The organism is Polaromonas sp., assembly GCF_035638815.1.
In the GTDB taxonomy this organism is placed as follows: domain Bacteria; phylum Pseudomonadota; class Gammaproteobacteria; order Burkholderiales; family Burkholderiaceae_C; genus Polaromonas.
On the sequence record NZ_DASQZG010000014.1, the window covers coordinates 57672 to 113955 of the forward strand.

The 56284-nt window shown below is 59.4% G+C and carries 55 protein-coding genes (1 of these 55 running past the window's edge); 25 read left to right on the forward strand and 30 right to left on the reverse strand.

What is annotated here, in order from left to right; all coding sequences use genetic code 11:
* Positions 1-29 precede the first annotated feature (29 nt).
* From ubiA to recG, 5 genes are all read right to left on the reverse strand, one after another.
* Positions 30-893 carry a 4-hydroxybenzoate octaprenyltransferase gene (gene ubiA, locus VE934_RS08985; protein ID WP_324886549.1) on the reverse strand — a complete coding sequence of 288 codons (864 nt, stop codon included), beginning with the start codon at positions 891-893 and terminating at the stop codon, positions 30-32.
* Positions 894-974: 81 nt separating this feature from the next.
* Positions 975-1502, reverse strand: coding sequence for a Dps family protein (locus tag VE934_RS08990; RefSeq protein WP_324886551.1), 528 nt, complete (start codon positions 1500-1502; stop codon positions 975-977).
* 99 nt (positions 1503-1601) lie between these two features.
* A complete protein-coding gene (locus VE934_RS08995) occupies positions 1602-2579 on the reverse strand; it encodes a hydrogen peroxide-inducible genes activator (protein WP_324886553.1) in 978 nt (325 codons plus the stop codon).
* 29 nt (positions 2580-2608) lie between these two features.
* Positions 2609-3190 carry a hypothetical protein gene (locus tag VE934_RS09000; RefSeq protein ID WP_324886555.1) on the reverse strand — a complete coding sequence of 194 codons (582 nt, stop codon included), beginning with the start codon at positions 3188-3190 and terminating at the stop codon, positions 2609-2611.
* A 60-nt stretch (positions 3191-3250) separates the two neighbouring features.
* Positions 3251-5362, reverse strand: a complete 2112-nt coding sequence (gene recG / locus VE934_RS09005; protein WP_324886557.1) for an ATP-dependent DNA helicase RecG — start codon at positions 5360-5362, stop codon at positions 3251-3253.
* A gap of 17 nt (positions 5363-5379) precedes the next feature.
* Here recG and queA point away from each other — a divergent pair, with 17 nt between their 5' ends.
* From queA to VE934_RS09030, 5 genes are all read left to right on the forward strand, one after another.
* The gene (queA, locus tag VE934_RS09010) at positions 5380-6462 is read left to right on the forward strand and encodes a tRNA preQ1(34) S-adenosylmethionine ribosyltransferase-isomerase QueA (RefSeq protein WP_324886559.1); all 1083 of its coding nucleotides are present in this window, start codon (positions 5380-5382) and stop codon (positions 6460-6462) included.
* The gene (tgt, locus tag VE934_RS09015; RefSeq protein ID WP_324886561.1) at positions 6456-7607 is read left to right on the forward strand and encodes a tRNA guanosine(34) transglycosylase Tgt; all 1152 of its coding nucleotides are present in this window, start codon (positions 6456-6458) and stop codon (positions 7605-7607) included. The genes queA and tgt overlap by 7 nt, the downstream gene beginning before the upstream one ends.
* A 170-nt stretch (positions 7608-7777) precedes the next feature.
* Positions 7778-11299: a type ISP restriction/modification enzyme gene (locus VE934_RS09020; RefSeq protein ID WP_324886563.1), complete on the forward strand. Its 3522-nt coding sequence runs from the start codon at positions 7778-7780 to the stop codon at positions 11297-11299.
* On the forward strand, positions 11296-11802 hold the full coding sequence (locus VE934_RS09025) for a hypothetical protein (protein ID WP_324886565.1): 507 nt from the start codon (positions 11296-11298) through the stop codon (positions 11800-11802). The genes VE934_RS09020 and VE934_RS09025 overlap by 4 nt, the downstream gene beginning before the upstream one ends.
* 174 nt (positions 11803-11976) lie before the next feature.
* Entirely contained in the window at positions 11977-12981 is a 1005-nt protein-coding gene (locus VE934_RS09030; RefSeq protein ID WP_324886567.1) for an aldo/keto reductase, read from the forward strand.
* Positions 12982-12993: 12 nt separating this feature from the next.
* On the opposite strand, the gene VE934_RS09035 is transcribed toward VE934_RS09030, so the two are convergent.
* The 6 genes from VE934_RS09035 to VE934_RS09060 all read right to left on the reverse strand — a co-directional run bounded on the left by VE934_RS09035 (position 12994) and on the right by VE934_RS09060 (position 18808).
* The gene (locus tag VE934_RS09035; RefSeq protein WP_324886569.1) at positions 12994-14061 is read right to left on the reverse strand and encodes a serine endopeptidase; all 1068 of its coding nucleotides are present in this window, start codon (positions 14059-14061) and stop codon (positions 12994-12996) included.
* A 13-nt stretch (positions 14062-14074) separates the two neighbouring features.
* Positions 14075-14941, reverse strand: coding sequence for a DUF2145 domain-containing protein (locus VE934_RS09040; RefSeq protein ID WP_324886571.1), 867 nt, complete (start codon positions 14939-14941; stop codon positions 14075-14077).
* 10 nt (positions 14942-14951) lie between these two features.
* Positions 14952-15407, reverse strand: a complete 456-nt coding sequence (locus tag VE934_RS09045; protein ID WP_324886573.1) for a hypothetical protein — start codon at positions 15405-15407, stop codon at positions 14952-14954.
* A gap of 32 nt (positions 15408-15439) precedes the next feature.
* On the reverse strand, positions 15440-15907 hold the full coding sequence (locus VE934_RS09050; protein WP_324886575.1) for a YiaA/YiaB family inner membrane protein: 468 nt from the start codon (positions 15905-15907) through the stop codon (positions 15440-15442).
* Between the two features lie 115 nt (positions 15908-16022).
* Positions 16023-17972, reverse strand: a complete 1950-nt coding sequence (locus VE934_RS09055) for an MFS transporter (RefSeq protein WP_324886576.1) — start codon at positions 17970-17972, stop codon at positions 16023-16025.
* A complete protein-coding gene (locus VE934_RS09060; RefSeq protein WP_324886578.1) occupies positions 17969-18808 on the reverse strand; it encodes a hypothetical protein in 840 nt (279 codons plus the stop codon). Before VE934_RS09060 ends, VE934_RS09055 begins: the two co-directional genes overlap by 4 nt.
* Before the next feature lie 124 nt (positions 18809-18932).
* On the opposite strand from VE934_RS09060, the gene VE934_RS09065 reads away from it, so the two are divergent.
* Positions 18933-19664: a helix-turn-helix transcriptional regulator gene (locus VE934_RS09065; protein ID WP_324886580.1), complete on the forward strand. Its 732-nt coding sequence runs from the start codon at positions 18933-18935 to the stop codon at positions 19662-19664.
* Positions 19665-19773: 109 nt separating this feature from the next.
* Here VE934_RS09065 and VE934_RS09070 read toward each other — a convergent pair whose 3' ends face one another.
* From VE934_RS09070 to VE934_RS09080, 3 genes are all read right to left on the reverse strand, one after another.
* Positions 19774-21054: an FIST signal transduction protein gene (locus VE934_RS09070; protein ID WP_324886582.1), complete on the reverse strand. Its 1281-nt coding sequence runs from the start codon at positions 21052-21054 to the stop codon at positions 19774-19776.
* Between the two features lie 156 nt (positions 21055-21210).
* The gene (locus VE934_RS09075) at positions 21211-22071 is read right to left on the reverse strand and encodes a PhaM family polyhydroxyalkanoate granule multifunctional regulatory protein (protein ID WP_324886584.1); all 861 of its coding nucleotides are present in this window, start codon (positions 22069-22071) and stop codon (positions 21211-21213) included.
* Between the two features lie 68 nt (positions 22072-22139).
* Positions 22140-22325, reverse strand: coding sequence for a hypothetical protein (locus VE934_RS09080; RefSeq protein ID WP_324886586.1), 186 nt, complete (start codon positions 22323-22325; stop codon positions 22140-22142).
* 99 nt (positions 22326-22424) lie between these two features.
* Between VE934_RS09080 and VE934_RS09085 the strand changes: the two genes are divergently transcribed.
* From VE934_RS09085 to VE934_RS09095, 3 genes are all read left to right on the forward strand, one after another.
* Positions 22425-22799: a hypothetical protein gene (locus tag VE934_RS09085; RefSeq protein WP_324886588.1), complete on the forward strand. Its 375-nt coding sequence runs from the start codon at positions 22425-22427 to the stop codon at positions 22797-22799.
* Between the two features lie 63 nt (positions 22800-22862).
* The gene (locus tag VE934_RS09090; protein WP_324886590.1) at positions 22863-23276 is read left to right on the forward strand and encodes a VOC family protein; all 414 of its coding nucleotides are present in this window, start codon (positions 22863-22865) and stop codon (positions 23274-23276) included.
* Positions 23273-23878 (forward strand): MarC family protein, encoded by a 606-nt coding sequence (locus VE934_RS09095; protein WP_324886592.1) that lies wholly within the window; start codon positions 23273-23275, stop codon positions 23876-23878. Before VE934_RS09090 ends, VE934_RS09095 begins: the two co-directional genes overlap by 4 nt.
* A gap of 19 nt (positions 23879-23897) precedes the next feature.
* On the opposite strand, the gene VE934_RS09100 is transcribed toward VE934_RS09095, so the two are convergent.
* On the reverse strand, positions 23898-24908 hold the full coding sequence (locus VE934_RS09100; protein WP_324886594.1) for a fumarylacetoacetate hydrolase family protein: 1011 nt from the start codon (positions 24906-24908) through the stop codon (positions 23898-23900).
* A 160-nt stretch (positions 24909-25068) separates the two neighbouring features.
* Between VE934_RS09100 and VE934_RS09105 the strand changes: the two genes are divergently transcribed.
* The 4 genes from VE934_RS09105 (at position 25069) to VE934_RS09120 (ending at position 28161) form a co-directional block, all read left to right on the forward strand.
* Positions 25069-25899, forward strand: a complete 831-nt coding sequence (locus VE934_RS09105) for an IclR family transcriptional regulator (protein WP_324886863.1) — start codon at positions 25069-25071, stop codon at positions 25897-25899.
* Complete coding sequence (locus VE934_RS09110; RefSeq protein ID WP_324886596.1) at positions 25896-26924, forward strand: DUF3108 domain-containing protein; 1029 nt, start codon at positions 25896-25898, stop codon at positions 26922-26924. The genes VE934_RS09105 and VE934_RS09110 overlap by 4 nt, the downstream gene beginning before the upstream one ends.
* Before the next feature lie 114 nt (positions 26925-27038).
* Positions 27039-27320, forward strand: coding sequence for a BTH_I0359 family protein (locus VE934_RS09115; RefSeq protein WP_324886598.1), 282 nt, complete (start codon positions 27039-27041; stop codon positions 27318-27320).
* Positions 27321-27369: 49 nt separating this feature from the next.
* Entirely contained in the window at positions 27370-28161 is a 792-nt protein-coding gene (locus VE934_RS09120) for a ChaN family lipoprotein (protein WP_324886600.1), read from the forward strand.
* A gap of 18 nt (positions 28162-28179) precedes the next feature.
* Here the strand turns inward: VE934_RS09120 and VE934_RS09125 are convergent, their stop codons facing one another.
* Positions 28180-29520: an aminotransferase class III-fold pyridoxal phosphate-dependent enzyme gene (locus tag VE934_RS09125; protein ID WP_324886602.1), complete on the reverse strand. Its 1341-nt coding sequence runs from the start codon at positions 29518-29520 to the stop codon at positions 28180-28182.
* Between the two features lie 131 nt (positions 29521-29651).
* On the opposite strand from VE934_RS09125, the gene purU reads away from it, so the two are divergent.
* Together purU and VE934_RS09135 are read left to right on the forward strand one after the other, a co-directional pair.
* On the forward strand, positions 29652-30524 hold the full coding sequence (gene purU / locus VE934_RS09130) for a formyltetrahydrofolate deformylase (RefSeq protein WP_324886604.1): 873 nt from the start codon (positions 29652-29654) through the stop codon (positions 30522-30524).
* A gap of 76 nt (positions 30525-30600) precedes the next feature.
* Complete coding sequence (locus tag VE934_RS09135) at positions 30601-31473, forward strand: LysR substrate-binding domain-containing protein (protein WP_324886606.1); 873 nt, start codon at positions 30601-30603, stop codon at positions 31471-31473.
* 90 nt (positions 31474-31563) lie between these two features.
* Here the strand turns inward: VE934_RS09135 and VE934_RS09140 are convergent, their stop codons facing one another.
* Both VE934_RS09140 and VE934_RS09145 read right to left on the reverse strand, forming a co-directional pair.
* Entirely contained in the window at positions 31564-32427 is an 864-nt protein-coding gene (locus VE934_RS09140; RefSeq protein WP_324886608.1) for an RNA polymerase sigma factor, read from the reverse strand.
* Complete coding sequence (locus tag VE934_RS09145) at positions 32424-33167, reverse strand: hypothetical protein (RefSeq protein WP_324886610.1); 744 nt, start codon at positions 33165-33167, stop codon at positions 32424-32426. The genes VE934_RS09140 and VE934_RS09145 overlap by 4 nt, the downstream gene beginning before the upstream one ends.
* 282 nt (positions 33168-33449) lie before the next feature.
* Between VE934_RS09145 and VE934_RS09150 the strand changes: the two genes are divergently transcribed.
* Positions 33450-34943, forward strand: coding sequence for an FAD-linked oxidase C-terminal domain-containing protein (locus tag VE934_RS09150; RefSeq protein WP_324886612.1), 1494 nt, complete (start codon positions 33450-33452; stop codon positions 34941-34943).
* A 35-nt stretch (positions 34944-34978) separates the two neighbouring features.
* Positions 34979-35986 carry an asparaginase gene (locus tag VE934_RS09155; RefSeq protein ID WP_324886614.1) on the forward strand — a complete coding sequence of 336 codons (1008 nt, stop codon included), beginning with the start codon at positions 34979-34981 and terminating at the stop codon, positions 35984-35986.
* A 25-nt stretch (positions 35987-36011) separates the two neighbouring features.
* Here the strand turns inward: VE934_RS09155 and VE934_RS09160 are convergent, their stop codons facing one another.
* On the reverse strand, positions 36012-36557 hold the full coding sequence (locus VE934_RS09160) for a polymer-forming cytoskeletal protein (RefSeq protein WP_324886616.1): 546 nt from the start codon (positions 36555-36557) through the stop codon (positions 36012-36014).
* A 159-nt stretch (positions 36558-36716) separates the two neighbouring features.
* Between VE934_RS09160 and VE934_RS09165 the strand changes: the two genes are divergently transcribed.
* Together VE934_RS09165 and VE934_RS09170 are read left to right on the forward strand one after the other, a co-directional pair.
* Positions 36717-37028 (forward strand): hypothetical protein, encoded by a 312-nt coding sequence (locus VE934_RS09165; protein WP_324886618.1) that lies wholly within the window; start codon positions 36717-36719, stop codon positions 37026-37028.
* A 50-nt stretch (positions 37029-37078) separates the two neighbouring features.
* Positions 37079-37516, forward strand: a complete 438-nt coding sequence (locus VE934_RS09170; RefSeq protein WP_324886620.1) for a hypothetical protein — start codon at positions 37079-37081, stop codon at positions 37514-37516.
* A 37-nt stretch (positions 37517-37553) separates the two neighbouring features.
* Here the strand turns inward: VE934_RS09170 and VE934_RS09175 are convergent, their stop codons facing one another.
* The 7 genes from VE934_RS09175 to VE934_RS09205 all read right to left on the reverse strand — a co-directional run bounded on the left by VE934_RS09175 (position 37554) and on the right by VE934_RS09205 (position 44262).
* Positions 37554-38393 (reverse strand): hypothetical protein, encoded by an 840-nt coding sequence (locus tag VE934_RS09175; RefSeq protein ID WP_324886622.1) that lies wholly within the window; start codon positions 38391-38393, stop codon positions 37554-37556.
* 17 nt (positions 38394-38410) lie between these two features.
* Positions 38411-39241 carry a YaiO family outer membrane beta-barrel protein gene (locus tag VE934_RS09180; RefSeq protein ID WP_324886624.1) on the reverse strand — a complete coding sequence of 277 codons (831 nt, stop codon included), beginning with the start codon at positions 39239-39241 and terminating at the stop codon, positions 38411-38413.
* A gap of 83 nt (positions 39242-39324) precedes the next feature.
* Positions 39325-40308, reverse strand: a complete 984-nt coding sequence (locus VE934_RS09185; RefSeq protein ID WP_324886626.1) for a hypothetical protein — start codon at positions 40306-40308, stop codon at positions 39325-39327.
* Positions 40305-41345: a polymer-forming cytoskeletal protein gene (locus VE934_RS09190; protein ID WP_324886628.1), complete on the reverse strand. Its 1041-nt coding sequence runs from the start codon at positions 41343-41345 to the stop codon at positions 40305-40307. The genes VE934_RS09185 and VE934_RS09190 overlap by 4 nt, the downstream gene beginning before the upstream one ends.
* Positions 41342-42775, reverse strand: coding sequence for a glycosyltransferase family 2 protein (locus tag VE934_RS09195; RefSeq protein ID WP_324886630.1), 1434 nt, complete (start codon positions 42773-42775; stop codon positions 41342-41344). Before VE934_RS09195 ends, VE934_RS09190 begins: the two co-directional genes overlap by 4 nt.
* 23 nt (positions 42776-42798) lie before the next feature.
* A complete protein-coding gene (gene wecB / locus VE934_RS09200; protein ID WP_324886632.1) occupies positions 42799-43917 on the reverse strand; it encodes a non-hydrolyzing UDP-N-acetylglucosamine 2-epimerase in 1119 nt (372 codons plus the stop codon).
* Positions 43918-43935: 18 nt separating this feature from the next.
* Positions 43936-44262: a hypothetical protein gene (locus VE934_RS09205; protein WP_324886634.1), complete on the reverse strand. Its 327-nt coding sequence runs from the start codon at positions 44260-44262 to the stop codon at positions 43936-43938.
* Positions 44263-44554: 292 nt separating this feature from the next.
* On the opposite strand from VE934_RS09205, the gene VE934_RS09210 reads away from it, so the two are divergent.
* On the forward strand, positions 44555-46999 hold the full coding sequence (locus tag VE934_RS09210; protein WP_324886636.1) for a sensor domain-containing protein: 2445 nt from the start codon (positions 44555-44557) through the stop codon (positions 46997-46999).
* A gap of 21 nt (positions 47000-47020) precedes the next feature.
* On the opposite strand, the gene VE934_RS09215 is transcribed toward VE934_RS09210, so the two are convergent.
* Entirely contained in the window at positions 47021-50044 is a 3024-nt protein-coding gene (locus tag VE934_RS09215) for an L-glutamate gamma-semialdehyde dehydrogenase (protein ID WP_324886638.1), read from the reverse strand.
* 94 nt (positions 50045-50138) lie between these two features.
* On the opposite strand from VE934_RS09215, the gene VE934_RS09220 reads away from it, so the two are divergent.
* Together VE934_RS09220 and VE934_RS09225 are read left to right on the forward strand one after the other, a co-directional pair.
* Positions 50139-50609: an Lrp/AsnC ligand binding domain-containing protein gene (locus tag VE934_RS09220; protein WP_414693830.1), complete on the forward strand. Its 471-nt coding sequence runs from the start codon at positions 50139-50141 to the stop codon at positions 50607-50609.
* A gap of 53 nt (positions 50610-50662) precedes the next feature.
* Positions 50663-51241 carry a DUF3617 domain-containing protein gene (locus VE934_RS09225; protein ID WP_324886642.1) on the forward strand — a complete coding sequence of 193 codons (579 nt, stop codon included), beginning with the start codon at positions 50663-50665 and terminating at the stop codon, positions 51239-51241.
* 74 nt (positions 51242-51315) lie between these two features.
* Here VE934_RS09225 and VE934_RS09230 read toward each other — a convergent pair whose 3' ends face one another.
* Positions 51316-52056 carry a YggS family pyridoxal phosphate-dependent enzyme gene (locus tag VE934_RS09230; protein WP_324886644.1) on the reverse strand — a complete coding sequence of 247 codons (741 nt, stop codon included), beginning with the start codon at positions 52054-52056 and terminating at the stop codon, positions 51316-51318.
* 37 nt (positions 52057-52093) lie between these two features.
* Here VE934_RS09230 and VE934_RS09235 point away from each other — a divergent pair, with 37 nt between their 5' ends.
* The 3 genes from VE934_RS09235 to VE934_RS09245 all read left to right on the forward strand — a co-directional run bounded on the left by VE934_RS09235 (position 52094) and on the right by VE934_RS09245 (position 55463).
* On the forward strand, positions 52094-53137 hold the full coding sequence (locus VE934_RS09235) for a type IV pilus twitching motility protein PilT (protein WP_077592542.1): 1044 nt from the start codon (positions 52094-52096) through the stop codon (positions 53135-53137).
* A gap of 262 nt (positions 53138-53399) precedes the next feature.
* Positions 53400-54536 carry a PilT/PilU family type 4a pilus ATPase gene (locus VE934_RS09240; RefSeq protein ID WP_324886647.1) on the forward strand — a complete coding sequence of 379 codons (1137 nt, stop codon included), beginning with the start codon at positions 53400-53402 and terminating at the stop codon, positions 54534-54536.
* 12 nt (positions 54537-54548) lie between these two features.
* Positions 54549-55463 carry an NAD(P)-dependent oxidoreductase gene (locus VE934_RS09245; protein WP_324886649.1) on the forward strand — a complete coding sequence of 305 codons (915 nt, stop codon included), beginning with the start codon at positions 54549-54551 and terminating at the stop codon, positions 55461-55463.
* Positions 55464-55506: 43 nt separating this feature from the next.
* Here the strand turns inward: VE934_RS09245 and VE934_RS09250 are convergent, their stop codons facing one another.
* Both VE934_RS09250 and VE934_RS09255 read right to left on the reverse strand, forming a co-directional pair.
* Positions 55507-56172, reverse strand: a complete 666-nt coding sequence (locus VE934_RS09250; RefSeq protein WP_324886651.1) for a BON domain-containing protein — start codon at positions 56170-56172, stop codon at positions 55507-55509.
* Positions 56172-56284 carry the 3' portion of a phosphoheptose isomerase gene (locus VE934_RS09255; RefSeq protein ID WP_324886653.1) on the reverse strand. It continues 484 nt past the right edge of the window, so the window shows 113 of its 597 coding nt (coding positions 485-597); the start codon falls outside the window, past its right edge; its stop codon occupies positions 56172-56174. The genes VE934_RS09250 and VE934_RS09255 overlap by 1 nt, the downstream gene beginning before the upstream one ends.

Here is a 56284-nt window from a genome sequence, read left to right on the forward strand (position 1 = left end):
CGATTATCGCGATACCGGTGCCCGTGTGGTCACAGGTCGACCAACGCATATGACAGGGCAATACCCGCAAACACCGCAAAACCCAGCCAGTGGTTGACGCGGAACGCCTTGAAGCAGGGGTCACGCTCACGCCCGCGTATCAGCCAGCCGTGCCAGAGCGCCTGAGCCAAGGCCACGGCAAGGCCGGCGAAGTAGATGGCCGGTTGCGGCAAATCCCGAAGCAGCCAGGCCCACAGCCCCAGATAGACAAAGTAACTCGCCATGACTGCGGCCACGTCAAACCGCCCCAGCGTGATAGCCGATGTTTTCATGCCGATCTTGAGGTCATCGTCCCGGTCCACCATGGCGTATTCGGTGTCGTAGGCAATCACCCAGAAAAGGTTGCCAATCAGCAGCAACCAGGCCAGCGCCGTCACCCTTGACTGCACTGCCGCAAAAGCCATGGGAATGCCGAAGCTGAATGCCACGCCCAGCACGGCCTGTGGCATGGACACCAGACGCTTTGCAAATGGGTAGATCAGCGCAACAGCCAGCGCCGCAAACGACCACATGATGGTGGCCCTGTTGGTCGTCAGCACCAGACCAAAGGCCAGCAGCGCCAGCACCGCGCCCAGCATCAGCGCCTCTTTGACGGAAACAGCGCCGCTGGTGACCGGCCGCTGTGCCGTGCGTTTGACATGGCGGTCAAAGTCGCGGTCCATCACGTCGTTAAAGCAACATCCGGCGCTGCGCATCAGGATGGTGCCCAGCGTGAACACCGTGAGCAGGTGCCAGCCGGGAAAACCATGCGCAGCCACCCACAGCGCTGACAGCGTGGGCCAGAGCAACAGCAGCCAACCCGCGGGACGGTCCCAGCGGATCAGTTGAAGGTAAAGTGCCCCCACGCTTTTCACTTCGTGTAATACGCTGTCCCCCGGGGGGGCTGACCTTGCTTGGGGCGGCCCTGCGCTGCGTCCGTCGTCGCTCACTTCTTGTCACTCTTCTAGCAACGAGCGCAGCATCCACGCGGTTTGCTCATGAACAGTGAGGCGCTGCGTCAACAGATCCGCGGTCGGCTCGTCGCCCGCCTTGTTTGCCACTGGGAACAGGCTACGCGCGGTACGTGCTACAGCTTCATGCCCCTGCACAAGAATACGAACCATTTCCAGCGCCTTGGGTGGTATGGCGGGCGCATCAGGCACTGAAGCGAGTTTGCTGAATTGGGCGTAAGAACCGGGCGCCGGATGGCCCAGCGAGCGAACACGCTCGGCGATCGGGTCCACCGCGGTCCAAAGTTCGGTGTATTGGGTCATGAACATCACATGCAGCGTGTTGAACATGGGTCCGGTCACGTTCCAGTGGAAATTGTGCGTGGTGAGGTACAGCGTATAGGTGTCAGCCAGCAGGCGGCTCAAGCCTTGCGCAATGGCCGCGCGGTCTTTTTCACCGATGCCGATGTTGATGGGCGGCGCGCCAACGCGTGCGGAAGATGCAGCAGCTTTGGGGGCGGCTTTTTTGACCATGAGGTGTCCTTTAAAAATCTTGAAGCTTCACTTTAAGCAATCGCTGAGTACGGAGCAACAGCCTGACTGTATCGCGCTGATAGTCAGATCTGTGCGACCTCAGGACAGCCGCGTCACGCCCGGTAGCTCACAGGCGTAAATCGCATTACGCAATGCTGCAATCGCTTCATACCGGGTGAAACTGCGGCGCCAGGCAAGCACCACACGGCGCGTCGGCACATGCCCTTCAAACGGGAGGTACTTGATATGTGAGGACAACTCCGCAACCGCTTTGGACTTTGCGGCAGATTTGGCAACCGTCGGGGTCGCAACTGCGTCCTTGGGCACGCTCAGGCGCGGCACAAGCGTCACACCCATGCCGGCCGCCACCATATGCTTGATGGTCTCCAGCGACGAGCCTTCAAAGCTGCGGCGTATGCCTTCAGTGGCGCTGGAGAACCGCGCAAACTCCGGACACACTTCCAGCACATGGTCGCGAAAACAATGGCCGTTGCCGAGCAGCAACATGGTCTCCTGCTTCAGCTCTTCTGCCGTGATGCTGCTTCGTGAGGCGAGTGCATGGGTGCTCGGCACCGCCGCCACAAAAGGCTCGTCATACAGCGGCGCAATCGCCAGGTTCGCGTCGGGAAAAGGCTCAGCCAGAATCGCACAGTCAATCTCGCCGGTGCGAAGCTCTTCTAGCAGCTTGACCGTAAAGTTTTCCTGCAGCATCAACGGCATCTGCGGTGTGTGCGCAATCGTCTGGCGTACCAGGTCGGGCAGCAGGTAGGGGCCAATCGTGTAGATGATGCCCAGGCGCAGTGCGCCGGCCACAGGGTCTTTGCCGCGCCGCGCAATTTCGCGGATGCTCTCGGCCTGCTCCAGCACGCTCTGTGCCTGCCGAATGATTTCCTCACCCAGCGGCGTGACGGTGATCTCGTTGGCGTTGCGCTCAAACAGCTTGACCTGAAGCTCTTCTTCCAGCTTCTTGATCGCGACACTTAAGGTTGGTTGCGATACGTGGCAGGCTTCCGCGCCTTTGCCGAAATGCTTTTCGCGGGCGACGGCTACGATGTATTTAAGTTCGGTCAAGGTCATCGGTGCGCTCCCGCTCCAGCAAAGGGTACCTACTTCCAGGTGCCCTGGTTCAGGTAGTCGACGTCGACCACCGTGCCTTGAGGATCCAGCACCACCGTCAGCCGCTTCTGGCTTAGCGAGAAGCCGCGCATCTCCTGATAGCTGTACAGCAGTGCACGGCCGGGAGTCTGCTTGATGACTGGGAAAATCGCTTCCCCCGGGGCAGGGCCAAACATCGAGATGACCTGCGCCGCAGTGGTTTTCCCGGACTGGATCTGTTCGGCCTTACTTCCGTCAAAATCCGTCGCATCTTCCTTCAGGTTGGACATATACGATTTGGACACCAACTTTCCCTCGTGAAAGACCAGTGTCAACGCATGCACCGGCGTGACGCCTTGTGTTTTGACCGTTGAACCGAATGACGCGTATGCATAGCTGAGCGTGCGGATCGCCTTGCCATTGGCCAACCCGTTGGCCTCCTGAAAAGGCTTGCCCAGCCGGGCCAGTACTTGCTGCTCGGACGTTTTACCAAGCTCCAGTTCAGCCTCTGCTGGTCGTACAAATTTAGTGCCCGCACATCCAGTCAGAACGACCATTGCCAGTACTGCCACCCATTTCACTGTCCAATTCATTTGATTACTCCTCTATTTTTTGATTTTGACCATGGGATCGTACCTCGTATGCCGAGCATTTCATGCCTTCAAAAACTCAGCCTTCCCCCCCAACCATCGCAAAATATGCCGATGAGCCTGCTCGGCGTGCCGGTCCAGCATCACCGGCGCCACCCCCCGTGCCCAGGCCAGCAACGCCGTGTCCGTCTGCAAATCCGCAAACCTCAACAAAGGCGCACCCGACTGCCGGGCGCCCAAAAACTCACCGGGGCCGCGAATGTCCAGATCTCGCCGTGCAATCTCAAAACCGTCCTGTGTATCCACCATGGCCTTGAGCCGCGCACGTGCTGTTTCGCCAAGTCGCGGCGCTTCGCCGGTTGAATACAGCAGCACACAGGCAGATGCCGCCGCGCCGCGACCAACGCGTCCACGCAACTGGTGCAACTGGCTCAACCCAAATCGCTCGGCGTGTTCAATCACCATCAACGATGCGTTTGGCACATCCACGCCCACCTCGATCACCGTGGTGCTGACCAGCACGCCTAGCTGACCGCTGGTGAACAGCGCCATCACAGCCTTCTTTTCAATCGGCGGCATGCGTGAATGCAGCAGACCGACCTGTGTACCCGGCAAGGCAGCACTTAAAATTTCGTGCGTTTGGGTGGCATTGATCAGGTCCACCGACTCGCTCTCTTCAATCAACGGGCACACCCAGTAAACCTGCCTGCCCTCAGCGAGTTGTCCCCGGATGCGCTCCACCACTTCATCGCGCCGTGCCTCTGAAACCACTTTGGTCACGATGGGTGTGCGCCCGGGCGGCAACTCGTCGATGGTGGACACATCAAGGTCGGCGTAGTAGCTCATCGCGAGCGTGCGCGGAATCGGCGTAGCGGTCATCATCAACAAGTGAGGCTCTTCTCCACCCTCCGTCATCTTGCTGCGCAGTGCCAGCCTCTGCGCAACGCCAAAGCGGTGCTGTTCGTCAATGATGGCAAGCGCCAGGTTTTTGAAAACCACCTTGTCCTGAATCACCGCGTGTGTGCCCACCACCAGGCCGGCTGCACCGCTTTCAATCATCGCCAGTGCCTCGCGCCGCTCCTTGGCCTTTTGGCTACCGGTGAGCCAGGCCGTCTGAATGCCCATTGGCTCAAGCCAGCTGATGAGCTTGCGAAAGTGCTGCTCGGCCAGAATTTCGGTCGGCGCCATCAGCGCACACTGCCAGCCCGCGTCCATGCAGCGCGCCGCCGCCAGCGCGGCCACCACGGTTTTCCCTGAGCCCACGTCGCCCTGCAACAGACGGTGCATGGGAATGTTCTTTTGCAGGTCGGCATCGATCTCGGCGCCCACCCTCTGCTGAGCAGCCGTCAGGCGAAACGGCAGACGCTCCCGAAGTTGCTCGTGCAGCGTGCATTGGGTGCCGCCCATCGCCTGCCGGGTCAAGGCCGGTGCCCGCATGGCCGCCCGCACACGGCGCGCTTGCAACTGCGACAGTTGCTGGGCCAGCAGTTCTTCAGCTTTGAGGCGCTGCCAGGCCGGATGGCTACGGTCCTCAAGCGTGTCCAGCATCACGTCGGGTGTGGGATTATGCAAAAACTGTAGCGCCTCGCGCAGGCTGGATAAGGGCTGGGGCAGGTTTTTATTCAGATATTCCGGTGGAATAGTCTCATTCAGATCCGCGCGGGCAAGGCCACTCAAAACCGCCTTGCGCAAATAAGCCTGCGGCAGTCCGGCAACCGTCGGGTACACCGGCGTGAACGCGGCCGGGAGATCACCGCCCGCCGATTTAAAGGCCGGATGCACCATCTCCCGGCCCGCAAAGCCACCCCGGATCTCGCCGCGCACGCGCACGGTGGAGCCTACGCTCAGGGTCTTCTGATGTGACGGGTAAAAGTTGATAAAACGCAGCACACAGGTGTCGCTGCCATCGTCCACGGTCACGCGCAGTTGGCGGCGCGGGCGAAACACGATTTCGCTATTTGTCACCTGCGCCTCAATCTGCACCATATCGCCGTCGCGGGCATCCACGAGACGGGTGATGCGGGTTTCATCCTCGTATCGCAGCGGCAAGTGCAGGGCCAGATCGATGTCGCGGCGCAAGCCCAGTTTTTCCAGCGCTTTCTGCGCAGCCGACTTTTGCGGAGCACCTGATGCCACAGGCGGCGCCTTGGGTGGAGAAGCGGCTGGGGGCGACATGGGACAATTGTGCCCTCATGACGTCGCATCTCAAGCTCAGTGATTTTGATTTCACACTCCCTTCCGAATTGATTGCCCAGTACCCTGCGGCCGAGCGCAGCGCTTCGCGCCTGCTGGACGGCAGGGCAAGCCTGGCGATCGACCGGCGCTTTACCGAACTGCCAGCCCTGTTGCAGCCGGGCGACCTGCTGGTGCTCAACGACACCAAAGTCGTTAAGGCGCGCCTGTTTGGACAGAAAAGCAGTGGTGGGCGCCTGGAGCTTCTGATTGAACGGGTACTTTCGCCCTCGGCAGACGCGGGGCATGAAGTGGCGGCCCATATGAAGGTCAGCAAAAAACCATTGCCCGGAGCCGTCATGCAGATGGACGGCGGCTTCACAGCCACACTGCTGGGCCGCTGGCCCAACAACGATGGTCCCCTGTATCACTTTGCCCTCAGCAGTGACCCGTATGCGCTGATGGAAAGCCATGGCCATGTGCCGCTGCCGCCCTACATCACGCACACCGACTCGGCAGACGACGAAAGCCGCTACCAGACCGTTTTTGCCAAACATCCCGGCGCTGTTGCGGCGCCAACAGCAGCGCTGCATTTCGACGAAGCCGTGCTGTCGCGGCTGGAAGCAAATGGCGTGCAGCGAGCCACCGTGACGCTGCATGTGGGCGCGGGCACGTTCCAGCCCGTCAAGGCAGAAAACATTGCCGACCATGTGATGCACTTCGAACGCTTTGAAGTTCCCCCGTCCACGCTGCAGGCAATTGCCGATTGCAAGGCCCGCGGCGGGCGTGTGGTGGCAGTAGGTACCACCTGCGTTCGTGCCCTTGAGTCCGCAGCGAAATTTGGCCCCGAGTGCCGCGACACCAATATCTTCATTACCCCGGGTTTCGACTTTCAGGTGGTGGACCTGCTGCTGACCAACTTTCATCTCCCCAAAAGCACGCTGATGATGCTGGTCAGCGCTTTTGCCGGATACGAACACATCATGGGGCTCTACCGCCATGCCATCGAGCAGCGCTACCGCTTTTTCAGCTATGGCGACGCCATGCTGCTGCAACGCGCCGCGCCGCGCCGCACAAGCCCTGAGACAATTGATCCATGCTGAATTTTGAAGTTTTAAAAACCGATGCGCCTGATGGCGCTTACCTCGGCTCGTTTGCCCGCCGCGGCACGCTCACGCTAAACCACGGTGTGGTGCAGACACCCATCTTCATGCCGGTTGGCACCTACGGGACGGTCAAGGGCGTGATGCCTCAGTCGCTGCATGAGATGGGCGCGCAAATCATTCTGGGCAACACCTTCCACCTCTGGATGCGCCCCGGCCTGGACGTGATGCAGCAGTTTGGCGGCCTGCATAAATTTGAGAGCTGGCACAAACCCATACTCACCGACAGCGGCGGCTTTCAGGTCTGGTCACTGGGCGAGATGCGCAAGATTTCCGAAGAAGGCGTGAAATTCGCCTCCCCCGTCAATGGCGACAAGCTGTTTTTGACGCCTGAAATCTCGATGCAGATCCAGACCGTGCTCAACAGCGACATCGTGATGCAGTTTGACGAATGCACGCCGTACGATACCAAGGGCCACATCACGACCGAGGCCGAGGCGCGCGTCTCGATGGAGCTGAGCCTGCGCTGGGCAAAACGCTGTGTCGAAGAGTTCAACAAACTGCAAAACCCCAACGCGCTGTTTGGCATCGTTCAGGGCGGCATGTTTGAAAACCTGCGCCAGGAGTCACTGGACGCGTTGGTGGAGCTGGACCTTCCTGGTTACGCCGTAGGCGGGGTCAGCGTCGGCGAACCCAAGGAAGAAATGCAGCGCATCATGGCGCATACACCGCACCGCCTGCCGGCCAACAAACCGCGCTACCTGATGGGTGTGGGCACGCCGGAAGACCTGGTCGAAGGCGTGGCGAGCGGCGTCGACATGTTTGACTGCGTGATGCCGACCCGCAATGCGCGCAACGGCCACATGTTTACCCGCTTTGGTGATCTGAAAATCCGCAACGCGCGCTACAAGAGTGAAGAGCAGCCGGTGGACGCCACCTGCAGCTGCTACACCTGTAAAAATTTCAGCCGTGCCTACATGCACCACCTGGACCGCTGCGGCGAAATGCTGGGCCCCATGCTGAGCAGCATTCACAACCTGCACTACTACCTGAACCTGATGCAGGAAGTGCGCGATGCGCTGGACGCCGGCAAGTTTGGCGCGTTTGTGTCGCAGTTACACGCTGATCGGGCGCGGGGAGTGTAAACATCTACCTTGCATTTACGCTTAAAAATCAAAAAATTCACTCCGTGATTTGCAAAGGCTGCTGAATTCGGAGCGAAGCTCCTTAGCTATATTTTTGATAGCAAAATTGACATGCCGCACAAGGGCTGGGTGGGTTTTCGTCTATAGAATGCCAGCAGGGGGACCCATCCATGGCTAAAGCCAAGCTTCTCGAAGATTTTCTGAGCGCAGTGCGTGATGTACACAGCACTGGTGGCGGCACGAAAGAAACCTCTTACTACACCGCACTCAACAACCTGCTGGACGGAGTCGGCTATGCGCTGAAGCCCAAAGTGCACTGCATCATGCAGCTCAAAAAATTGGGCGCTGGCAACCCTGACGGGGGCCTGTTCACCCCTGACCAATTCGACCGCAAGACCGGCGAGACCAAAGACCTGGGCAGGCCTTCACGCGGTGTCATAGAAGTCAAAGCGCCGGCAGAACCGGTGGACGACACCGCCACCACCGGACAAATCACCAAATACTGGGGCCGCTACAAGCTGGTGCTAGTCACCAACCTGCGCGACTGGCTGCTCCTGGGTGAACGCCAGGGCCAACGCGTCACGCTGGAGCGCTTCAGCCTTGCCCCCACCGAGGCCGGCTTCTGGGTGCTGGCGGCGCATCCGTCCAAGGCGCAAACCGCGCAGGGCGAGGCGTTTGAAGACTTTCTGGCACGCGTGCTGCAGCACAACGCCCCGCTGGCCGACCCCAAAGACCTTGCCGCACTGTTGGCCAGCTACGCACGCGAGGCACGCCATCGCGTCGAACACGCCACCGATGCCGCAGCCAAACAACTCGAGGCATTGCAACAGAGCCTCGAATCATCGCTGGGCGTCACCTTCAGTGCCAATGAAGGCGGCCACTTCTTCCGCTCCACGCTAGTGCAAACCTTGTTCTATGGCGTCTTTTCCGCGTGGGTGCTTCGCCGCGAGCACGCCGAGCCCGGGCAAGACCTGGGGCCATTCGACTGGAAAAGCGCCGCCCACAGCCTGAACGTGCCCATGATCGCCGCCCTGTTCGGCCAGCTCTCACAGCCCGCCAAACTCAAGGCACTCAACCTGACAGAGGTGCTGGACTGGGCCGCAGACGCACTCAACCGCGTGGACCAAGCGGCGTTTTTCAAAACCTTTGAATCCACCCGTTCCATCCAGTACTTCTACGAGCCCTTCCTGGCCGCATTTGACCCTGAACTGCGCAAAAGCCTTGGCGTCTGGTACACACCCGAAGAAATCGTGCGCTATCAGGTGGCCCGAGTAGACCAGGTGCTGCAGAGCGAACTGGGCTTGCCCGACGGCTTGGCTGACCCTAATGTGGTGGTGCTGGACCCGTGTTGCGGCACGGGCGCCTATTTGGTGGAAGTGCTGCGCGTTATCGGGCAAAAGCTCAAAAGCCAGGGCACGGGCGCACTGGCCGCGCACCAGCTCAAGCTGGCCGCCACCACCCGTTTATTTGGTTTTGAACTGCTGCCCGCGCCCTATGTCGTGGCGCACTTGCAAATAGGCCTGCTGCTTCGGCAGTTGGGCGCGCCGCTGGGCCACAAACCCGATGGCGCCGACGAACGCGCCGGCGTCTACCTCACCAACGCACTGACTGGCTGGGAGCCAGCCAAAGACCCCAAGACCCAAATCCCGCTGTATCCTGAATTTGAGGACGAGCGCGACGCGGCGGACCACGTCAAACAGACCCAAAAAATCATCGTCATTATCGGCAACCCACCCTATGACGCCTTTGGCGGCGTGGCACTGGGCGAAGAGCAAGACTTGGTGACGCCGTACAAAGATGGACTCGTCAAGAAATGGGGCATCAAGAAGTTCAACCTCGACGATTTGTATGTGCGCTTCTTTCGCTTGGCCGAGCGGCGCATTGCTGAAAAGGGCGGGCGTGGAGTGGTGTGCTATATCAGCAATTCGTCGTATGTACGCGAGCCATCGTTCGTGGTGATGCGAGAGCATCTGACCAATAATTTCAACCGCATCTGGATTGACAACCTGAACGGCGACAGTCGAGAAACCGGAAAAACCACGCCGGACGGTTTGCCCGACCCCAGCGCGTTTTCGACGCCTTACAACAAGGAAGGCATCCGCAAAGGAACTGCGGTGGCGCTGCTCGTCAAGCACTCGCTAACGCTACAAGTTACACCTATAGCAACGCGCGAGAGTAAAGACGTACCACCGGCTGCGAGGGTCCTGTACCGCGAATGGTGGGGTGCAAAAAAACGCGAAGATTTACTAAACAGCCTGGATGAGCCCCAACGCGAAACGCATTACGCTATCGCAAGCCCTGCGATTAGCAATCGCCATAGTTTGAAGCCTACGGAGGTCAGCTCAGCCTACGCTAGTTGGCCCGCGATTGCTGACCTTTCCGCCGTCGTTGGCTACCAAGGTCTTAGCGAGGACCGTCGTAAAGCCTTGTTCGCGCCTAACAAGCAAGTTTTGATGGGTCGGATTCAACGATACCTTGATCCTGCCATTTCCTGGTCTGAATACAAGGTCAGTGCCGACGCAGTGTTGATTGACGATTACGTTGATTTCTCTGCGGCGACGGTTCGCGAAAAGGCGTTGCTCTCACTCAAGTTCTCAGAAGCTGCGGTCTATCCATATGCGGTTCGTCCCTTCGACAACCAGTACTGCTATTGGTCAGAGCTTCGTCCACTGTGGCGGCGCCATCGGCCCGACTTCGCGACTCAGGTCAAGGCTAAGCAGAACTTTCTCGTTACACGCGTCAAAGGCGGCAATCGAGACGAAGGATCGCCCTTGTCATTTATTTCTGGCTTTTGCGACTACCACTACCTGCCACCAAATGCATCCGCATTCCCACTTGGTTTGACGCAACAAAAGACCGGTGATGCTCAAGAAGACTGGTTCGCTGAAGTGACAGCCAACCTGTCTGATCCTGCCCGCGCATACCTTACCACCCTCGCCCTCCCCAACCCGGACACCGACCGCGACACCGCCGAACTCATCTGGATGCACGCGTTGGCCATCGGCTACAGCCCTGCGTATCTGAGCGACAACGCCGATGGCATTCGCGAAAACTGGCCCCGCATTCCCCTGCCCCTATCTCGCGAGGCTTTGCTGGCTTCCGCTGCGCTGGGTCGTGACGTTGCGGCGCTGCTGGACACTGAAGTACCCGTGCCCGGCGTCACCAGCGGCACGATCCGCGACGAACTCAAAGCCATCGCCGTGGTTAGCCGCGTCGGCGGCGGTGCGCTTACGCCCGCCGAATTCGCGCTCACCGCCGGCTGGGGCAGCGGCGGCCAAGGCGGCATCACCATGCCTGGCAAAGGTAAGACTGAGCCCCGCGCCGCCGAAGCGAACGAGCAGGCCCTCGGCTTTGGCACTGCGCCGACGCTGGACATGTATCTGAACGCCACCGCCTACTGGAAAAACATCCCGCAACCGGTGTACGGCTTCACCATTGGCGGCTACCAGGTGATCAAGAAGTGGTTGAGCTATCGCGAGCAGCGTGTGCTGGGCCGCGCCCTGACGATGGCCGAGATCATGGAAGTCACCGCAATGGCGCGACGGCTGGCAGCCTTGGTACTGCTACAACCCCGGCTTGACGAAAATTACCGGGCTGTCGCGGTTGACACGTATGCTTGGCAGCCGTCAGGCATCGAGCCGCCTGAGCCTTGGCCCGTACCTGAAAAGAAAGGTAAAGGGGCGAAAAAGTGACACTCCCCACTCAAACTCCTTTACAGCTGTTCCTGACACAAGAACTCAACGTTGAATATCACAAACGTCATCGTGAGTTCTGGGAAAAAGTGGACGCGGTCGAGAAATGGACCGCGTTTATCACTCTGTCCGCCGCATTTGCCTCGCTCACTAAGTTGATACCCGCAACCGTCGTCAATGGGCCTTACATCGGAGTTGTCGCCCTGATAGCTGCGATGTTGACCGCCTTCACCTTGATCAGGAATGCTTCGGAACGAGCCTACAAAGCCGCTCGGCTCCAATCGGCTTGGGAGAATCTGCGAGAAGCTTTCCCGACCGAAACTCATATTGCGAAAAACCAGTCTGCCTACCTGACTGAAAAAGCCAAAATCAAAGACGAACCCCATCTACCCGCATTGAGGAATGAAATTTTCGTCGAGCTTTGCCACGGTAAGGGGTTCCGACCACCGCCAAATACAAAAATGCCCAATTTAATACGTAGGGTGTTCAAACATGTATTCTGAAGCCGAGCATCGGATGAATGAGACCTGCACCGCGTACACGTGCAAGGGCCATGCGTGGTAGACGGCGTCAGCCGCCCCTACATTGCCTCCTAGGCCGTTGGCGCTTTCGCAACGCAGCTCAACCAAGACGGACAGCGCGGCGTTAGCCAATTCTTCACCCCCGTAGGAAAACCCATGCAATACCGCCGTCTCGGAGACAGCAACCTGAAGGTCTCTACGCTTTGTCTTGGCACCATGATGTTCGGCCAGCAAACGCCCGCGGAAGAGGCATCGCGCATCGTCGCCTCGGCCAAAGACCACGGCATCAACTTCATCGACACGGCAGACGTCTACAACGAAGGCAAGTCCGAAACCACCTTGGGCAAATTGCTGGCAGGCCAGCGTGCTGACTGGGTGCTCGCCAGCAAGCTCGGCAACAAGGCCGGGACAGGCGTGAACCAGAGCCACTACTCACGCAACTGGATCATCCAGCAGACGGATGCCATCCTGACGCGCCTCTCCACCGACTACCTGGACATTCTGTACTTGCACCGCGACTTTCACGACGCCAATCTGGAAGAGGCCGTGCGCGCGCTGGGCGACCTGATATGCGCCGGCAAAATCCGCGGCTTCGGCCTGTCCAACTTTCGCGCTTGGCGTATCGCAGAGATCGTGCGCATCTGCGAAAAAATCGGTGTGGCCCAACCGGTTGTTTGCCAGCCCTACTACAACCTGCTCAACCGCGGCCCCGAAGTTGAAATTTTGCCCGCCTGCGGCCACTACGGCCTTGGCGTGGTGCCCTACAGCCCTCTGGCGCGCGGCGTTCTGACCGGCAAGTACCCGCCGGGCCAGCCACCGGCCGAGGGCACACGCGCCGGCAGCGGCGACAAGCGCATTCTTGAAACCGAATTTCGTGAAGAGTCGTTGGTCATCGCCCAGAAAATCAAGGCACGCTGCGAGGCCAAAGAATGGGTGCCAGGCCAGTTTGCAGCGGCCTGGGTGCTGGCCAATCCGCTGGTCAGCTCGGTGATTGCCGGGCCGCGCCTGCTGTCACACCTGGAAGACGTCTACGGCGCAGTGGATCTTGTGCTGGACAAGGAGGACGAAGCCTTCGTCGATGAACTCGTCATCCCGGGCCATGCCTCCAGCCACGGATACACCGATCCGGCTTATCCGTTCTTTGGCCGGCCAGTGCGCTGAGCTCCCGGCCTGTCAAGTCATGACGGGTTCGGGGCCGGCCTTGCGCTGGTCACCCGCAGAACCACATGCATGACAAAACTTGGAAAAAGCGCTCTTGCGGGTTGTGCAAACACCGCAATGGTCATGCAGCCCGATACCGCAATGCGGGCAAAAATCGATAGTCGTGTTTTTCAGATCGACCGCCCGCTCGCAGCCAGGGCACACGCCCTTGGACAGCCTGGTCAGTGCGGTGTCGTAACTCAGCTCTTCCCGTCTCTGGGCATCCGGCAATTGCTCCGCCAGCTTTTGCCGCTCCAGATACCGGTTGAGTGAAATGATGGCCTGGCGTCCGACCAGCACGGTGACGATGATGCCGACGACATAACGCACATAGCCGCCGTAGCTGGGCAGGTAGGGCACCAGCTCGACAAAAAAGGCGAACAGGGCGAAGAAGATAAAGCCCCAGACAAAAGGCCAGTAGGTGGTGTGCCGCCTGGTCTTGAAAAGCCAGCCCGCTGCCACCAGTAGCGGCAGGGTGAGCGCGAGTCGGTACAGAAACACGCGCAATTCGACGCGTCGATATTCTGCGTTGAGCTTGTCCTGCGCCACGCGCTCCAGCTCCTGCAACTGCTCCTGTGCGTTGGCTTCAGTCTGCTCCGCATCCAGCGCTGCCTGCTCCTGCTGCTCCACCCGGGTCTTGGCGTCGCGCTCGGCCTGCCGCAGTCCATCCAGTGCGCGGGTACGTGTAATCAGTTCAGGATCCTGATCGGCCAGCTGCGTGGCGCGGCGTGTGGCCAGCCAGTTGTTAAAGGTCTCCCTGGCGCTCTGTGTATCGGACTGGGCTACGCGGTGCTTCAACCGGGCCTGCTCCAGCGCCGACTGCGCGCCCTGGGCTGCGCGTTGCGATTGCTTGATGCCCTCACGCAAGCGTTGGGCGGCGGGGCGGTCCATGAAGTCTTCAAGCAGGAGTTGCTTCTCTACTTTGGGCAGGTCGTTGACCACGGTTCCGCCAAGGCCAATCAGAAATCCGGCAAAGATGATGGCCACCAGCCACAGGCCACGGTGAAACCATTTTTCGGACAGACGCAATGCTTTACTCATGACAGGGTTCTCCTCAAGGTTGACGCAAGGTAACCGGGGCAGCGCTCAAGCCGGCCCGCTGCATCCACACAAACACGGAATCGACAGTAACAGTTTCAATGCGGTCTGAAAACCGCTTCTCATTTGGATGATCGTCGAAGGCAACATTGGCGGCAGTGGCCCTTGCACCCAAGCGTGTCAAGGCCCCCAGCTTGAGTGGCGTTGGCTCATAAGCCTTGAACTGCAGCCAGGCCTGCGCCTGCTCACGCGACCTGATGCCCGGCTCCATCGCCAACGCCAATGTTTCAATCGCCCACTGGTTGGACTGCTGATATTTGCGGCCCCAAGCGTAGCTGACCACACTGTAGGGCCGGTGGTGCAGGCTCAGCGCCCGGCCGTCGCGGCCGCTATCCAGCAACAAGGGCAGCAGTCGGTCCTGCACCTCGCGCGTGGGGGCCACCCATGCGGCCTCAAAGCGCCAGAGATCATCCAGAAAAAACTCTCCCAGGCCCTGACGGTAAACCGAGCCGTCAGGGGTGCCGCACTGGTTCAATTTGTGCATCACACGCCAGACGTGTCCCGGTTTGCCGTCTGGCGCCACCTGGGGTTGCCTATAAGCAAATCCAAGGTGGGAGTAGTGAAGTCCGTACTTGCTCAAGTCTTGCCCGGCGCGGGCCAGCACCACAACTTGCTGGCCACTCGCATCCAGAGCAGCCTGTGTGCGGGAAGCCAGGTTCAGGCTGCGCTGCACCGACTGCAGCTGGGGCGGGTGGGGCGCTTCGCAGGATCGCCCCGCATGCGCGGGAAGGCTGGATGCCAGGCTTGCTAGCAGTGCAAGCAGGCCGGTCCCTCTCAACACTGCACGGTGAAAGGCCCCGAGGTAATCGCTACAAGTGGTCATCAGCATCACCTCAATGCGTCAGGCGTTCGTTATGCAGCAAGGCGCGTCCCAGTTCATTGGGGATGAAGGCGATGACCTGGCCCGCTGCCGAGAGAATCACGCCTGCGCCAATCACGCTGACTGTGACGGCCGTGCCGACGACGAGTGAAGCTGCACCCACGCCTTTGCCAACGATCTCAACGCTCGCCGTCGCGCCATCTGAGGCACGCTCCAGCACGTAGACGGTGCCGCGGGCGGAAACTTCGACAGTCTTGACCACCAGAACAGCGCCCGCAGTGGACAGCACAAGAGGCAGCGCCACCACACTGCCGGCAACAGTGCTTGCAACCACGACGGATGCCAGGGGCAAGGCTGACAACGTGCTCACAGCCGAGGCTTCGCTTTGCGCTTGGGCATGCATTGGCACTACAACCCCGGAAAATACTGCGCAGATAGCTATTAAAAGTGTAGCAAATTGCTTTTTCATGAAATCCTCCTTGTATGGTTTGAAATCAGTGTTCAGACAGAGTCCGGTGCTGCACGTGACATACGTCCTTGCATGCGGGCTTCGTTCAGGTCGGCCTCATGTTTGTCCCTGAGGGTTTTGGCCAGCGTGAAGCTGCAGGTGATCAGGTACAGCCAGCTCACACCCAGAAACGCCTTGTAGGTTTCATTGATTTCCATGCGCCACAAGCCCCAGCCGGTGAGTGACATGGCCAGGAAGAAACTCCCCCACACCACGAGCTTGAACATGGGCGTGTCTGCCAGCTTGCCTTCGGCCAGACTTTTTTCCTGGTCGCGCACATACTTGGCAAGAACAAACGCGGCAGACAGGCAAAAGAAATAACCCATGATCATGAAAGCGCGGTCCAGGTCCCTGCCGGGCAGCCAGGACAAGCCAACAGCACACAGAAAAACGGCAATCAGGAAAGAAACCCAGACCTGCAGTTGCCAGGGTTTGGAATCGCGGTGAATCAGAACTTGCATAAAACCCTTTGAGGTAGTTGAGGAGCACCTAATGTGCGCCGTCACCTCCAAATTTCGCTGCAAATTTGGATACAGTCACCGCTAATTTGCTTGTGAGTATCAAATAGAGATACTTTTAGACCTTTGTCAGCGCCGCGACCCGGGCCTGCAAAGCCTCCGGCTGCACCTGCGCCGGCATAATGGCAGCACCTGCATTCAAGCCGACGCGGCTGAACAGCCCACGCCGGAAAGGCCGGACCATCGCATTGCCGCGCTCTACGCGGCTGAAGAAGGAGCCCCACAGATTGGTCAGCGCCATGGGCACCACGGGCACCGTAAGACCATCGCGCTCGGCGTTTTCGAGGATCTTCATGATCCCGCCCTTGAACGGCTGCAAGGTGCCGTCTTTGGTGATGCCGCCCTCCGGGAAGATCGCCAGCAAATCGCCGTCGCGCAGCACCTTGGCTGCCGCCTCAAAAGCTGCTTCATAGGCAACAGGGTCTTCGGCGCGCGGTGCGATCGGTATGGCCTTGGCCAGCCGGAAAAGCCAGCCCAGTACCGGCATTTTGAAAATGCGGTGGTCCATCACGAAATAGATGGGGCGCGGGCTTGCGGCCATGAGCAGCACAGGATCTACAAAACTCACGTGGTTGCAGGTGAGCACGGCCGCGCCCTGGGTGGGGATGTTGTCATCGCCCGAGACTTTGAAGCGGTAGATACAACGCGAGGCCACAAACGCGATAAAACGCAGCAGGTATTCCGGCACCAGCATGAAGATATAAAAAGCCACCACCGCATTGGCCAGCCCGACGAAGAGAAAAATCTGCGGAATGGTGAAGTCGGCTTTGAGCATGGCGCCGGCCAGAATCGCGCTGACGATCATGAACAGGGCGTTGAGAATGTTGTTGGCCGCAATGATGCGGGCGCGATGCGTGGCCTGGCTACGCAGCTGGATCAGGGCGTACATGGGCACGCTGTAGAGGCCCGCAAACAGGCTGAGCAGTGCCAGATCCAGCATCACGCGCCAGTGCGCCGGCTGCGCCATGAAAGCCGTCAGCCCCATCACCGGCATGGCGGGCAAACCGCGCGATGCAAAGTAAAGGTCAATCGCGAAGACGCTCATGCCAATCGCGCCCAGCGGCACCAGGCCAATCTCGACATGACGCTTGCTCAGCACCTCACACAGGAGAGACCCGGTAGCGATACCGATGGAAAAAACCACCAGCAGCAAAGACGCCACCTGCTCGTTGCCATGCATCACCTCCTTGGCAAAACTGGGAAACTGGCTCAGAAAAACAGCGCCGAAAAACCACATCCAGCTGATGCCCAGCATGGAGCGAAACACCACGATGTTGCCGTGGGCCAGCTTGAGGTTGCGCCAGGTCTCCGTCACCGGATTCCAGTTGATTTTCAGGTCAGGATCTGTTGCGGGGGCGAGTGGAATAAATTGCGCCACCGCCCGGCCCGCCACGGCCACCAGTACACACGAAATGGCCACATACAGCGGTCCATTACCGGGTATGGCCACAATCAGTCCACCCACAATGTTGCCCAGCAAGATGGCCACGAAGGTCCCCATCTCCACCATGCCATTGCCGCCGGTCAATTCACGCTCATTCAGTGCCTGCGGCAGATAGGCAAACTTGACCGGCCCAAACAGCGTGGAGTGAAGCCCCATCAGGAAGGTGCAAGCCAGCAGGATCGGCACCTGGACGTTGACATCGGTAGCCAGAAATCCCACTGCCGCAACGGCCATGATCACCACTTCGAGATTCTTGACAAAACGGATGACACTGGTTTTTTCAAACTTGTCGGTCAGCTGGCCGCTGGTAGCCGAGAACAGCAAAAAAGGCAGGATGAACAAAGCGCCAATAACCAGACCCGCCAGCGCGGGTGGCAACCAGCTCACGCTGAGCTGGTAGGTCACCATCACGGTAAAGGCAAACTTGAAAAGGTTGTCGTTTGCCGCGCCTGAAAACTGGGTCCAGAAAAACGGCGCGAAACGGCGCTGCTTCAGGAGTGCAAACTGATTCGGGTGCTCGTGCACTGCCGGCGCGCTCGCCGCCGGGGTTGAAACAACACTCATGCCTGACTCCTCTTTGCTGTGGTTATGTGGCCAGCTCTGGTGGCTGCTCGGTTGGCCAAACCGCCCCTGAACGGTGATGCGGATTCTGCCCTGTTTTTACCCACGTCCAGAATCGCAGCAATGACCGGCACGGCAGCAAAACTTGCGATCACATGTTTGATGCTGTGCCCCGACACCAGTTGCGCGCTCAACGCATACACGGCTTCGTCTGTCTGCTCGAAAAGTTTTGCAATGGCGTAAATCACAATGACCCAACCCCAACGAACGGCCAGTGCACCGGGTACCGGTTTCACGCAAGCCAGCCACAACACCAGCGCCATGCCGCCAAACTGAAGCGCCGCCCAGGCGAGCACGTTACCTGAGGCGAACCAGACCGCCACACTTAGCGGACCCAGCACCAGCACTGCAAGACCCAGCACCATGCCGGCCCGCGAGCTGATACGGTCTGCTGCAGCCAGGCCCAACAGCCCGGCAAAAGCCAGAACCATCCCCAGCCGGTCTATCGCCAGCCCTGCATCATCAGCTTGCCAGTGGTACCAGGAGGATGCCCCCGCAGTGACCAGCAGACCTACAAAGAACAATGCGGCCATGGCCTTTTGTGCGACAGAAACGTCACGCTTTTTCCAGACCAGACATGCCAGTCCGAGCACGCCCCACAACGCAAAAGGCAGGTTGCTCAACACATCCATGGTGCAGGCAATCCCCCACCAGGAACGCTGATCAGCAAATCCATGCAAATGCCCCGGCTGTGCCACGAACGGTCCAAAGATCGCAGCGGCCAGCAAAGCCAGCACAACACCCAACAGCACACCCTCGTTTTTTTCCAGTTCGAACATCACGACAAGCCCTTTCAATGAATGGACGTGAGTCTGGCGTTGCGGCGGCAGATTCCAGGCATCAATCGATACAAGTCAAGAAAAGGGGACCAAAAGTATCGATAATCAATACCAAGGAGTCGTTATGAGTACAAGCGCTGATCTGGTCGTCGCCCTGAAAAAAGAACTCAAATCTGCGCAGATGACCTACGCAGACCTTGCCCTGGCACTCGGCATGGCTGAGTCCAGCGTCAAGCGCATGCTGGCCAAGGGCGACATGCCACTGTCGCGCGTCGATGCAATTTGCCGCGCATTGAAGCTGGACTTTGCAGACCTGGCAAGACACGTGGCTGATACCCAGCCCCTGCTGGCCGAGCTGACCGAAGCCCAGGAAAAAGCCGTGGTCGCCGATAAAAAGTTGTTGCTCACCGCGATTTGTGTGTTGTCGCAATGGACGCTGGAGCAAATCACCGGCAGTTACCGCCTGACGGAAGCCGAGTGCATCAAATACCTGGTTCAGTTGGACCGCATCGGCATCATTGAGCTCAAAGCCCTGAACCGGTACCGGCTCAAACTGGCCAAAACATTCCGCTGGCGACCGCACGGCGCAGTCATGGACTATTTTCGTGACAACGCCTTGCTCGATTATTTTTCGGGCGGCTTTAACGGTGGCGGCGAAGGGCTGCTGCTGGTCCATGGCTCCATCAGCCGCACCCTGGCGCCTTCGTTTCTTGAGCGCATGCAGCGCGTGGCACAAGACTTTGCACAACAGCATCAGGCGGACCAGAAACTGGGCGAGAAAGACCGCGAGGGCTACACCTTGCTGTTGGCCATGCGCAGTTGGGAATTCGAGGCCTTCGCCGCGCTGCGCCGCTAACCCCATCCAGCAGGGGGCCGCAGATCTGGCTCCGCCAGTCTGCAGGCGCCGACCCCTGCAAGGGGGGAGGCCGCTACACGTAGTGAGCGGCAACAGGGGTGTTCAACATTTACTCCGCCACGGTAAACACGGTGAGTACGCCGGTATAGCCATAGAGGTGATGCCGTGCAATCTCACCGCCTGCAAAAAAACCAACCAGTGGCACATCACCCAAAGCGCGCCGCACAATCTGCAGCTCCGCGCTCGGTGCACCGAAGTGTGGCCCGCCGCGACCGGAACAACTCACATAAATCGCACCTGCAATACGCCGAGCTGGATGCGGCGCTGAATCAACGTCCGAGCCGCTCAAGGCATTCGCCACTTCAGGCGTGACTTCTTCGGGCTCCAGCTCTTCACGGATTTCAGCGCACACACGAATGAGGTCTGCACGCGCAGCCTGTGCGTTACGCTCACAAAAAGCCAGCTTCAAGCCGACATGCGGCATATCGGCAATGGCCACACCCTTGCGGGCCGGGTCCAGCCCGATGATGTGGCGCACCACCACGTCGGAGCCAAACTGTCCGGGATGCTGTACGCGTCCGTCCTGCAGCCCGCCATCGGCGCTGCGCAAGCCAACCAGTGTGGTGCGTACTTTCTCCAGCGCATCGCGCGGTTGGTCCAATGACACGTCCAGGTCAGCCAGCATGACATCGAGCGCGCTCTGTCCGTCCAGCCCCGTGACCACGTTGCCGTCACAGGCGGTGATCTCGTGCTCAACTGATATCGGCTGACAGCCCTGCGTCACGCGCGACATCAGCCCCGCCCCCTGCGCAAACGCCACACCGCTTAAACCGCCGCTAAAGACACCGCTGGCGGCGCCCTGCCCTTTGACATTGCCGTTGCCGCTGAGCGCAAACTGGACCGAGGTGCTGCGACTCGACGCCAGCCCACCGAACACATAACCACTGCCAGTGCGCTGCGCCATTTCGTCGATCAACTCGGCCACGTCGGGCGTGGCGGCATCGGCATGCACCAGCGCTGTGTGTGCCTTGAAATGGGTGGCACTGGCAGGCGGCAAGGGTGAGACACCAGAAAACACGCGGAACTGGTCACTGGGCAACTCGCAGAGCATCACGGCCAGCGCGGGCTCGTCGAAATATTCAACGTTATTGGACGCAATGCCCACGCCGACTGTGCCTGCCCAGTCGGTGATTTCAGGCAGTTCGGCGCCGACATAGTCGAGGATGTCCTGCGCCTGACCGGCGTAGTGGTCAGTGATGTACAACAGACCCAGGGTGGGCGCGCTGGCGTAAGCGGGCAGGGCCATGTGGGCACGTAACTGCGCCAGCACCAGACCGGCAGCCATCTGCCACTGCGGGTGGGTGGCGTGGCCGTAGGGGAAAAGTTTCATGGTGAGTTTGTGTGGTCAGTTGAAAGGCGTGTCTTCGCTGCTCGCGCTGTCTGGACAATCCTATCCTGCGTGCGGCCCTTCTGCGGGATGGTGCCAGACTGGGTGAGCAGCCGCGCGCCTTTGGCCCGCGCGCTGCAGCAAAACCTGCAGCTTGAATCAGCGCGCGGTTTTTCGGGCTGTTTTCCGGGCTGCGGGTTTTGACTTCGCGGGTGCCCGGGGTGCGGCTGCGGGTGCAGCCGATGTAGCTGGTGTAGGCCAAGCCTGGGAGCTTCGCAAAGCGGTGTTCATTGCAGAACGGGCGCCTTGCGCAACAGTACGGCCGGCCGAGCCCGCCATGCCGCGCGCCATGTCTTTGGCCATGCCGGTGGCGCTTTTCACAGCGTCTTTGGCCAGACCTGCCGCCATGTTTTTCGTGGTGCTGATCGCTGCCTTTTTAGCCGCATCCTGCATGGCTGTGGTGGCAATGTTTTGAAACTGTTGTGTCAACGCGCCCCACCACTGCATGGGGTCCACAACCCCCGGCGCAGGTTCTGCGGCTTTGGTCGACTTGCTTGTCTTGGGTGGCGATTTTTTTCTGGCCCCTGGCTTGCCAGCTTCATAGCTGGTGGGCGGAATTTCCAGCCCCTGGAAAGACTGGGCCTTCTCGGCGGCCTTCTGAATGCCACCAGCGACGGTGTCGGCAACCTTGAGCTTGAACGCGTTGGCGACATCACCCATATTGAAATTCATGCCCTTGAGCGTGGCCAAAGTCATCTTCTGGACCTCAAGTGCCTGAATGGTAGCCTTCAGCGCCATGGCATTCTGATCCAGCCAGAACTGCACCGTTTTGAGCTCTTCGATGCGCTTGTCCAGCTCTTCCACATTAAGCGTGGGCGCAACCCAGTTTCCGAGGTTTGGCAATTGCGGGATTTTTTGCGTGGCGCTACCGGCGGCCTGCTTGGCCAGATTCTGCAAAAAGTCAAAACCGGGAACCAGTTTGCCAAACCCGGCAAATGAAGGGTTGTCTGCGTCGCTCATGGTGTCTCCCGATGATGTGAATAAAGGTTGGGGGCTATAGCCTCATTGTGCAGGGTCGCGCCGGGACGTCAACCCGGTTTTGCCAATGAGCCTTTATGCGGCCCAAAAGGAACCAGTTGTTGTCCAGGCCCCGATTTTTGACGGCTTACTGGCGAAATGGCCAACTCCTCCCTTAAAAGCGGCAACAAATTGCTACTGTTTTTATAGCTGTTGGCTTGAGCTTGATCAACCGGGACCACGGCGTCATCGCTCATGATGAAGTTGACGCGAGGCTCTTCATTTGCAGGCCAGAAGGGCCGAGCAGGCACATTCCGCCTGAGCCCCTTTCTTCATCTTTTTCTACAGAGGATTTCATGAGCACTTTTCACGCCGTTGTCTGGATCGACCAGTCTGAAGCCCACGTGCTGATGTTTGACCGCGAACACATCGAGGCCCAACGCATCAAGTCGCGCACGCACCACAAACACCAGGGCAAAGCCGAAGACAGCGCCGCTTTTTTTGCCGACGTGGCCCGGGCACTGACCGGCAGCCACGAAGTGTTGCTGACCGGCCCAGGCCTTGCGCGCAACCACTTCCGCGACTGGTGCGCCAGCCACCTGCCGGTGGTGGCCGATAGCGTGGTGGACTCGGTGGCCAGCGACCACCCGAGCGATGGCCAACTGGTCGCCATGGCGCGCCAGTATTTCAAAAAGTTTGACAACATGGCGGCCAATCCTTCGACGGTCTGAAGCCGCGGATTCTTCGGGCCGGGCGCAAAGCCTGGCACTTGACAGGCTGCTATCCTTGCCCGGATGCGCAGCCTGTTTCATTTGGCCTTTAATGTCACCGATCTGGATGAGGCACGCCGCTTTTACGGCAACGTGCTTGGTTGCACCGAGGGGCGTAGTACCGACACCTGGGTGGACTTTGACTTTATGGGGCACCAGCTCTCCCTGCATCTGGGCGAACCTTTCAAGACCGAGCGGACCGGCCGTGTGGGCGACACCCTGGTGCCCATGCCGCATTTCGGCCTGATATTGGCCCTGCCGGACTGGCAGGCCATGGCACAGCGGCTGCAAGCTGCCAACACAGATTTTCTGCTCGCTCCGCAACTGCGGTTTGCAGGCCAGCCCGGCGAGCAATGGACCATGTTTTTTTGCGACCCGTTTGGCAACCCGCTGGAGATCAAGGGCTTCCGCGATCTGCAAGCGATTTACGCAGCATGACCTACACCTTTGTCACCGCAACCATTTTGTTGCTGCTGATTACAGACCCGATCGGCAACATTCCTGTGTTTGTCAATGCGCTGCGCGGTGTGGCGCCAGAGCGGCGCATGAAGGTCATCCTGCGTGAGGTGCTGATTGCCTTTCTGATCTTGCTGACCTTCATGTTTATAGGCGATGCGTTTTTGCGACTGATGAACCTGAGCGATCTGTCGCTGCAGATTGCTGGCGCAGTTATCCTGTTTTTGATTGCGCTGCGCATGATCTTTCCAGGTGGCCACGCTGCGGCCGAGCCCTTGGTGGGCGAACCGCTGATCGTGCCACTGGCCATACCAGCGCTGGCCGGCCCATCGGCCATTGCCACCGTCATGTTGCTGGTGTCCCAGGCGCCCACGCGGCGGCTCGAGTGGGTTGCGGCCCTCAGCGTGACCATGGTGGTCTGCGCTGTGGTGCTGGTGTTGTCAGAGCGGCTTCAGCGCGTGGCGGGCGACCGTGTGATGATGGCCTTTGAGCGCCTGATGGGTCTGATTCTGGTCGCCATCTCCATTGAAATGCTGCTGCGCGGCATCAAGCTGTTTATTGCGCAGGTGGACGCGGGAACGTAGCCCTTTGCGTTTTGGCGTTCTAGCGTTTAAGTGGCGCAATCTTCTGATCAATCGCGCCGAACACCAACTCGCCATCCTTGCCCTTCATTTCAATACGAATGGTATCGCCGTATTTCATGAACGCGGTTGACGGCTTGCCATCCTGAATGGTTTCAATTGCACGTTTTTCAGCGATGCAGCTGTAGCCTTTGGGCCAGTCGGTCTTGCCATTGGCATCGACCCCTTTGTTGCTGACCGTGCCAGAACCGATGACCGAACCGGCGCGCACATTGCGGGTCTTGCAGACGTGGGCAATCAACTGGCCGAAATGAAAGGTCATTTCGGGCCCGGCATCACACATGCCCACCTTGCGGCCATTCCACGTGCTTTGCAAGGTCAGGTTGACCCGGCCCTTGTCCCACGCGTCGCCCAGCTCGTCCAGCGTGACGGCGACAGGGCTAAAAGCCGTGGCGGGTTTGCTCTGGAAAAAGCCGAAGCCTTTGGCCAACTCATCGGGAATCAGATTGCGCAGACTGACATCGTTGACCAGCATCACCAGTCGAATGCCTTCGAGTGCCTGCTCAGGCGTGCTGGACATGGGCACATCACCCGTAATCACGGCCACTTCGGCTTCAAAATCGATACCGTACTCTTCGCTGGGGCAGATCACGTCATCGCAGGGGCCGATGAAGTCGTCGCTGCCACCCTGGTACATCAGCGGGTCTTTGTAAAAGCTCTCGGGCACTTCCGATTGACGCGCCTTGCGCACCAGCTCCACATGGTTGATGTAAGCCGAGCCGTCTGCCCACTGGTAGGCGCGCGGCAGCGGTGCCATGCACTGCACCGGGTCAAAAGGGAAAGCGTGGCGGGCTTTGCCGTTGTTCAGGGTTTCGTACAGATCCTGCAATTGAGGCGACAGGAAGTTCCAGTCGTCCAGCACCTGCTGCAATTTGCTGGCAATGCCGGTCGCATAATGAGCCGTCGTCAGGTCGCGTGAGACCACAACCAACTGGCCATCGCGCGAGCCGTCTTTATAAGTGGCGAGCTTCATCCGTTTCCTCTTTTATTTTGCGTCTGGTTCCGCCCATCGTGCGTCAATCGCGCGGGACAGAGTTACGATAAGTGAAATTAGTTTACCTAAAAGTAATTTTTAATTTTAAGCCGAATCCATGAAAGAGCGCAAAACTTCTGCTCCCAAAACCTTGAAGGCCCTGCCCGCCCAGCGGGCAGGTATCCAGTCTGTGGAAGTCGGCTTCAGTTTGCTGGAGGTGCTGGCCGCGTCGCCGGGCCCGCTCATGCTACGCGATCTGGCTGCCACAGCGGGGATGAGCGCCGCCAAGGCACATCGTTACCTGGTCAGCTTTCAGCGTCTTCAACTGGTGACCCAGGACGCTGGCAGCACCCGTTATGACCTGGGCCCCGCCGCCCTGAAGCTCGGCCTGGCTTCGCTCTCGCGGCTGGACAGCGTCAAGCTGGCCCGCCAGCGCATGGGCCCTCTGATGGAGCAGATTGGCCAGACACTGGCGCTGGCCGTTTGGGGCAACCAGGGGCCAACCATCGTGCACTGGGAGGAATCTTCACAGGCAATCACCGTCAACCTGCGCCTGGGCGATGTCATGCCCTTGCTGACCTCGGCCACGGGCTTATGTTTTTCGGCATTCATGGCGCAAAAGTCTGGCCGCACCGACAAGAGTTCAAACAACAGCAACCCGTCGAACAACCCCTTACCGCCGCTCCTCAAAGATGAGCTGGCCCGCATGCAAAAACTCGCGCGCAAGGATGTGCCCAAAACCATGGCAGAGGTATCAGCCGTGCTGGAGGACGTTCGGCGCCGCGGCATGGCCCGTGTGGTGGACACCTTGCTGCCCGGCGTGGCCGGTTTTTGCGCGCCGGTTTTTGACAGCGATGGTCACCTGGTGCTGGGCATGGTTTCGCTGGGCTCACTTGCCACGTTTGACCCCGCATGGGACGGCGCCGTGGCCAGGCCGCTGGCAAATGCCGCCCGCCAGCTCAGCAGCGACCTGGGCTACGCATCCGCATGAACTCGGCGCCGCCCATGCGCCCGCTGCTGTTGCTGACGGCAGCGGTGCTGCTGGCCCATGTGTTGCTGTTGCAGGCGGCGCCCATGCAATGGAGCCAGCACATCAAACCCGATGCCATCCAGACGCGCCCTTTCATTACCCGAACCATCGAGATCAAACCACCCGCAGTGGTGGCGGCAGCGCCCGCGCCTCCAACGGTGGCGCCAGCCCGCACTTCACGACCAAACAAGCCACCCGCCCTTGCTCCACGGTCGCCAACAGCTCCTGAATTGATAGCAAATTCGACACCTGTTGCAGATCAGGCTGAGACTACCGTTGCGGCCACTCCGCCCCCGGTGCTTGCCCCCGCCGAAGTGACGCCACCGCCGCCTGCAGCGGCCGTGGCACTTTCCATTCCCGGCTCTGCACGCCTGGTTTACGCCATGACCGGTCGCTCGAAGAATCTGAATTACACCGCGCGCGCCGAACTGGAGTGGCTGCATGACGGGGCAAACTACAACGCAAAGATCGTTGTCAGCGCCCTGTTTTTGGGCTCGCGCACCATGACCAGCAGTGGCCGAATCAACGAAGACGGTCTGGCCCCCACACGTTTTTCTGACAAATCCCGCGGAGAGCGTGCTGCGCACTTTGAGGCAGACAAAGGAAAAATATCTTTTAGCGCCAACACGCCGGACGCGCCCTGGCTGCGCGGTGCGCAGGACCGCGTCAGCGTCTTCCTGCAACTGGGCAGCATGCTCGCCGGCGACCCCGGCAAATACCCGGTTGGCAGTACCGTGTCCCTGTACACGGCAGGGCCGCGCGAGGCGGCCACCTGGACGTTTAATGTGGAAGCGGAAGAAACCCTCAATTTGCCCGTCGGTGAAGTGAGTACCCTGAAGCTCACCCGCAAACCGCAAGGTGACTACGATCAGACTCTGGAGATATGGTTTGCACCGTCTGTGTCATGGTTACCGGTGCGCAACCGAATTACCCAGCACAACGGCGACTACGTTGACCAGCAGCTGCGCGCAGCAGAAAAACCATGAATTTTTCCGTGTTGAGCCGCAATTCGGTGATTTTTTTGGCATTCCTCGGATTTACCCTGTGGGCCTTGAACTTGGCCCACTCGTTGTTATCTGATGAGTAAGGACCAAACATCTATGCAAATGCTCTACGACTCCGAATCTTTTGTGGTGGTGCAGATCCATGCCAATGCGCTTGAGGACTCTGCACCTGTGCCAACCCAGCCCCAGCTGGCTCGCCACGGCTTTGAAATTGTCGACAAACGCTCAGGCAAAGAGGTGTATCTGGACGGCTCGTGGGCCGAGATGTTTCAGGAGCGTGTGACCGCCTGGCAAAAAAACATCCCCACACAGGAAGAAATTGAAGATACCCTTGAAGGATATGCCGAACTGGCGCACACCCCTGTCTCGCTTCACTGAGCTGCCCATCAGGCTACTGGCTCGCGGGAGCTGTGCAACCCTTCTTGTCATGCTGGCTGCCTGCGCCAGCGTGCCGGAGCCCCGGCTCTTTCCGCATGCGCCTACCGATGTAACCGCACGCACCGACGCCTTGCTGCCCACCGACGTTTTGATGCTCGGCGAGCAGCATGACGCGGACGAACACCAACACATTCATCGACAGGTGATCGAGCACCTGGCCGTCAAGGGACAGCTGGGAGCGGTAGCCATCGAGATGGCCGATGCCGGACGCAGCACCGCCTCGCTTAAATCCAACAGCACGCAGCTTCAGGTACAGGATGCGCTGGGCTGGAACAACAAAGCCTGGCCCTGGCTCGCTTATGGGCCCGCCATCATGGCTGCCGTCAAAGCAGGCGTGCCGGTGATGGGCGCCAACCTGCCGACAGCGCAGATGCGAGACACGATGGCAGACATCCGGCTGGATCAGCGCCTGGCTGGACCAGCACTGAAAGCACAACAACAGCTGATACGCACGGGCCACTGCGGCCTGCTGCCCGAGAGTCAGATTTCACCGATGACACGCATCCAGATTGCCCGCGACATCAGCATGGCGCGCACCATTGAACAAGCCATGCTGCCGGGCAAAGTGGTTGTGCTGCTGGCCGGTAGCGGCCATGTGGACCGGCTGTTGGGCGTACCGCAGCATCTGCCCCAGGGAACAAAAATCAAAACCGTGCAACTGCGGGCAGGGCCTGCGCGCAACGCTGGCGATACAAGCTCCTTTGATACGGAGTGGGAAACACCCGCCCTGGCCGAGCGGGACTACTGCAAGGACGTGCTACCCAAGCCCGCGCCGAAGTAGCGCAGGCTTGCCGCGGCGTCAGGCATTTTTTCGGATCGAATCTGCAACCACATTGACGATGCGGTCAATATGCTCTCGCTCCACGATGTAGGGTGGGCAGATCACGATGTTGTCTGCAGCGGGCCGCACCAGCACGCCGTGTTTGAAGCAATCCATGAAGATGTCGTAAGCGCGTTTGCCCGGCGCACCTGCCAGTGGCGCAAGCTCCACCGCACCGGCCAGACCCAGACTGCGAATGCCAATCACATTGGGCAGGCCCTTGAAGCTGCCGTGCATCGCATCGCCCAGAACCTTGCCCATCTGGCCGGCACGTTCAAACAGGTTTTCCTCTTTGAACAAATTCAGGGTGGCGATGGCCGCCGCACACGCGACCGGGTGGCCTGAATAGGTGTAGCCGTGAAAAAACTCGACTGCATGATCGGGACTGTTGGCGTTGGCCTCCATCATGGTGTTGTAGATGCGATCGGTACACACCACCCCGCCCAGCGGAATCACGCCGTTGGTGACGCACTTGGCGAAGTTCAGCATGTCTGGAACCACGCCGTAGTAGTCCGCCCCGAAGTTAACGCCCAAACGGCCAAAGCCGGTGATCACTTCGTCAAAGATCAGCAGGATGCCGTGTTTGTCGCAAATCTCGCGCAGCCGCTTGAGATAACCCTTGGGGGGCAGATACCAGCCCGCACTACCGGAGACCGGCTCCACAATCACCGCGGCAATATTGCTCGGGTCGTGCAGCGGCAAAATGCGCTGCTCCAGCTCCAGCAGGATGTCTTCTTTCCACTCAGGCTCGGCCCCGTTGATGTAGGCGTGGTTGACCGGGTCGTGGATAAAACGCATGTGGTCCACACGCGGCAACAAGGCCGATCCGTAAACCTTGCGGTTGGCCGGAATGCCGCCCACACTCATGCCGCCAAACCCCACGCCGTGGTAGCCCTTCTCGCGGCCAATAAAGACGTTGCGATGCCCCTCGCCGCGTGCGCGGTGGTAAGCCAGCGCTACTTTCAAGGAAGTGTCTGCCGCCTCGGAGCCAGAGTTGCAAAACAGCACCTGGTTCAAATCGCCCGGCGCCATGGCGGCAATCATGTCCGCAGCTTTGAAGGCCTGGTCATTGCTGGCCTGAAAGGCGGTCGCATAGTCAAGCGTGTCCAGCTGCTTTTTAATGGCCTCATTAATCGGCTTGCGGTTGTGCCCGGCACCTACGCACCACAGACTGGAGATGCCGTCCAGCACCTGCTTGCCGTCGTGGGTGGTGAAAAACATGCCGTCGGCCGCTACAAACACTCGGGGGTCTTTCTTGAAGCTGCGGTTGGGCGTGAAGGGCAACCACTGGTGGTCCATGTTGAAGTCTTGATAAGCCATTGAATAGTCTCCTGCTTTTGAAGTGAGCGGCAGCCAAGTTTGGCAGCGTCTGATGCATTCTGGCACTCCGGGCAAACAATCTGCAGGGCGCGCGCACCGCAACGCGCGGCACCTGCGACAATTCATCCCCCATGAGCCCTACTTATATCCTCACCCTGTCCTGCCCAGACCGGCCCGGAATTGTTCACGCAGTCTCTGGCTTTCTATTCGAGCGCGGCGGCAACATCCTGGAAGCCGCCCAGTTCAGCGACGACAAACGGGACGATACCGACGCCGATGCGACTGGCCTGTTTTTCATGCGGGTGAGTTTTTCATGTGCGCAATTTGGCTTTGAGGCCCTGAAAGAAGAAGTCAGCGTGCTGGGCATGCTGTTTGACATGCGCTGGAGTCTGCACCAGGCGACGCAGCCCATGCGCACCGTCATCATGGTGAGCAAGGAAGGCCATTGCCTGAATGACCTGCTGTTCCGCTGGAAGTCCGGCCTGCTGCCTTTGGACATCCGCGCTGTGGTCTCCAACCACAAGGACTTTGCGCAACTGGCCGCCAGCTACAAGGTGCCTTTTCACCACATTCGCGTCACCGCTGAGACCAAAGCGGCTGCCGAAAAACAGCAGTACGACATCATTCAGTCCGAAGGCGCCGAGCTGGTGGTTTTGGCGCGCTACATGCAAATTCTGAGCGATGAGCTGTGCCACAAGCTGGCTGGCCGCGCCATCAACATCCACCACTCTTTTCTGCCCAGCTTCAAGGGCGCTCGCCCCTACGATCAGGCGCACGCGCGCGGTGTCAAGCTGATAGGCGCGACGGCCCACTATGTCACCGCGGAGCTGGATGAGGGTCCGATCATCGAGCAGGATGTTGCCCGGGCCGATCACAGCAAAACCGTGCAGGCCCTGACTGCCATGGGCCGCGACACCGAAAGCCAGGTTCTCGCCAGGGCTGTGCTGTGGCACAGCGAGCATCGTGTGCTGCTCAACGGGCACAAAACGGTGATCTTCAAATGATCTGCCATCCGTCCGGGCTGAGCCTGTCGAAGCCGGGACATGCCCTTCGACAAGCTCAGGGCGAACGGAAATAAGAATGACCGCGTCCCGCATCCCGCCCATTCAATGCCTGTTGACTTTCGAAGCCTTGGCACGACTGCGCAGCGTGACGCAGACGGCGGATGAACTCAATGTGACCCCCAGCGCAGTCAGCCACCGCGTCAAGCAGCTGGAGCAAATCATTGGCACCAAACTGTTTGGTCGGTCTGATTTTTCTTTGACCACCGAGGGCAGCGAGTACTTGGCCCATGTGCGCGAAGGGCTGGCCATCCTTGAGCGCTTTCCCGGAACCGACAACCCACAGGGCAAACGCAAACTGCGAGTGGCGGTGACCCCCACTTTTTCGCGCTCGGTCCTGATGCCTCGGCTGCGCGGATTTCTGGATGCCTATCCGGAGATTGACCTCACCTTGCAGGTCTCCATCCCTCTGCTCGACGTGGTGGCTGAAGACGCCGATCTGATGATCCGTTTTGGCACCGGTCGTTATGCGGACGTTGAGCACAGCTGCCTGATGACGGACGAAGTCACGCCGCTGGCCTCGCCCGCTTTTATCCGCGCCAACGGGCCTTTTGACAGCATTGAGGAGCTGCTGGCAGCCAAGCTGATCAAAAGCCCCCTGGAGCCCTGGCGCACCTGGTTCCTGGCTCACGGCGTTGACGCGGGCGAGCCCGGAGAAGGCTCCTCTTTTAATGACATTGGCCTGATGTGCGACGCCGCAGCTCAAGGCCTGGGAATTGCGCTGGTGCGACTCAAACTGGGCGCACCCTGGCTGGACAACGGCACGCTGGAGCGCATTTCTGATCGCAACGTGCCCAGCCCGCATGCGCACTACTTGTGCTGGCGCACCGGCATGATGGACCGCTGGGAATGCGCGGCCTTTGCGGAGTGGCTGAAAAAGTCACTTTCGTAACGCCCCGCAGTTTTTTGAGCACGTTTTGGGCACTTCGCCCTTTAGCCATGCGCGCAATTAGCTATGATTTTCATAGCTAATTGCTACATGTCAATTGAGACGATCCTGGTTGACCTGCCCGTAGGACACCAGCACCGCGCGAATACCAGCCGCCAGGGCCGAAGGCGCCTGGTAATCCGGGTGGCTGCGCATCACTTCTGCGATGTCGCCCAACGCCATGACCTCGTCCAGCGCCTGGCTTGCAGCCTCACGTTCCGCACGCTCCAGGCTCATGGTCAGACCCGGGCGCACGCCACCCGCTGCGCTGTGCAAAGTTACGGCATGCACCTGCTTTTCGCAGCGGCAGGATGCTTGCGCGTTGACCATGCCGCACACGCTGCTTGAGACGCCCTGCAGCGCCTGGCGCGCGCGTGACAGTCGCTTGCGGTACGCGGCCGCGCCAATGCCCAGTACCTCGGCCGCCTGAGCCGAAGGCAAGCCAAACGCGACGTCGAGCACATAGGCAAGCCGGTGCTCGCGGTCCAGGCGCATCAGCATGCCCTGGGTGCAGGCAACGGCCATCTCGCGTGAGGAGGCTTTCTCTTCTGGCGTGAGCACACGATCCTGCCAGGTGGAATGCCCCAGCTCCAGTCCCGCGCGCAGGTGCTCGCCCAGGTTTTCAAGCGATACCTCGGGCGGCTCCCGGCTGCGCGTGGAAGCCGACAGCAAATGGTTGCGCGCTACTTGGTAGACCCAGGTGTTGAACGCCGCTTCGCCACGGAAAGTTGCAAGGTGGGTGGTGACCTTGAGCAGGATTTCCTGCGTAGCGTCGCGGGCATCCTCGCGGTTGCCCAGCATGCGGACCGCCAGATTAAACACGCCCGGCTGAATGCCGTGCAGCAAAGCGTCAAGCGCTTCGATGTCGCCGTTTTTGGCGCGTTGAATCAGCGTCGTGGGAAGGACAGGAATTTTCATGGGTGGGCAGTAGCGGGCTTCGCTGCAGCAAGCCGATTCTCCACCAGCACGCTGGGGGTGAGGATAGGCGTGTCGAACCACGCCATGGCAGGCTCGGCGCCGTAGGTCTGACGGGCGCGCTGTCGCCAGGCGGCGCTGAACCACTGCTCGGCACTGGCCTTGTCCTTCCAAAGATAGATGCCACCAAAACGACCGTCAGCGTCGATGACGAAATGTTTGACCAGCAAGCCCGGCACCTTTTGATAGGTCGGCACGGCGGCGCGGAATTCTTCCGCCAGACGCTGCCGCGTGACGCCCGCCTGCGCGGGCAGCAGGACAAGAGTCGCGACAGTGGAACTGTCAGAACTGCCCAGCGCGGCGGGCGCCTGGTTGGAGACAGTGACTGGTGCCTCAAAATAGGTCACCTGGCCAGCAACGCCACGCTCTTTTTGAACGCGCTCGAACCACGCCGCGCTAAACCAGGCCTCTGCTGTGGCGCGGCCCTGCCAGTGGTAAATGCCGCCAAACTGGCGGCCCTCCTGCGTGAGCGAATACATTTTGAAAGCCAGGCCGGGTAGCTTTTCGTACTGCTGCACGGTTGCCCGCATCTTGCTGACGATCAGGGCAGGCGGCGCATACCAGGGCATGGGCACGTTAACGAGGGTGACCACAGGCGTTGGCGCCGGCTCTGGAGCGGTCTGCGCGGATACGGCTTGCGCAGTGGCAAGCAGGGCAAATGTCACGGGGGCAATGATTTTCATTTTGGAGCCTTGGGTTAGGCAGACAGCACGGGCCTGCCTTCCTTTAGACAGCCAGGCGAACACATTTGTGACCGAAACCCTTTTCTGATGATGAAAATGGGCTGCAGCCCATGTTGCACGGGCGCTAACAGCTATCAAAATAATAGCGTAATAAATTTCAGTTTCCCTGGAAAAAAAGATCCATCCGGGCGCGGCCGTACCGCCTACAGTGGAGCCAGTGCACCACCCGGGCGGGCAAAGCCGGGCGTAGGGTGCAACAACACGCAATTGAAGGATTCGCATATGAACGCACCCGTTGCCGCCGATGTCCTGGACCGGGCGGAGCGCCAGGCCCAAGTCACACGCGCCCTGTCGGCCGTGCTGCCGGCCCATGCCTTGCTCTGGACCAGCGAAGACACCACCCCCTACGAATGTGACGGCCTGACGGCCTACCGCCAGCGTCCGCTGGTGGTGGCGCTGCCAGAAACCTATGACCAGGTGCAGGCTGTGCTGCGCACCTGCCACGCGCTGGACGTGCCCGTCGTGGCGCGCGGTGCGGGCACCGGCCTGTCCGGCGGCGCTATGCCGCACAAGTTGGGCGTCACGCTCTCGCTGGCCAAGTTCAACAAGATTTTGAAGGTGGATGCCGCCAGCCGTACGGCCGTGGTTCAGGGTGGCGTGCGTAATCTGGCCATCAGCGAAGCCGCGGCGCCGCTCGGCTTGTACTACGCACCCGACCCATCCAGCCAGATCGCCTGCACCATAGGCGGCAACGTCGCCGAAAACTCCGGCGGCGTGCATTGCCTTAAATACGGGCTGACCCTGCACAATGTGCTCAAGGTCAAAGGTTTCACCGTTGAAGGCGAAGAGGTCGAGTTTGGCAGCGAAGCTCTGGATTGCCCCGGCTACGACCTGCTCTCGGTGGTGGTCGGCAGCGAGGGGATGCTGGCGGTCACGACGGAAGTCACTGTGAAGCTGGTACCCAAACCCATCCTCGCGCGCTGCATCATGGCCAGCTTTGACGACCTGCGCAAAGCGGGTGACGCGGTGGCAGCGGTGATAGCCGCGGGCATCATTCCAGCTGGGCTGGAGATGATGGACAAACCGATGACCGCAGCGGTTGAGGATTTTGTGCACGCAGGTTATGACCTCAGCGCTGAGGCGATCTTGCTGTGCGAAAGCGACGGCACGCCTGAAGAAGTGGAAGAAGAAATTGGCCGCATGAGCGAGGTGCTGAGGCGCTGCGGTGCCACCGCCATTGCAGTGAGCCAGAACGAAGCCGAGCGCCTGAAGTTCTGGAGCGGCCGCAAAAATGCCTTTCCGGCCTCAGGCCGTATCAGCCCTGACTACATGTGTATGGACTCCACCATTCCGCGCAAACGCCTGGCCGACATCTTGCTGGCGATTCAGGAAATGGAGAAAAAATACGGCCTGCGCTGCGCCAATGTGTTTCACGCCGGCGATGGCAACCTCCACCCCCTGATCATGTTTGATGCAAACGATGCCGACCAGCTGCATCGCTGCGAGCTGTTTGGCGCCGACATTCTGGAAACCAGCGTGGCCATGGGCGGCACGGTCACCGGCGAACATGGTGTGGGCGTTGAAAAACTCAACTCCATGTGTGTGCAGTTTTCTGCCACTGAAAACGAACAGATGTTCGGCGTCAAGCGCGCGTTTGACCCCAAAGGCCTGCTCAACCCGGGCAAGGTGATACCAACATTGCAGCGTTGCGCCGAGTACGGAAAAATGCTGGTGCGCGGCGGGCAAATCAAACACCCGGACTTGCCGCGTTTTTAGGGCGGCGTCCCACCAACGTGGGCACAATGACAGGCATGACACTTGTGCCCTTGATTGAACAAACCCGTGGCTCTACCCTGGAGTGCCAGCATTTCGGCTCGATTGCCGTGGTCAATACCCGTGGCACCCTGCTTGCCCACGCCGGCGATGCGCATTGGCTGACCTTTTCGCGCTCAACACTCAAGGCGTTTCAGGCCCTGCCCTTTGTCGCATCGGGCGGGCCGCAGAACTTTGGATTTTCACAGCAGCAGATTGCGCTGCTTTGCGCCAGTCACAACGGAGAAGACTTTCACGTCGAACAGGTGCAAGACATGCTCGACAAAACCGGGCTGACACGCAAAAGTCTGCGGTGCGGCTGCCATGCACCTATTTTTACGGAGCTGGGCATTACGACTGCCAGCACCGGACCCTATGACGAACGGCACAACAACTGCAGTGGCAAGCATGCAGGTTTTTTGGCCTATTGCGTTCAGCACGGTTTGCCTTTGGAGAGCTACCTTGATCCGCAACACCCATTGCAGACAGCAATTGTTCGCGACGTGGCCCGCGTTGCGCAGCTTCCGGAGCGCGCACTGCAGATGGGGATTGACGGTTGCTCCGCGCCCAACTACGCCATGCCTCTGGCAAACCTCGCCCTGAGCTACGCGAGACTGGCCAGCGGGAAAGCCGATCCCGAGTTTGGCGAAAGCTTTTTCCAGCTGGGCGAAGCCATAACCGGGCACCCTGAAATGGGCTCCGGTACAGGACGCAATGATCTGGCTTTCATGCGCGCCGGCCGTGGCGACTGGGTGAGCAAGATCGGGGCAGACGGCGTGCAGGTGCTGGGGAGCAAAAGCCGGGGCGAAGCGATCGCCATCAAAATCATCGATGGAAACAAAGTCGCGCTCCATGCCGCCACGGTCGAAGTGCTGGACCAGCTCGGATGGCTTGACGACGCACAGCGCGAAGAGTTGCGGCCCTGGCGAGCCGAAGCCATCATTAACGCCAACGGGGTGCAGGTTGGATCACGCAAGGCCGCGTTTCGCCTGCAGGCCTCTGGCTAGGACCGCAGACTGAAAGAACGCTGGATCAGGCGGCCTGCAATCCCTGCTTGCCCACCAGTGCGGCTTTTGGCGTGCCCACAGCCCCAAACAGGATTTCACCTGCAAGTTGCCCGCCTTCTTCGATCACCAATTTGCCGTAGCGAATTTTTCCGGTGACTTTGCCCGTTGCATAAATCACCAGCTTCTGGCGCACGGTGAGGTTGCCATCAAACTCCCCATGAATTTCAGCAATGTCGATTTCGGCAGAGCCCTTGAACGCACCACGCTCGGAAATCTGGATGACGCGCGAGTCCATCGTGGCCTCAACCAGACCTTCCACAACCAGGGTGTCGCAATCGGTAATCTCCACGCCCTTAAGTTTGATGTTCGGACCCACCGTCAGCTTGCTGCCGCCCTCGCGAGGGGCGCTGCCGTTTGATGCACTGGAAGTCGCTGCGGGCGCCGCCGCGGATTGCGTACTGTTGTTGCTCGACACCGGGCCGTTGGCATAGGGATTGGGGTTGGGGCTACCCTGACGGAGAGGTGTTGGCTCATTGTCGCGCTTGCCAAAGAACGGTGATTGCATTGCCATGTTGATTCCTTCAAAAAAGAACCGATGGTACGAACACGTCTTTTAAAAGTCGCCACCAGCAATGCAAGTTTAGTAACGAAAAGAATTCACGAGTCCCGCCAGATCAGGCCCTCGCGCTACAAAATAGATTGCACAGTCGGATGCCATAGACTTGTAGCCATGCCTTACACCGTCAGGATTTTCAGTGCTGAAGATATATCGGATGCAGAACGCGCTGCGGCAGCGCGGCGTTTTTCCGTGGCACTCGATGACGCTCTGGGCGCTGCAGATCTGGTAGCACCGGTGTACCACGCATATCTCCGCCTGTTGCAGATGTACGGCGAGCAGGCAAGGCCCTGGGATCTCACACCATCCGAGCAGGTTGTGGCGGATCAATGGGAAGCTGCGGAGAAAGCCGCGCTGGAGGCCGCGTTTGGCACGGATCGTTACATGGACGATGCGCAATACGAACTGCGGTTTCAAACCCCATGAGGGTTTTTCCCCTTATGGCGATAATGACGCAAATCATTTGAGAGGGCGTCGTGGATTTCGCATTGCTTGTTCTGTTGTTGCTGGCAATGCTGGGCGCCGTCGTTTTTTACGTCTACCGGCGCCGGGGCCCCGCGCCTCCGGCTGTGGCCGCGCCTGTGCCGCAGGCCGAGCCTGAAGACAGTGCCTATCGGGTCAGCTACATTCCACCGGAGTTTCAGTGGAGCGGCACAACCACCGGTGCGTTGCCGATCAAAATTTTGACCTACAAGCAGTACGAGTGCCTGGAAGACGCACGTTACGGTTTTCGTATCGTCGGCGTGCCGACGGCGGAGCGAAAACTACCTCAACCGTACAAAACCCGCGCCCATGGCCAGAAAACAGTGGCTTCCCTCATGAAACACGGTTTTCTGGATGAGGACGGAACGGGCGGCTATGTCATCAACGACCACGGCCTGAATGCGCTTGAGGTTTGCAGCGTTCGCTACTGAGGAAAAAAAAAGGCCGGAAAACCGGCCTTTTGCTAGATTAGATTGTTGCGTCTTCGGGCGCCGAACTCACCGCCCAGGAATACAGCGCCACAAACACCAGCGCGTCGAACACCGCGCCGAAGCAGATGTAAAGCAGAGGCATGAACAGCACCGACAGGTGCTGCATGATGAAGGCCTGCACCAGGACCTGGTGGGGCACCATGATCACGAAAAAGGCCAGGATCAGAATGGTGTGAAAAACCTTCAGCACCAGCGACTGGTTCAGGATGTAGTAACCCACCGCCAGCATGACCGGCGTGGACAACATCACGACATAGCCGATGGTCATCAGCTCTTCGCTGTGACGGGCAATCGTGTACGGAAAGTCCGACGGCGAAAACCAGAAATACGCCAGCGTGAAAAGCTGCACCACTGCGGCAATTCGCAGGGGGTACTTCAGCGGTAGCTTGGCGTTATTCATGCGGAAGGTCAGCGCAAGGATAATCAGCGTGATAACGGTCGTCACGATGACGTTAAAGGTGCTCGGCATGGCTCCCGACTCGGCGTTGCCTGACAGGCGCAGCGCATATTGCCCCGCCTGGTTCAGACGTGTCGAAAGGCCAAATGGCAAGTCGAGAGCCCTGGACCAAAAAAGGATGCACTCACGCCAGAATTCAAGAAGCTGCGGCTTGAACGTCAAGAGCAGCCCGCAAAAGATAAGCGGCAAAACAATCCCCTGAATCAGCAGCCAGGGTGTTACCTTCAAAGGCGAGATGGAGCGGTGTGGCCGGACCTTTACATCACGATCCCGCAACTGTCTGGCGGCGGTAAACGAGGTGTTGAAAGCCTGGTCGTGTTCACGAACCTGCTCGGAGATAGGGTGGGTTGTTGCGTTCATGGCGGGTGAGTCAACGATTAAAAGTCATGAAAAATGCCAACGGTGAAGCCCGTGCGGCGATACGAAGGGTTGCTGTAGCGGTTTGCACCCACCATCACGCCGGTCTGGCTGTTCAACCAGTGGCGCCAGGCAATGCTGGCTTCGCGGCTTTTGAAGTTGACGAGTTGCGTGTTGGCAGCGATGGCAAGATAACCCTCTTCGCCCCAGCCATAACGCGCGGTGACAAGATTCTGCTTGGCGCGGCCGTAGGTCACCGCTACAAATTGCTGCTGGGTATCGACCGAACCGGGGTTGCTGCGGTTGAAGCGGACCCCGCCTTCCAAAATCCAGGGCTGGTCAAAGTAGTAAGCCACGCCGAGCGACAAACTCCGGTCCGAATAGACGTCAGGTGCCTTGTAATAACCCACACCCACCGAACCCACAAGGTTTCGGTTGGGAAGGAACTTGCGATACACGGTCGCATCCATCCGGTACTTCGGCAGATAAAAAGCCCCATCACCCGCTCCAACGGCGAGCGATCCATACCAGTCTTCATTAAATGTGTAGGTGTCGCTCACGCCCACATAAACACCATCCTTGTTAAACCGGCGGTGCCCCGACAGCTCCCCCTGAAACAGATGTTTGCCGGCGCCGTATGCACCCTTGAGCGTCACATCACCCCAGTTGCCCAAATTGTTGCTCAGGCTTTGCGTGCCAGCGCTGAGCTCGAGGCTGCGTATTTCGTCTTGCGCCGGTTGCACCGGTGGTGCGGGAATCAGGGCGCCCTGTGTGGGAGCTGATGACTGGGCCCAAACGGGGCTCGCGGCGACCAATGCGGCGCCCAAAATAAATGAAATGTTTTTCAACATGATTCCCTCTAAAAAATTATCAACAAACTGACCTAAACGAGAACTTCCTCAACCTCATTCGTGCGCTTACGCACATTCAAAACTTATGCGCAGGCCGCCTTTTCGGAAGCCGGCGTGACTCCTTTGCTCAGCAGGATCTGATACGAAGTCTCGTCCGTGACCGCCCAACGTGAAGAGTGGCGCAGCGGCGCAGCTTCACGCAACCAGCAGCCGGCGCTGGTCTTGTCGTTCTGCCGCACCGCCAGCACGGCGACAAGGCCCCACGGGTAATCTTTCTTGCCCTGATCCAGCCACATCGCGCGGTGATCACGCATCCAGTTCCGGTAGTAGGAGCGTGCGTCGCCGGGGACCAGCGGAAAGTCCACCATCAGGGGGAAAATTTGCGCGACATGATCCGGGTAAAAGGCGGGCTTTTCGGACCGCTGCTCCAGCTGTGTTGACACCAAGAAGCGTTTGTTCACCGGATCCCAAAAGGTATTTTTGATACCTTTGGCCAGCTTGTCAGCCTCTACGGCGCGCCGGGCCTGGTTGTTGTGTGCCTTGAGCGACCACACTTCCAGGTTGTCCATGAAGAGCCCGTGAAGGTACACCGGTGACACCATATAGATCCCGCGGGACGGCTGATAAAGATTGTCGAGCGAAGCCTTGCTGCGAACATAACTTTTCATCAGCGCCGGGTCCTTGTTCAACATGGCCGGCATGGTGTCCAGCAGCTTCATCCACATCGCCAGGAGCGAGTCATCGGCATCTGCCGGTTTGCAGGACACCCACTGCTTGTCAGCGCCCTTGCAGAACCTGTCAAAGGTTCCATCGGGCTTCTGTTTGGGCGCCATCCAGTTCGCAAACTTTTCAGCGGGGGCTTCAATATTCAGCCCGTTTTCGTGCGCCAACAACAGTGCCTGCATGGCAAAGTAAGGGTCGGCCGAATCTCCTCCATGCAGCACACTGATGGCGCCGCTGTCATCCATGTACCCACTGAGTTCCAGGCGTGGCGACGCAGCCGCAAGCGATGTCTGCGCAAACGCCACCACTAAAAAGCAGCGCAGAAGAATCGACTTGAACTTCATGCGGCCTTGACCATTCCGATTTCGTGAGCCCAGAGCGTGCCGTGTACGGTTACGCCATCCTCAACAATGACATTCATGCCGCTAACCGTGGTGGGCGCTTCAGGCAAACCCACAACTGCACTGGCTCCAATCAGGATGTCCCCTTCGGCAACGACCGGACCAACAGCGCGGGAGTCCTTGAAGAGATAAATCCGCTTTTCGCAAGTGATGGCACCCTGCACGCTTGCACGGTGGCCAATACTCACACCGTCACGCGCCTTGATATCGCCAATCACGGTTGTCCCTGCACCAATGGTGAGAAAGCCGGTGACCACGAGAGACCCGCGGTAAACACGTGCGGGAGGGAGCGCGCAGTCGCCACGAATCAGAAACAGCGCGGGGGTTTGCTGAATGGCATCAGGCAGGTCGGCATAACTTTCGGGCGTTTGTTCGTCTTCCGTCGGCGGGGTTGGGCCCGGTTTGACAGTGCCAAAACGCAAAGTCGGCGCATTCAGTCGCTCAAACCAGGCTTCATTGCCCAGTTCGATGGCGGTGCCGGCAGAAACGCGGCGCAGTGCTGCGCTTTTTTGTCCGAGCCTGACCACGCCGTCTGCGTGGGCCCAGTCCTGAATCCTGGCAGAGCCGCCCAGATCAATGTCACCCGTGGCGTACAGCGCGGAGAAAGCAGACTCGGAACCTGCGCGGATGTTGCCATCCACGTACACAGGCTGCACGCTGCTGATGGCGCTGGCGCTGTCGATGCTGCGGCGTGAAATGAGCCGCTTCTTTGCTTTGCCCCAGTCCATGTCCTGCAGCGAGTCATTGACAAAATCAAAGTCCTCGTAACCGGTGGCGTCGCCGCGTCCCAGCTTGGCCGAAACGTCTGCGTGCAAGCGGCGGGCAAAATGGTCAATGTCCGCCGTGTAGTTGGCCGAGACAGGTAGCGCCGCCAGGTCGGTCGGGCGCAACCATTCGCGAAATGCCGGTATGAATGGCAGTGTCAGCAGTAACAGACAGACAACTGCAAACGCGAGATAGGTCATCAGGGAGGGTGTCATGGTTTCACAGCCTTTTCACGGTAACGAATGGTTTTGTCCCAGACCATCTCACGCTTGAGCACGCGGTCCATCATCAGGCTCCAGACAGCGCCGGAGATAGCAAACAGGCTGACCAGAAAGCCAAGCATGTTGAAGGGCAGAAGGCGCAGGCGCCTGCGGTTTCCATCAATCAGCACGGCAACCACAATCTCAAAGAAGGCGGCAAAGTTACCGAGCGTGCCGTAAATCATCAGGGCAAAGATGGGGATCAGTTGCGACAGCAGCGAGCCGGCGTTGGCAAAATACAGCCCCAGCGCCAGGCACCAGCCCAAAAGCATAATGAGCGGAATGACAAATACAAACAGCAGGAGCAGACCGTCAATGCGCTGACCCAGGGTCAGGTAAGGACTGGTTGCAAACTTCCACCAGTAGCGCGCCATCACCTGGTTGTGGCCCTTGGCCCAGCGGGTGACCTGTTTGATACGGACAGGCCATTCCTCAGGCACCTCTTCATAACATTCTGAACGGTTGGTATAGACGGTCTTCCAGCCGTTGAACATCAAACGGAAGGTGATGTCCGTGTCTTCAGCCAGCGTGTCGTCGTGCCAGCCGCCAACAGCTTCCACTGCCGACAAGCGCACGCCGCCCACCGTACCGCCATATTGGGGCATCAGGTTCATGTTCATGCGCGCCTGTTGGTCCACCTGATAACCGGCCGAGCGTTCCAGGTCCAGCATGCGGGTCAGCAAATTGGCGCCACTGTTAACAGGCACCACGCGGCCCATCACGGCGCCGACTTCAGGGTCGAAAAACGGTGCGACCAGCTGCTTGAGCAGGCCGCGACCCGGCACGTAGTCGGCATCAAAAATAATGCAAATGTCACCTTCGGCGAAATGCAGCGCATCTTTCAGCGCCGCAGATTTGCCAGCCTTGCCACTGGTGCGGTGGAAGGGGGAAATGCGTGAGGGGTAACGCGCTACGTAGTCGTCAATGATCGCGCCGGTCGAATCCTTTGAACGGTCATTGACGGGAATGATCTTGAGCTTGTCATGCGGGTAGTCGGTGTTGAGCAGGGCTTCAATACAACCGGAAACCACCTTTTCTTCGTTGTGGGCGGCAATAAACACGGTGATCTGGGGCCAGCTGGCCACCGAGATGTCGATGTACGGATGGCGCTGCTTGCCAGTCAACCGGTTCATGGTGAACATGAAATGACGTATGCCATACAGCGTCATGATGATCACAATAATGAACAGCATCCACGCCATGACTGCCGCAATAGGGTAGTCCTTGAACGTAGGCACCAGTCCACCCGCATCATCAGGTTGCGCAAGGGCCGGTACGGACACCATTAACCAAGCGATTGCTGCAGCCAGCAAAGCGCGGGGTTGTCGCATCAAGTTGGCAGCAAAAGCAAGAAGAGTGCGGAATACAGGGGGAACAGCTTGCATGGTGGGGCTCCTGGAAAAACGAATCAGGCCATTGCAGGCTGCGCCACCGGCTTGGCTGAAGCAAAGCTCTCAGCCAGCACGTCGACAATGCGCCTGGAGGCAGTGCCATCGCCAAACGGATTGCCCGCCTGTGACATGCGTGTATAGGCCTGCACGTCGTTGGTCAGGCGCGTGACCTCGTCCACAATGGCGCGGCGCGTGGGTCCGATGATCAGCGCACAACCCGCTTCCACGGCTTCAGGGCGCTCGGTTTCCTCACGCACCACAAGCACAGGCACGCCGAAGGTCGGTGCTTCTTCTTGCAGACCGCCCGAGTCGGTGACGACCAGCCAAGCGTCCGCCAGGGCTTGCTGCATCTGTGTGTAATCCAGCGGGGCAGTCAGCTTGACATTGGGAATGCCGGCCAGAATTTCATTGACCGGTCCCTTGACGACTGGGTTGAGGTGAACCGGGAAGAGAATCTGCAAATCAGGCTGCTGGCGTGCAATTTCAGCAATGGCCTGGCAGATTTCGGCAACGTCATTGCCCCAATTTTCGCGGCGGTGCACGGTGACCAGCATATGGCCCCGGCCCTCCACCTTGCGCTGGACGCCGCGGTTGGCACATGTCCATTGCTGCGCGTCGATAACCGTGTTGCCGGTCAAATAAATGTGTTCATCGGCAATGCCCTCAGCCTGCAATGCGGCCTGGGAACGCTGTGTTGGGGGAAAGTGAAACCGCGTCAGGCGGCTGATCATCTGGCGCAAGCCTTCTTCGGGGAAGGGGCGGCTGAGGTTGTAGGTGCGAAGACCCGCCTCAACGTGCGCCACGGGCACGCGGTTGTAGAAAGCGGCAAGTGCGCCCTGAAAAGCGCTTTCAGTATCGCCCTGAACAATCACCAGCGACCACTCCTGCTGCGTCATGACGGCTTCCAGCTGCTCCCGGCAACCGGTGCTGAAATCCAGCAGATTGGTGCCGCGACGCTCCAGCGTGATGTCCGCCACCACGTCGAAGCAGTCGAGGATTTGCTGGGCCATGTCGGTGTGTTGACCCGTGTGCAGCCACTTCACGCTCGCCCATGGGGCCTCCTTCAGGGCGTGGTACAGGGGGGCGAGCTTGATGATTTCGGGACGCGTTCCCGAGACGATAAGAATGTTTTTCATGGGGGGGAGTTGGTTTTTTTACTGGGAGAGCGCCCGCTCCTGCGGGGCCGGGTTGCGGGAACTGGATGGCCTGAAAGTGCTGTTATTGGCGTCCCCGGCCTTCAGGTCGACAACAACAACGAGGTCACCGCCGAACCGCCCAACGCCCAGCTCGTTCATGAGCCGACGCTCCTGCTCGGCCGTGTCCATGCGCAAAAAGCACAGAGCCTGGCGCTTGCCCGCCTGGGTGGCGGGCAGGATGTCCAGCCGGGAAAGGGAGCCGAAGCTTGAGCACAGCGCGTGGAGTCTTGGCCGTAGCTCGGTGATGTCGGCGCACTCGGTGAGCCGTTGGTATGGTGTATTCATATAGGTCCAAAGGACTAAAAAAGTTGGGGGACGGCAGCAAGTCTTTACAACTTACGCGGTAAAAGAAATTTAGACATATGGTGCGACGCACCAATGCGGCATAAGCCGAAACAATTTGTAGGACGACTTCGTTAGGGCGCCAAATATGTCAATTTGATGGCTGTGGAGGGCTGTTGGCATGGACTGCTGCAGGTAAGCTCGGGCCAAATCCGGGCCATTGGCCTGGGGCCCCACTACCAGCCTTTTCCTGCTCCTTCCTACGATGTCACCACACAAACCGCTCTCGTCTCCCATGAGGCCCGAAGTCGCGACCCACGCCGCCCTTCACCTGCTCAGCCTGCTTGAAAAGGCTACCCAGACCGGGGCCTGGTCGTTCGAAGTGGCGGACGAAAACATGACGATGTCTCCCCAACTGGAAGCACTTCTGGAGTTGCCGGACGACGCACCGCGGCCCCAGAGCCCCATCGACTTTTATGCGTCGGCGTCGGTTCAGGTCATGACACAGGTACTCGACAGGTGCCGAAATGATGGAGAGGCTTTTGACAGGGAGGTGCAGATCGAGACCGCAGCCGGCAGGCAAATCTGGGTGCGCTCGGTTGGGGACGCAATGCGCGACGCCGGCGGGAACATCGTTCGCCTGCAGGGTGTTTTACTGGACATCACGGAAAAAAAACGCATTGAACACGAAACCCTGGGGGTGACGATGCGGCTGAGCACGACGCTGGCCAGCATCACCGAAGCATTTGCAACTCTGGATCACGAAGGAACCTTCACCTATGTAAGCCCGGAAAGCGAGCGCTTGTTGGGGTGCACCAGCAGGGACCTGCTGGGTAAAACCTTCTGGCATGAGTTGGGTGACGGACAGGGCGGCCGCTTTCGCAGGGACATCACTGAAGCGCTAGCAACCGGGCTCAATGTCGAATTTGAGGAGTGTTATGCCGCAAAGCACAAGTGGCTGGAAGTGCGGGCCTATACCTTCAAGGAAGGACTGGCACTGTATATGCGGGACATCACGGAAAGGCGCCAGGGGCAAGAGCAACTGCTGCTGCTGCAAACCAGTATCTCGCGCCTGAACGACATTGTGCTGATCACCGAGGCCGCGCCTATCGATGCACCGGGGCCGCGCATTGTGTTTGTCAATGATGCGTTTGAACGGCACACCGGCTATACCCGTGAAGAGGTGCTGGGGAAGTCACCGCGCCTGCTGCAGGGCCCGCGTACACAGCGCGAAGAGTTGGCACGGATCCGGACCGCGCTTGAGCAGGCCGAGCCTGTGCTGGCGGAGCTCATCAATTACAAGAAAAACGGGGAGCCTTTCTGGATGAGTCTGGAAATCGTTCCCGTCGACTATTTCAACCGGGGACTGACCCACTGGGTGGCGATTGCACGTGACGTCACCGCGCGCAAAATTGCTGAAGACGAAATTGAGCACCTCGCGTTTTACGACCCATTGACCCGCCTGCCCAATCGGCAGCTTCTGATGGACCGTTTGCAATACGCACTGACACAGAGCGAAGGCAATGCGGAAATCGGGGCTCTGATGTTCATCGACCTGGACAACTTCAAGGTGCTTAATGACACCAAAGGACACGCGACGGGCGACTTGCTGCTGCAAAACGTGGCGCTGCGTTTGTCTGCCTGCCTGCGATTGAGCGACACCGTGGCCCGGCTGGGCGGCGATGAGTTTGTGGTGCTGCTGGAGAATCTGGGAGAAAACCACCAGAGCGCCATGGCGCAGGCACAGATTGTTGCCGAGAAGATTCTGGCCACCGTCGCCGAGCCTTACAACCTCGCCGGCCACCAGCACTACAGCACTTGCAGCATCGGCATCACCGCTTTCACCAAGCGCCACCAGAGCATAGGCGACCTTCTCAAACAGGCGGATCTGGCGATGTACCAGGCCAAAGCCGCAGGGCGCAATGCGGTGTGCTTTTTTGATCCGGCGATGCAGGCGGCGGCAACCGCCAGCGCCTCACTGAGCTCGGAGTTGCGCCTGGGGCTGCGCAACCAGGAGTTCTTGCTGCACTACCAGCCGCAAGTGGGACGCGACGGCGAGATGATTGGCGCTGAAGCACTTATCCGCTGGCAGCATCCCGAGCGCGGACTGGTGTTTCCTGACTTTTTCATCTCGCAGGCTGAAGAAAGCGGTCTCATCATGCCGATGGGTAACTGGGTGCTGGAAACCGCATGCCTTCAATTGGCCCGCTGGGCGGAGCACCCGCGGCGCGAGGCACTCAGCATCTCGGTCAATGTGAGTGCGCGCCAGTTTCGCCATCCCCAGTTTGTGGAGCAGGTGATGAACACCATCCAGAAAACCGGCATCCATGCGCACCGCCTGAAACTGGAGCTGACCGAAAGCCTGCTGGCCTCCGACATGGACGTCACCATTGCCAAAATGAGCATGCTCAAGGACGCTGGCGTTACGCTGTCGATTGACGACTTCGGCATGGGTTATTCAGCCCTCTCCTATTTGAAATACCTGCCCATCGATCAGCTCAAGATCGACCGCACCTTCATCAAGGACGTGCTGACCGACCCCAATGATGCGGCCATCGCCCGCACCATCGTCGGGCTGGCGCAAAGTCTGGGCCTCAATGTCATCGCTGAAGGCGTCGAGACCGAAGCGCAGCGCGAATTTCTGGCCAGGCACGGCTGCCCCAACTACCAGGGCTACCTGTTCTCCAAGCCCCTGCCCATCGACCAGCTGGAAGCTTTCATGGACGGCTTGCCCCTTTAAAGAGGGGCCGTCACTTGAACGTCAAGCGTGTGCACTAAGCAAGGCCACATTGCCACCGGCAGCCGTCGTGTTGACCGTGACGGTTTGCTCCGAGCAGAAGCGGTAGAGATAGTGCGGCCCGCCCGCCTTGGGGCCGGTGCCGCTCAGGCCCTCGCCGCCAAAAGGCTGCACACCCACCACCGCGCCAATCATGTTGCGGTTGATGTAAATGTTGCCCACATGGGCGCCAGCCGCCAGGGCCTGGGCACGGGTGTCGATGCGGGTCTGGGTGCCCAGTGTGAGGCCATAACCCAGTGCATTGATCTGATCAATCACCGCCTCGGGGGCGCTATTCCAGCGCACGATGTGCAGCACCGGGCCAAATATCTCCTGCGTGACATCGGCAATACGCGCAACTTCCACCGCGAAAGGCGGAACCAGGTTGGGCATTTGATTTGCTTCTGAATTGATAGCAATTTTCGCCCGAATTTCAAGGGCTGAGGGCCGATTTGACTGTGAACTCAAACGCGCAACGTGCTGGACAATGCCGTTAAAAGCCTCGCGGTCAATGACCGGACCGACATCGGTTGCCAGATCAGCCGGATCGCCCAGCACCAGTTCCTGCACGGCGCCACCAATCATGGCAATCACCGCGTCGGCAATCCCCTCGTGCAGACACAACAAACGCAGCGCGGAACAACGCTGGCCGGCTGAGCGGAAGGCGCTTTGCACCACGGCGTCCACCACCTGCTCAGGCAAGGCGGTGCTGTCCACCAGCATGGCGTTGATGCCGCCGGTCTCGGCAATCAGCGGCACGATGGGGCCGTCTTTGGCAGCCAGCGCGCGGTTGATGATCCTGGCGACCTGGGTGGAGCCGGTGAAGACGACGCCAGAGATGCCCGGCGCCGCGACCAGCGCCGCGCCCACGGTTTCACCCGGTCCGTGCAGCAGTTGCAAGGCGCCTTCGGGCACGCCGGCGGCGTGCAGCAGTTTCACCGCGGCCAGGGCCACGCCCGGCGTCTGTTCGGCCGGCTTGGCCAGCACAGCGTTGCCGGTGGCCAAAGCGGCAGCAATCTGGCCGGTAAAAATCGCCAGCGGAAAATTCCAGGGGCTGATACACACCCAGACACCACGGGCGCTAAGGCGCAGCTCATTGGTTTCACCCGTGGGGCCGGGCAGGCTGATTGGCTGCATGATGCGCTCGGCTTCATTGGCGTAGTAGCGCAAAAAGTCAATCGCTTCACGGACTTCAGACACCGCGTCGCCCCAGGTCTTGAAGGCCTCTTTAACCAGCAGCGCACAGAAGTGCGGCATCTGCTGCTGCATCGCATCTGCGGCGCGGCGCAAAACCGCAGCGCGTTCAGCCACCGGCACTTTGCTCCATTTTTGATAGCTACTTGCGCCCGTAGTTATTGGGCCAGCGACTGATTTGGCATCAAACTCCGGCACAACAGGCACTTGCGCAGTCTTCAGGGCTGCCAGCAAGGGTGCACGCATGTTTTCCACGGTCAGGTCCAGCCCCTGGCTGTTCAACCGGTCCGGGCCGTACAACAAGGGCGGCAGGGGAAGGGACGTCTCTGATTCCAGGCGCAACGGGGAAGTCAGCAGCAGGTCCATGCCCACGGACTCGTCGGCCAGCTGATGCACAAAGGACGAGTTGGCGCCGTTTTCGAGCAGACGGCGAACCAGGTAGGCCAGTAAATCGCGGTGCGCGCCAACCGGTGCGTAGACGCGGCAGGCGATCCCCGGGTTCTTCATGACCTCGCGGTAAATACCTTCGCCCATGCCGTGCAGGCGCTGCAACTCAAACTGCGAGGTGGCGCCCACGTCTGTGGTTTTAGTGCGTGAAGCCATTTGCAGGATCGCCGCGATTGTTCCGGCGTTGTGCCCGGCAAACTGCGGGTAAATCGCGTCGGGCGCGTTCAACAAAGCCTGCGCGCAAGCGAGGTATGACACATCGGTGTGGTGCTTGTGGGTGAACACAGGGTAATGCGGCAGCCCCAGCTCCTGGGCACGCTTGATTTCAAAATCCCAATACGCGCCCTTGACCAGGCGGCACATCAAACGCAGCTTGTATTTGCGGCCGATGCTGATGACGTGTTCGATCACGTCGAGAGCCCGGGTCTGGTAGGCCTGCAAGGCCAGACCAAACCCGCGCCAGTTGGGGTGGTGCTCGGCGACCAAAGCGGCAAGCGCTTCAAACACTTCCAGCGACAACTCCAGCCTGTCGACCTCTTCAGCGTCGATGGTCAGGTTGATATTGGCAACTGCGGCCTGTTTGCACAGCCCCCAGACGCGTGGCACCAGTTCGGCCATCACGCGGGCGTGCTGGGCATCCTCGTAACGCGGGTGTAGCGCGCTGAGCTTGATGGATATGCCGTCATTCTGCTCACACGCCCTTGCTGCATCGGCGGTAACAGCTATTGATTTAATAGCATTTTCATAACTCGCCAGGTAGTGCAGCGCATCGGCATCGGTGCGGGCGCCTTCTCCCAGCATGTCGTAGCTGAATCTGAGGTTGGCAACTTGTTTTCGGCTGCTGTTCGCCTCTTTCATGGCTTCGTTAATGGTCTGCCCCAGCACAAACTGGCGGCCCAGCAACTGCACCGCGCGCAGGGTTGCGGCCACCACGGTGTGGGCGCCCAGCTTGCTCATGATGCTGCTCTGCCCGCCCTCTGGCAAAAACTTTTTCGACAGGGCAATCGCAGAGGCCGACAGGCGGGCCATGGCACCGTCACTTGCCGTGGCAAAGTCGGCGCGGCCCAGCTGGTCAGCCGTCAACGCGATGGCAGTTTCTGCATCGGGCACACGCAACAAAGCCTCGGCCAGGCGCATGAGTGCCAGCCCCTCTGCGCTGGAAATCGGGTACTCCTTGAGCAGGCTTTCCATGGCCCAAAAAGGCGGCGGGTTGTCGCGCACGGCCTGTACCCAGGGTTGGGCCAAAACCGAGGCACTGGCCCAATCAAGCGCCCCCTCCAGGCCTTTCAGGTAGCTGGAAACAATGGCGGCCTCTGGGCGGTAGGGATCGGGAAGGCGTTGCTGGCGGGACATTTGAGAAAACTCCATGGGAAGGTGAATCTCTGTATCTTGTCTTGCCGTTTGTCGAATTTGACGCTAAATTTATCAACAATTACAGAATAAATCACTACCAATGAGCGAAATGGCAAGCACCCTTGACCGAATTGACCTGAAGATTTTGAATCTTCTGCAAAACGACGGCCGCATCTCCAACCTCAAACTGGCCGAAAGCGCGGGCCTGTCGCCCACAGCTGTTCTGGCACGCGTGCAACGGCTGACGCGCGACGGCTACATCCTGGGCTACGAGGCCAGGCTCAACCCGTTGCAACTGGGCGCCGGCATGATGGTGTTTGTAGAAGTGCTGCTCGACAGAACGACGGCCAACGTGTTTGATGCCTTCAAGGCAGCGGTGCAGGTCTACCCCGAGATCATGGAGTGCCACATGGTGGCCGGCGGCTTTGACTATCTCCTCAAGACCCGCATGGCCGACATGGCCGCCTACCGCAACTTTGCCGGGACGGTGTTGTGGCAACTGCCGGGCGTGCGGGAAACACGAACCTATGCCGTGATGGAAGAGGTAAAAAGCACCACGCGGCTGGCGCTGGGGGTCTAAACTCGCAAGCGCACCATCGTTGCCTGATCATTCCCACCTTCCGGAGGACGCCCGTGAATCACTTTTCATTCCACCGTTTATCCACCGCTTGCGCGGCCTCGTTGTGCGGCTTGTTTCTGGTGGCGCAGCCCGCGCTGGCTCAAAACCTGAAGCCCGGGCTGTGGGAGATCAACAACAAGATGCAAAGCGGATCGGGCCAACTTGAGAAAGGCATGGCGGAGATGCAAAAACAAATGGCAGCCATGCCGCCCGAGCAACGCAAGATGATGCAGGACATGATGGCCAAGCAGGGCGTATCCATGGGCACCAGCACACCCGGCAATATGGTCGCCAAAATCTGCATGACCAAAGAGATGGCCGAGCGCAACGAACTTCCTGCGCAGCAGGGCGACTGCAAAAGCACCACCTCGCCGCGCACAGGCAACACCATGAAGATGTCGTTTGTCTGCACCCAGCCCCCATCCAGCGGCGAGGGTCAGGTTACCTTCGTCAGCCCCGAGGCCTACACCATGAAGATGGCGATGAAAACGACTGTGCAGGGCAAGCCGGAAACCATGACCATGGACGGCGGTGGCAAGTGGCTGTCAGCTGACTGCGGCGCCATCAAACCGCTGGCTGTCCCCAAGAAGTAATCTGCGCTACGCGTCCGTTCGGGCTGAGCTTGCCGAAACCAGGCCCGAGCACAACGAAGAGCCCTTCGACAAGCTCAGGGCGAACGGCTTCCGAAGATGGCACTGCCAATCCGCACCATGGTGCTTCCGGAATGAATGGCAGCTTCCAGATCTGCCGTCATGCCCATCGACAAGGTGTCCATGGCCTTTGGCAGCACGTCAGCCATATTGATTTGATCAAAAAGGTCTTTGGCCCTTCTGTGGACGGCGCAGGCAGCTACGAAATCAATAGCAGCCTCAGGGATGGACATGAGCCCGCGCAGCTGCAACCGCGGCAAACATGCCACTTCTGCCGCCAGCGCCAGGGCTTCCTCTGGCGTCACGCCCGACTTGGTCGGGCCACCATCTATATTGACCTGAAGACACACCTGCAACGGCGGTAAATCATCGGGACGCTGGTCGTTGAGACGCTGCGCGGTTTTGAGTTTGTCGACCGATTGAACCCAGTCAAAGTGGGCCGCGACCAGGCGTGTCTTGTTGCTTTGAACGGGGCCGATGCAATGCCATTCGGTAGGGCTCGACAACGGCCCCGGCAGTGGGGCGGATCGGCTTTCGCCTTCCCATTCGCGCACCATCAATATCTTCTCCACCCCTTCCTGAATGTAGTTTTCACCAAACATCTGTTGCCCGGCGCCCACGGCTTCCATCACATCTTCCGGCCCGAATGTCTTGGAAACAGCCAGCAAACGCACGCCTGCGGGATCGCGGCCTGCCGCTGCACAGGCCGCCGCAATACGGGCATGCACGGCTTGGAGATTGTCAACAATCGTGGTCATAATCGAACTGTAAACCTAGATCAGAGGAACTCCCGGGATGGACATTACCCAACTGCTGGCTTTTAGCGTCAAGAACAAGGCTTCTGACCTTCACTTATCAGCCGGCTTGCCGCCCATGATCCGGGTACACGGGGATGTGCGGCGAATCAACGTCGACCCGCTGGACCACAAACAGGTTCACGCCATGGTGTACGACATCATGAACGACACCCAGCGCAAAAACTACGAAGAGTTTCTGGAAATTGACTTCTCTTTTGAGATCGACGGCCTCGCCCGCTTTCGGGTTAACGCCTTTAACCAGAACCGAGGCGCAGGCGCCGTGTTCCGGACCATCCCGTCGAAGATTTTGACGCTTGAGCAGCTCAACGCACCCAAGATTTTTGGCGACCTCGCCATGAAACCGCGCGGCATGGTACTGGTCACCGGCCCCACCGGATCGGGCAAGTCGACCACGCTGGCGGCGATGGTCAACTACCTGAACGAAACCGAGTACGGCCACATCCTCACGGTAGAAGACCCCATTGAGTTTGTGCATGAGTCGAAAAAGTGCCTGATCAACCAGCGCGAAGTCGGCCCGCACACGCTGAGCTTCAGCGCCGCACTGAAGTCCGCGCTGCGGGAAGACCCGGACGCGATTCTGGTCGGCGAGATGCGCGATCTGGAAACCATTCGCCTGGCCATGACTGCCGCGGAAACCGGCCACCTGGTTTTTGGCACGCTGCACACATCAAGTGCCGCCAAAACCATTGACCGGATCATTGACGTGTTTCCCGCTGAAGAAAAAGACATGATCCGCGCGATGTTGTCCGAGTCCCTGCAGGCGGTGATTTCGCAAACCCTGTGCAAAACCAAGGACGGTCAGGGCCGCGTGGCGGCGCACGAAATCATGCTGGGCACCAGCGCCATCCGCAACTTGATTCGCGAAGCCAAAGTGGCGCAGATGTACTCATCCATCCAGACCGGCAACAGCGTGGGTATGCAGACGCTGGACCAGAATTTGACCGACCTGGTCAAACGCAACGTGATTTCTGCGGCCGAAGCCCGCGGCAAGGCAAAAATTCCCGAGAACTTCCCAGGCTGAACATGTTGCCCCCACGGTCGCTCACTGCGTGTAGCTCCCTGCCCCCCGAGGGGGCCGCTGCGCCTGCGGTCTGGCAAAGCCTGTCCCGCGGCCCCGGCTTGACTAACGAGCCGGCTCAGTCATCGCTCGTCTCCGAATTGTCATCCCGGACTCGATCCGGGATCCATGCACCATGCACCACGATCGGTCCTGTGCATCATGGATTGCGGGACAAACCCACAATGACAACCGCCCCCACGCCCTAATCTGAAAAGGCTTCTTCATGGAACGCGACCAGGCCAGTAAATTCATCAATGACCTTCTCAAGCTGATGGTGGGGCGCAATGGCAGCGACTTGTTCATCACCGGCGACTTTCCGCCCGCCATGAAAGTGGACGGCAAAGTCACCAAGGTTTCGCCGCAACCGCTCAACGCGGGCCACACGCTCGCGCTGGCACGCGCCATCATGAACGACAAGCAGGCATCTGAATTTGAGCGCACGAAAGAGTGCAACTTCGCCATTTCCCCGCCTGGCATTGGCCGGTTTCGTGTCAATGCATTTATTCAGCAAGGCAAGGTCGGGATGGTGATGCGGGTGATTCCCGCCGTGCTGCCGACGATTGACGGCCTGGGCGTGCCGCAGGTGCTCAAGGATGTGGTGATGTCCAAGCGCGGCCTGTGCATCCTGGTCGGAGCCACTGGCTCCGGCAAATCCACCACACTGGCTGCGATGGTCGACTGGCGCAACGAAAACTCCTATGGTCACATCATCACCATTGAAGATCCGGTGGAGTTTGTGCACCCGCACAAAAACTGCGTGGTGACACAGCGTGAAGTGGGCCTGGATACCGACAGCTGGGAAGCCGCCCTGAAAAACACGTTGCGCCAGGCGCCCGACGTGATTTTGATGGGCGAGGTGCGCGACCGTGAAACCATGGAACACGCGGTAGCTTTTGCTGAGACCGGCCACCTCTGCCTGTGCACCCTGCACGCCAACAGCGCCAACCAGGCACTCGACCGCATCATCAATTTCTTCCCCGAAGAGCGCCGCGCGCAGTTGCTGATGGACTTGTCCCTCAACATGAAAGCCATGATCTCGCAGCGCCTGGTGCCCAAACAGGACAGCAAGGGCCGCGTGGCCGCGGTTGAAGTGATGCTGAACACGCCACTGATTTCCGATCTGATCTTCAAGGGTGAAGTCTCCGAGATCAAGGAGATCATGAAGAAGAGCCGCAACCTGGGCATGCAGACATTCGACCAGGCGCTGTTCGACGCCTTCGAGGCCAACATGATCACGTATGAAGACGCTCTGCGCAACGCGGACTCGGTGAATGACCTGCGGCTGCAGATCAAGCTCAACTCGCAGCGCGCCAAAACGCAGGACTTGTCTGCGGGCACCGAGCACATGTCCATCGTTTAACAGATAGCCTTGATGTCCTCAACCAACCCTAAAACCTACGAGTCCGCCCCGCCCTGCAAGGTTGCCTTTCTGGGGCTCGGCGTGATGGGTTATCCCATGTCCGGCCACCTCGCGCTGGCTGGGCACAGCGTGACGGTCTACAACCGGACCGCCGCCAAAGCAGTCGCGTGGAGCAAGGAATACGCACAAACCAAAGCGCCAAAACACGCGACGACACCACGCGAAGCAGCGCAAGAAGCGGACATCGTGTTTTGCTGCGTGGGTAACGACGATGATTTGCGCGGGGTGACCCTGGGGAAGGACGGCGCCTTTGCGGGCATGAAACCCGGCGCGGTTTTTGTCGATCACACGACCGCATCCGCAAATGTGGCGCGGGAGCTGTATGCAGTTGCCAAAGAGCTCAAACTGCATTTCGTGGATGCGCCTGTTTCGGGGGGTCAGGCCGGTGCGCAAAACGGCATGCTCACCGTCATGTGCGGCGGAGATGCGGCAGCGTTTGATGCCGTCCAACCAGCAGGTATGGCTTTTTCAAAAGCGTTTACCTTGATGGGTGCCAGCGGCGCGGGTCAACTGACAAAAATGGTGAACCAGATTTGTATTGCCGGCTTGGTGCAAGGCCTCAGTGAAGCGGTTGCCTTCGGCCAGAAAGCCGGACTGGACATGAACCAGGTGCTGGACGTCATTGGCAAAGGCGCCGCGCAAAGCTGGCAACTCGACAACCGCGGCAAGACCATGGTCGCCGACAAGTTTAACTTTGGTTTCGCCGTTGACTGGATGCGCAAGGATCTGGGCCTGGTGCTGGATGAAGCCAAGACCAATGGTGCGCGACTACCGGTTACTGCACTGGTGGACCAGTTCTATGCGGATGTTCAGGCCATGGGCGGCCAACGCTGGGACACCTCCAGCCTGATCAAGCGTCTGAAATAAAAAAGCCGGGAACACCCGGCTTTTTTTATGACAACCCGCGCCTTCAGGACGCAGCGGGAGGTGCAGCCGGCGCCGGGGCACCACGTGAAGGCAGCAGGCGACGCAGCTCTTCCTCGCTGATGATTTCCAGAATACGCACCACCCTTTGCACGCCGCGTGCGCTGCGAGCCACTTCCGTGGCCCGGTCCGCCTCACGCTGGGTTACGCGGCCCATCAGATAAACCGTGCCGCGCTCGGTGGTCACCTTGAAGGCATTGGCAAACAAATCCCGGCTGTCAATCAGCAGCGCCTTGACCTGACCGGTGATCAGCACGTCAGACGATCGCTGCACCAGGGTCGGGCTGTTGATGATGGCCAGCTCGTTGACCACACCCGTGACGTTCTCCACCTTGGCCACCACCTGCTCAACCAGCTGTTTGTCCTGTTCGTTAAGGACCTCGCCGGTGAGCAATACCTGGCGGTTGTAGCTGGTGACATTGACACGGGCCCGGCTGCCAATGGCGTCGCGCAACCGGCTCATGGCGCGCAATTCAATGCCTTCGTCTTCCAGTTGGGCGCCGGACGTGCGGCGATCAATGGCCACCAGCGCACCGGCCGCAGCACCGCCCAGCACCAGCGGGAAGCAGGCCGTGAGGCTGCCGCCCAGTACAGTCGCAGCACCAGCCACCAACAGCAGCCGTTTGATTGAAGTGATTCGTTGGGTTTTCATTAGGTGTTTTCCTGATCGCCAAGTAATTGGGCATCGACGCCATCACAAATACAGTGAAGGGTCAGAAGATGAACCTCCTGGATGCGTGCCGTGCGGTCGTGCGGCACACAGA

What these genes read in the sequence shown, in the direction of transcription:
- VE934_RS08990 (WP_324886551.1), bottom strand. Translation starts at nt 1,502, where the DNA reads ATGGTCAAAAAAGCCGCCCCCAAAGCTGCTGCATCTTCCGCACGCGTT.
- VE934_RS08995 (WP_324886553.1), bottom strand. Translation starts at nt 2,579, where the DNA reads ATGACCTTGACCGAACTTAAATACATCGTAGCCGTCGCCCGCGAAAAG.
- VE934_RS09000 (WP_324886555.1), bottom strand. Translation starts at nt 3,190, where the DNA reads ATGAATTGGACAGTGAAATGGGTGGCAGTACTGGCAATGGTCGTTCTG.
- recG (WP_324886557.1), bottom strand. Translation starts at nt 5,362, where the DNA reads ATGTCGCCCCCAGCCGCTTCTCCACCCAAGGCGCCGCCTGTGGCATCA.
- queA (WP_324886559.1), top strand. Translation starts at nt 5,380, where the DNA reads ATGACGTCGCATCTCAAGCTCAGTGATTTTGATTTCACACTCCCTTCC.
- tgt (WP_324886561.1), top strand. Translation starts at nt 6,456, where the DNA reads ATGCTGAATTTTGAAGTTTTAAAAACCGATGCGCCTGATGGCGCTTAC.
- VE934_RS09020 (WP_324886563.1), top strand. Translation starts at nt 7,778, where the DNA reads ATGGCTAAAGCCAAGCTTCTCGAAGATTTTCTGAGCGCAGTGCGTGAT.
- VE934_RS09030 (WP_324886567.1), top strand. Translation starts at nt 11,977, where the DNA reads ATGCAATACCGCCGTCTCGGAGACAGCAACCTGAAGGTCTCTACGCTT.
- VE934_RS09035 (WP_324886569.1), bottom strand. Translation starts at nt 14,061, where the DNA reads ATGAGTAAAGCATTGCGTCTGTCCGAAAAATGGTTTCACCGTGGCCTG.
- VE934_RS09040 (WP_324886571.1), bottom strand. Translation starts at nt 14,941, where the DNA reads ATGACCACTTGTAGCGATTACCTCGGGGCCTTTCACCGTGCAGTGTTG.
- VE934_RS09045 (WP_324886573.1), bottom strand. Translation starts at nt 15,407, where the DNA reads ATGAAAAAGCAATTTGCTACACTTTTAATAGCTATCTGCGCAGTATTT.
- VE934_RS09050 (WP_324886575.1), bottom strand. Translation starts at nt 15,907, where the DNA reads ATGCAAGTTCTGATTCACCGCGATTCCAAACCCTGGCAACTGCAGGTC.
- VE934_RS09055 (WP_324886576.1), bottom strand. Translation starts at nt 17,972, where the DNA reads ATGAGTGTTGTTTCAACCCCGGCGGCGAGCGCGCCGGCAGTGCACGAG.
- VE934_RS09060 (WP_324886578.1), bottom strand. Translation starts at nt 18,808, where the DNA reads ATGTTCGAACTGGAAAAAAACGAGGGTGTGCTGTTGGGTGTTGTGCTG.
- VE934_RS09065 (WP_324886580.1), top strand. Translation starts at nt 18,933, where the DNA reads ATGAGTACAAGCGCTGATCTGGTCGTCGCCCTGAAAAAAGAACTCAAA.
- VE934_RS09070 (WP_324886582.1), bottom strand. Translation starts at nt 21,054, where the DNA reads ATGAAACTTTTCCCCTACGGCCACGCCACCCACCCGCAGTGGCAGATG.
- VE934_RS09075 (WP_324886584.1), bottom strand. Translation starts at nt 22,071, where the DNA reads ATGAGCGACGCAGACAACCCTTCATTTGCCGGGTTTGGCAAACTGGTT.
- VE934_RS09080 (WP_324886586.1), bottom strand. Translation starts at nt 22,325, where the DNA reads ATGAGCGATGACGCCGTGGTCCCGGTTGATCAAGCTCAAGCCAACAGC.
- VE934_RS09085 (WP_324886588.1), top strand. Translation starts at nt 22,425, where the DNA reads ATGAGCACTTTTCACGCCGTTGTCTGGATCGACCAGTCTGAAGCCCAC.
- VE934_RS09090 (WP_324886590.1), top strand. Translation starts at nt 22,863, where the DNA reads ATGCGCAGCCTGTTTCATTTGGCCTTTAATGTCACCGATCTGGATGAG.
- VE934_RS09095 (WP_324886592.1), top strand. Translation starts at nt 23,273, where the DNA reads ATGACCTACACCTTTGTCACCGCAACCATTTTGTTGCTGCTGATTACA.
- VE934_RS09100 (WP_324886594.1), bottom strand. Translation starts at nt 24,908, where the DNA reads ATGAAGCTCGCCACTTATAAAGACGGCTCGCGCGATGGCCAGTTGGTT.
- VE934_RS09110 (WP_324886596.1), top strand. Translation starts at nt 25,896, where the DNA reads ATGAACTCGGCGCCGCCCATGCGCCCGCTGCTGTTGCTGACGGCAGCG.
- VE934_RS09115 (WP_324886598.1), top strand. Translation starts at nt 27,039, where the DNA reads ATGCAAATGCTCTACGACTCCGAATCTTTTGTGGTGGTGCAGATCCAT.
- VE934_RS09120 (WP_324886600.1), top strand. Translation starts at nt 27,370, where the DNA reads ATGCTGGCTGCCTGCGCCAGCGTGCCGGAGCCCCGGCTCTTTCCGCAT.
- VE934_RS09125 (WP_324886602.1), bottom strand. Translation starts at nt 29,520, where the DNA reads ATGGCTTATCAAGACTTCAACATGGACCACCAGTGGTTGCCCTTCACG.
- purU (WP_324886604.1), top strand. Translation starts at nt 29,652, where the DNA reads ATGAGCCCTACTTATATCCTCACCCTGTCCTGCCCAGACCGGCCCGGA.
- VE934_RS09135 (WP_324886606.1), top strand. Translation starts at nt 30,601, where the DNA reads ATGACCGCGTCCCGCATCCCGCCCATTCAATGCCTGTTGACTTTCGAA.
- VE934_RS09140 (WP_324886608.1), bottom strand. Translation starts at nt 32,427, where the DNA reads ATGAAAATTCCTGTCCTTCCCACGACGCTGATTCAACGCGCCAAAAAC.
- VE934_RS09145 (WP_324886610.1), bottom strand. Translation starts at nt 33,167, where the DNA reads ATGAAAATCATTGCCCCCGTGACATTTGCCCTGCTTGCCACTGCGCAA.
- VE934_RS09150 (WP_324886612.1), top strand. Translation starts at nt 33,450, where the DNA reads ATGAACGCACCCGTTGCCGCCGATGTCCTGGACCGGGCGGAGCGCCAG.
- VE934_RS09155 (WP_324886614.1), top strand. Translation starts at nt 34,979, where the DNA reads ATGACACTTGTGCCCTTGATTGAACAAACCCGTGGCTCTACCCTGGAG.
- VE934_RS09160 (WP_324886616.1), bottom strand. Translation starts at nt 36,557, where the DNA reads ATGGCAATGCAATCACCGTTCTTTGGCAAGCGCGACAATGAGCCAACA.
- VE934_RS09165 (WP_324886618.1), top strand. Translation starts at nt 36,717, where the DNA reads ATGCCTTACACCGTCAGGATTTTCAGTGCTGAAGATATATCGGATGCA.
- VE934_RS09175 (WP_324886622.1), bottom strand. Translation starts at nt 38,393, where the DNA reads ATGAACGCAACAACCCACCCTATCTCCGAGCAGGTTCGTGAACACGAC.
- VE934_RS09180 (WP_324886624.1), bottom strand. Translation starts at nt 39,241, where the DNA reads ATGTTGAAAAACATTTCATTTATTTTGGGCGCCGCATTGGTCGCCGCG.
- VE934_RS09185 (WP_324886626.1), bottom strand. Translation starts at nt 40,308, where the DNA reads ATGAAGTTCAAGTCGATTCTTCTGCGCTGCTTTTTAGTGGTGGCGTTT.
- VE934_RS09190 (WP_324886628.1), bottom strand. Translation starts at nt 41,345, where the DNA reads ATGACACCCTCCCTGATGACCTATCTCGCGTTTGCAGTTGTCTGTCTG.
- VE934_RS09195 (WP_324886630.1), bottom strand. Translation starts at nt 42,775, where the DNA reads ATGCAAGCTGTTCCCCCTGTATTCCGCACTCTTCTTGCTTTTGCTGCC.
- wecB (WP_324886632.1), bottom strand. Translation starts at nt 43,917, where the DNA reads ATGAAAAACATTCTTATCGTCTCGGGAACGCGTCCCGAAATCATCAAG.
- VE934_RS09205 (WP_324886634.1), bottom strand. Translation starts at nt 44,262, where the DNA reads ATGAATACACCATACCAACGGCTCACCGAGTGCGCCGACATCACCGAG.
- VE934_RS09210 (WP_324886636.1), top strand. Translation starts at nt 44,555, where the DNA reads ATGAGGCCCGAAGTCGCGACCCACGCCGCCCTTCACCTGCTCAGCCTG.
- VE934_RS09215 (WP_324886638.1), bottom strand. Translation starts at nt 50,044, where the DNA reads ATGGAGTTTTCTCAAATGTCCCGCCAGCAACGCCTTCCCGATCCCTAC.
- VE934_RS09220 (WP_414693830.1), top strand. Translation starts at nt 50,139, where the DNA reads ATGGCAAGCACCCTTGACCGAATTGACCTGAAGATTTTGAATCTTCTG.
- VE934_RS09230 (WP_324886644.1), bottom strand. Translation starts at nt 52,056, where the DNA reads ATGACCACGATTGTTGACAATCTCCAAGCCGTGCATGCCCGTATTGCG.
- VE934_RS09235 (WP_077592542.1), top strand. Translation starts at nt 52,094, where the DNA reads ATGGACATTACCCAACTGCTGGCTTTTAGCGTCAAGAACAAGGCTTCT.
- VE934_RS09240 (WP_324886647.1), top strand. Translation starts at nt 53,400, where the DNA reads ATGGAACGCGACCAGGCCAGTAAATTCATCAATGACCTTCTCAAGCTG.
- VE934_RS09245 (WP_324886649.1), top strand. Translation starts at nt 54,549, where the DNA reads ATGTCCTCAACCAACCCTAAAACCTACGAGTCCGCCCCGCCCTGCAAG.
- VE934_RS09250 (WP_324886651.1), bottom strand. Translation starts at nt 56,172, where the DNA reads ATGAAAACCCAACGAATCACTTCAATCAAACGGCTGCTGTTGGTGGCT.